The organism is Pseudomonas sp. R25(2017), assembly GCF_002112565.1.
GTDB classification, from domain to species: domain Bacteria; phylum Pseudomonadota; class Gammaproteobacteria; order Pseudomonadales; family Pseudomonadaceae; genus Aquipseudomonas; species Aquipseudomonas ekonensis.
In genome coordinates this window covers 223,537-280,420 of sequence record NZ_NEHZ01000008.1, presented here as the reverse complement: position 1 = coordinate 280,420, position 56,884 = coordinate 223,537, and the positions used below count along the sequence as shown (strand labels likewise).

The window sequence follows — 56,884 nt, the reverse complement described above, 5'->3', positions numbered from 1 at the left end:
CGAAGTCACCGGCGTCTCGCCCCGCGGCGTGACCTGGACGCTGATGCTCATCGGCCTGGGCCTGACCGTCGGCAACATCATCGGCGGCAAGCTGGCCGACAAGGGCCTGGCCGCCACGCTGATCGGCGTGTTCATCGCCATGGCCGTCGTCTCCACCGTGCTGACCTGGACCAGCGTCGCGCTGATCCCCACCGAAATCACCCTGTTCCTCTGGGCCACCGCCTGCTTCGCGGCCGTGCCGGCACTGCAGGTCAACGTGGTGACCTTCGGCAAGGCGGCCCCGAACCTGGTCTCGACCCTGAACATCGGCGCCTTCAACGTCGGCAACGCCCTGGGCGCCTGGGTCGGCGGCAGCGTCATCGCCCACGGCTACGGCCTGACCAGCGTTCCCCTGGCCGCCGCCGTCCTGGCCGTGCTCGCCTTGCTGGCGACCCTGATCACTTTCCGCCAGAACGGCAATCCCGAACTGGCACCGGCTGCAAACTGATTCACTTTTCACCTCACGAGGGTTGTATCTCATGGCAACGATTTTCGATCCGATCAAACTGGGCGACCTGGAACTGTCCAACCGCATCATCATGGCGCCGCTGACCCGCTGCCGCGCCGACGAAGGCCGCGTGCCCAACGCGCTGATGGCCGAGTACTACGTACAGCGCGCCTCCGCCGGCCTGATCCTCAGCGAAGCCACCTCGGTGACCCCGATGGGCGTCGGCTACCCGGACACCCCCGGCATCTGGTCCAACGACCAGGTGCGCGGCTGGACCAACGTGACCAAGGCGGTGCACGCCGCCGGCGGCAAGATCGTCCTGCAACTGTGGCACGTCGGCCGGATCTCCCACCCGTCGTACCTGAACGGCGAGACGCCGGTCGCGCCGAGCGCCCTGCAGCCCAAAGGCCACGTCAGCCTGGTGCGTCCGCTGTCCGACTACGTCACCCCGCGCGCCCTGGAAACCGATGAGATCGCCGAGATCGTCGAGGCCTACCGCACCGGTGCCGAGAACGCCAAGGCCGCCGGCTTCGACGGCGTGGAGATCCACGGCGCCAACGGCTACCTGCTCGACCAGTTCCTGCAGAGCAGCACCAACCAGCGCACCGACCAGTACGGCGGTTCCCTGGAAAACCGTGCCCGCCTGCTGCTGGAAGTGACCGACGCCGCCATCGATGTCTGGGGCGCCGGCCGCGTCGGCGTGCACCTGGCGCCACGCGCCGACTCCCACGACATGGGCGACGACAACCTCGCCGAAACCTTCACCTACGTGGCGCGTGAACTGGGCAAGCGCGGCATCGCGTTCATCTGCTCCCGCGAGAAGGAAGGCGCCGACAGCCTCGGCCCGCAGCTCAAGGAAGCCTTCGGCGGCGCCTACATCGCCAACGAGCGCTTCACCAAGGACAGCGCCAACCAATGGCTGGCCAGCGGCAAGGCCGATGCGGTGGCCTTCGGCGTTCCGTTCATCGCCAACCCGGACCTGCCGGCCCGCCTCAAGGCCGACGCGCCGCTGAACGAGCCGCGTCCTGAACTGTTCTACGGCAAGGGCGCGGTCGGCTACCTCGACTACCCGACCCTGTAAGCCGCACCGCAGAAACGCAAAAGCCCCGACTCGTCAGAGCCGGGGCTTTTTCTTGCGCGTTCGCAACGCGCCTCACACACCTTCACAGGTGCGCAACAAAATCCCTACAAAATACGTAGCCCGCTATGTATCAACCCCTGCCGCAGGCGTATATAAAAGCACTCCTAGGCAGCGGGGCCTGTGAACAGGGATCTTCATCGGCCTCCTTGATTGACACACGCTGATCCAAATACGCATTTTGTTTCATTTGCGCAGGGCGGGGCTCAAGCGCAGCATGTCCAACCCTGCATCGACCCAGCGTTCGGCTTCGGCCTGCAGCTCGAAGCTGTCCGGCGCCAGCAGCCACTGATACAGCAGACCGTCGATGTAGGCATGGATCGCGATGGCGGCCCGGACGGTGTCGAGGTCGGCCGGCAACTGCCCGCGCTTGACCGCATTGCTCAGGGTCAGCCCGATGCCCACGTTGCATTCGAGGCTGGCCGCCCGACGCTGCTGGCGCAGGTCGCACATTTCATCGGTGAACTCGCACTTATGAAAAAGAATTTCGTTGATGCGCCGGGTCTTCGGATCCAGCGCGATCTGATGGAGCAAATGAACCAGCAGTTGGCGCATGCAGCCCAGCGGGTCGACTTCGTCTTCGCTTTCGCTGGCCCGGGCCAGTTCGTCCAGCGGCTCGCGCAACGTGTCGAGCATGGCCTGGAGCAGATCGGCCTTATTGCTGAAATGCCAGTAGATGGCGCCGCGGGTGACACCGGCCAGCGTCGCGATGTCGGCCAGCGTCGTGCGGGCCACGCCACGCTCGTAGAACGCGTGCTCGGCCGCTTCGAGTATCCGGCTCCGGGTCTCTTGAGCTTCCTCTTTGGTGCGACGGACCATGGCAGTAAAACCTCAAACAGGATGTTTCAGGGATGGCTGAATATCCGCTGAATAAAAAGGGGGTGATCTCTCGTGGATCGACTGCCCCGGCCTACAATTTCGAACCTTGCGACGACTTTTGTAACAGGGTGGGTACGCAGTCAAGGTGTTTACAAACAACCATGAACGTAAGTATATTCCTTAGCAAGCTACTTATCCACCCGGCATCCCTTTTTTACCCTTCCACCTTTCTTGTGCGCTTTTTGCGCGCCTGACCCGAGGATCTTCATGCAATTCAAGCCAGCTGTTACCGCTCTGGTCACTGCCGTCGCCCTGGCATCGCTGCTCAGCGGATGCAAAAAGGAAGAGGCGGCGCCCGCCGCCCCACCTCCTCAGGTCGGCGTCGTCACCCTGCAACCCCAGACCTTCACCCTGACCTCGGAACTGCCGGGGCGCACCAGTGCGTTCCGCATCGCCGAGGTCCGCCCGCAGGTCAACGGCATCATCCTCAAGCGTCTGTTCAAGGAAGGCGGCGACGTCAAGGCCGGCCAGCAGCTGTACCAGATCGATCCGTCGGTCTATGAGGCGACCCTGAAAAGCGCCGAAGCCAACCTGCGTTCGACCAAGTCGATCTCCGACCGCTACAAGCAACTGGTCGACGAGCAAGCCGTCAGCCGCCAGGAATACGACACCGCCGTGGCCAACCGCCTGCAATCGGAAGCCGCCCTGCAGAGCGCGCAGATCAACGTGCGCTACACCAAGGTCTACGCGCCGATCTCCGGCCGCATCGGCCGCTCTTCGGTGACCGAAGGCGCGCTGGTGAGCAACGCCCAGGCCGACGCGATGGCGACGATCCAGCAGTTGGATCCGATCTACGTCGATGTGACGCAGTCTTCCGTCGAACTGCTGGAACTGCGCCGCGAACTGGAAAGCGGTCGCCTGCAGAAGGCCGGCGACAACGCCGCTGCGGTCAAGCTGACCCTGGAAGACGGCAGCCAGTACAAGCTCGACGGTAAGCTGGAATTCTCCGAAGTGTCGGTGGACCAGACCACCGGTTCGGTGACCCTGCGCGCCGTGTTCCCGAACCCGGAACACACCCTGCTGCCAGGCATGTTCGTCCACGCCCAGTTGCAGGCCGGCGTGAACAGCGCCGCGATCCTCGCGCCGCAGCAAGGCGTGACCCGCGACCTCAAAGGCACCCCGACCGCACTGGTCGTCGGCGCCGACAACAAGGTCGAGCTGCGCCAGCTCAAGGCCAGCCGCACCGTCGGCAGCCAGTGGCTGGTCGAAGACGGCCTGAAGGCCGGCGACCGCCTGATCACCGAAGGCCTGCAGTTCGTGCGTCCGGGCGCGGTGGTCAACCCGACCGAAGCGACCAACGTCGGCGCGAAGAACCCGGCCCCCGCTCAGGCAGCCGACAAGGCCGCCGGCGGCAAAGGGGAGTAATCCATGTCAAGATTCTTTATCGACCGCCCGATCTTCGCCTGGGTGATCGCCCTGGTGATCATGCTGGTCGGCGCCCTTTCGATCCTCAAGCTGCCGATCAACCAGTACCCGAGCATCGCGCCGCCCGCCATCGCGATCCAGGTGACCTACCCGGGCGCGTCCGCGCAGACCGTGCAGGACACCGTGGTGCAGGTGATCGAGCAGCAGCTCAACGGCATCGACAACCTGCGTTACGTGTCGTCGGAAAGTAACTCCGACGGCAGCATGACCATCACCGCGACCTTCGAGCAAGGCACCAACTCCGACACCGCGCAGGTGCAGGTCCAGAACAAGCTGAACCTGGCCACCCCGCTGTTGCCGCAGGAAGTGCAGCAACAGGGCATCCGCGTCACCAAGGCCGTGAAGAACTTCCTGCTGGTGATCGGTGTGGTGTCGCGCGACGGCAGCATGACCAAGGACGACCTGTCCAACTACATCGTGTCGAACATGCAGGATCCGATCTCGCGGACCGCCGGCGTAGGTGACTTCCAGGTCTTCGGCGCCCAGTACGCGATGCGCATCTGGCTCGACCCGGCCAAGCTGAACAACTTCAACCTGACCCCGGTCGACGTGAAGACCGCCATCGCGGCGCAGAACGTCCAGGTGTCGTCCGGTCAGTTGGGCGGCCTGCCGGCCGTGCAAGGCCAGCAACTGAACGCCACGATCATCGGCAAGACCCGTCTGCAGACCGCCGAGCAGTTCAAGGAAATCCTGCTCAAGGTCAACAAGGACGGCTCCCAGGTTCGCCTCAAGGACGTCGCCGACGTCGGCCTGGGCGGCGAGAACTACTCGATCAGCGCCCAGTTCAACGGCAGCCCGGCCTCCGGCCTTGCGGTCAAGCTGGCCAACGGCGCCAACGCCCTGGACACCGCCAAGGCGCTGCGCAAGACGATCGACGACCTCAAGCCGTTCTTCCCGCAAGGCATGGAAGTGGTGTTCCCGTACGACACCACCCCGGTGGTGACCGAATCGATCAAGGGTGTGGTTGAAACCCTCGTCGAGGCGATCGTGCTGGTGTTCCTGGTGATGTTCCTGTTCCTGCAGAACTTCCGCGCCACCGTCATCACCACGATGACCGTGCCGGTGGTGCTGCTCGGCACGTTCGGCATCCTCGCCGCCGCCGGCTTCAGCATCAACACCCTGACCATGTTCGGCATGGTGCTGGCCATCGGCTTGCTGGTGGACGACGCCATCGTCGTGGTGGAGAACGTCGAGCGGGTGATGAGCGAAGAAGGCCTGTCACCGAAGGAAGCGACCAAGAAGTCCATGGGCCAGATCCAGGGCGCCCTGGTCGGCATCGCCCTGGTGCTGTCGGCGGTACTGCTGCCGATGGCGTTCTTCAGCGGCTCCACCGGTGTGATCTACAAGCAGTTCTCGATCACCATCGTGTCGGCCATGGCCCTGTCGGTGATGGTCGCCCTGATCTTCACCCCGGCGCTCTGCGCCACCATGCTCAAGGCGATTCCGCACGGCGAGCACGGTGCGCCGAAAAAAGGCTTCTTCGGCTGGTTCAACCGCAACTTCGACCGCGGCGTGCGCAGCTACGAGCGCGGCGTCGGCAACATCCTGCAACGCAAGGCGCCGTACCTGCTGGCGTACCTGCTGATCGTGGTCGGCATGATCTGGCTGTTCTCGCGCATCCCGACCGCGTTCCTGCCGGAAGAAGACCAGGGCGTCCTGTTCGCCCAGGTGCAGACCCCGGCCGGCTCGACCGCCCAGCGCACCCAGGTGGTGGTGGACGAAATGCGTGAGTTCCTGCTGCGTCCGAGCAAGGACGGCGGCGAAGGCGACGCCGTGGCGTCGGTGTTCACCGTGACCGGCTTCAACTTCGCCGGCCGTGGCCAGAGCTCGGGCATGGCGTTCATCATGCTCAAGCCGTGGCACGAGCGTAACGCCGACAACAGCGTGTTCAAGCTCGCCGCCCGCGCCCAGCAGCACTTCTTCACCTTCCGCGATGCGATGGTGTTCGCCTTCGCCCCGCCGGCGGTGCTGGAGCTGGGCAACGCCACCGGTTTCGACGTGTTCCTGCAGGACCGCGCCGGCATCGGCCACGAAAAACTGATGGAAGCGCGCAACCAGTTCCTCGGCATGGCGGCGCAGAGCAAGGTGCTGACCCAGGTGCGTCCGAACGGCCTGAACGACGAGCCGCAGTTCCAGTTGGAGATCGACGACGAGAAGGCCAGCGCGCTGGGCATCACCATCGCCGACATCAACAACACCCTGTCGATCGCGTTGGGCAGTAGCTACGTCAACGACTTCATCGACCGCGGCCGGGTGAAGAAGGTGTACGTGCAGGGTCGTCCCGACTCGCGCATGAACCCCGAAGACCTGAAGAAGTGGTACGTGCGCAACGCCGCCGGCACCATGGTTCCGTTCTCCGCGTTCGCCAAGGGCCAGTGGATCTACGGCTCGCCGAAGCTGGCGCGCTACAACGGCGTGGAAGCGATCGAAGTCCTCGGTGCCCCGGCGCCGGGCTACTCCACCGGTGAAGCCATGGCCGAAGTCGAAGCCATCGCCAAGAAACTGCCGGCCGGCGTGGGCATTTCCTGGACCGGCCTGTCGTACGAGGAACGCCTGTCGGGTTCCCAGGCGCCGGCACTGTACGCCCTGTCGCTGCTGATGGTGTTCCTGTGCCTGGCGGCGCTCTACGAGAGCTGGTCGATCCCGATCGCCGTGATGCTCGTGGTGCCGCTGGGGATCATCGGTGCGCTGATGGCCACCAGCCTGCGCGGCCTGTCCAACGACGTGTACTTCCAGGTGGGTCTGTTGACGACCATCGGTCTTGCGGCTAAAAACGCCATTCTGATCGTCGAGTTCGCCAAGGAGCTGCACGAGCAAGGGCGCAGTCTGCGCGACGCGGCCATCGAGGCCTGCCGCATGCGTCTGCGGCCGATCATCATGACGTCGCTGGCCTTCGTGCTCGGCGTGGTGCCGCTGGCGATCTCCACCGGCGCCGGCTCCGGCAGTCAACATGCGATCGGTACCGGCGTGATCGGCGGTATGCTCACCGCAACGATCCTGGCGATCTTCTGGGTACCGCTGTTCTTCGTCACCGTGTCGTCCATGGGCCAGCGCAAAAACGCCGGCAAGGACGACGCCACAGAAACCCCTAAAGAGGCTGGCCAATGAGCAAGTCGCTACTCTCCATCGCAGTCGCCGCCTTCGTGCTGAGCGGTTGCTCGCTGATACCGGACTATCAGCAACCCGAAGCGCCGATTGCCGGCCAGTACCCGCAGGGCCCGGCATATTCGCCGGCCCAGGCGCCGGCGCAGGCCGCCGCCGAGCAGGGCTGGAAGCAGTTTTTCCATGACCCGGCCCTGCAGCAACTGATCCAGGTCTCGCTGGAGAACAACCGCGACCTGCGCGTCGCGGCGCTGAACATCGACGCCTATGCGGCCCAGTACCGCATCCAGCGCGCCGACCTGTTCCCGGCGGTCTCGGCCAACGCCAGCGGCAGCCGCCAGCGCGTCCCGGCCCGGGCCTCGCAGACCGGCGAAGCGTCCATCAACAGTTCCTACTCGGCCACCGTCGGCATCAGCGCCTACGAACTCGACCTGTTCGGCCGGGTGCGCAGCCTGAGCGAACAGGCGCTGCAGCAGTACTTCGCCACCGAAGAGGCGCGCCGCAGCACCCAGATCAGCCTGGTGGCCAGCGTGGCCAACGCTTACCTGACCTGGCAGGCCGACAAGGAACTGCTCAAGCTGACCCAGGAGACGCTCGCCGCCTTCGAGGAAAGCTACAAGCTGACCAGCCGCAGCAACGAGGTCGGCGTGGCCTCGGCGCTGGACCTGGCCCAGTCGCGTACCTCGGTGGAAAACGCCCGTGCGCAACTGGCCCGCTACACCCGCCAGGTGGCCCAGGACGAAAACAGCCTGACCCTGCTGCTCGGCACCGGCATCCCGGCCAACCTGCAAGCGGCCCGGCCGCTGTCCGATGACCTGCTCAGCGACGTGCCGGCCGGCCTGCCGTCGGACCTGCTGCAACGCCGTCCGGACATCCTTCAGGCCGAGTACAACCTGAAGGCGGCCAACGCCAACATCGGCGCGGCCCGAGCGGCGTTCTTCCCGAGCATCAGCCTGACCGCCAACGCGGGCACGCTGAGCCCGGACCTGTCCGGCCTGTTCAAGGGCGGCTCGGGCACCTGGCTGTTCCAGCCGCAGATCAACCTGCCGATCTTCAACGCCGGCAGCCTGCGCGCCAGCCTCGACGCCGCCAAGATCCAGAAGGACATCGGCGTGGCGAACTACGAGAAGTCCATCCAGACAGCCTTCCAGGAAGTCGCCGACGGCCTGGCCGCCCGCCAGACCTACACCGAGCAGCTGCAGGCCCAGCGTGACTTCGTCGCCGCCAACCAGGACTACTACCGCCTGGCCGAGCGTCGCTACCGCATCGGCGTCGACAGCAACCTGACCTTCCTCGACGCCCAGCGTCAGCTGTTCAGCGCGCAACAGGCGCTGATCACCGACCGCCTCGCGCAGTTGACCAGTGCGGTCAACCTGTACAAGGCCCTGGGCGGCGGCTGGAATGCGCAGACCGCGCAGAACGAGCCGCTCAAGGAAGAAGCGCCGAAGATGAAGCTGTTCTGACCGCGCCGCGATGAACGAAAAGCCCACCGAACGGTGGGCTTTTTGCTGTCCGGGCCTTGTTCAGCCACCCACGCCGTTGAGCAGGAACACCGGCTCTTCCAGATAGTCGAGCCCCAGGCGGTTCTCGAACATCTCGTCGCGCAGCGCGGCGGTGGTGAAGCAGCCCAGGTTCAGGGCCGTGGCCACCAGGGAGAAGGTCTGGCTCAGGTGCCCGGCGTCCATCATCGCCACCCTGAGCGCCCGGCTGAACTCGTACTTCCAGGCCAGCCGCTCGACCCTTGCGGTGGACACGAACACCGCCGCCGCGTCCTTCACCCAGGGCTGCCCGCCGCAGGCTTCGCTGATCCAGGCCCGCGGATCCTCCCGCGAAATCAGCTCCAGCCCGTGGCGGCGCACCGAATAGTGATAAAGCCCCCGTTCGAACCCCTGCACGTTCATCAGCACCGCGTACACCTCGGTGACTTGCAGCGAACCGCCGGAAGGCGAGGTCTTCTTCAGGAAGAAGTCGCCCATGCCGTTGGGCTCCATCGCCGTCATGCCCCAGGTGTAATAGAGCAACAGGGACAATTGCGTCGGCGTCAGCGGTGCGCCGCCGAAGGCCCGGGCCGTGCGCCGGGCGCACAGCGAATCCAGCAGCGTGGCGTCGGCGATGGCCTCGCCGGGCGCCAGCAGCGGGTTCTCCAGGGCGATGAACGGGTGCGAGTGATAGTCCTTGAAGGACGAGGGCTGGCGTTGCTGCGAGGCTTTCTGCTCAAGCTCGGCCTCCAGCTCGACGACGCTGACGTACGGCGTCTGCAACCCCGTGCGGGTGCTCAGGTAGAACTCCAGCGCCGCTTCCCAACGCGACCACAGCCGGTGCGCCTGCCTGCGCCCCGACTCCGCCAGGCGCCCCACCGGCTGCACGATGCCCTGCCCGACCAGGGCGCCGAGGAACGCCAGGCTGTTGTCCTGCGCCGGGCTGCGCAGCACGCCCGGCAGCATCAGGGCGCTCTCCAGCGTCCGCGGGGTCATGAAATGGTTCAGCAGCGGCAGCAGGGTCAGGCAGAACTCCAGGCTCAGGCCGGTGCGCCGGTCATGCACGACGAACGTCGACGCGCCGACGCTGAACCACACGCTGTCGCGCAGCTTGAGCAGATCCCCGGGCTCCGGGGCCGGCGCCGGCGGTTCGGCCGGCCGCTCCCGCCCCTGCCAGAACAGCGTCTTGGGCTTGAGTCGCTTGAGGTCGCGCACCAGTGTCTCCAGTTGCGCGTCGCCGGCCTTGTCGTCGATGTCCCACTCCAGGGTCACCGCCCTGACCGGAGACCGCGCAAACAGCTCCTTGAGCAGATCCCAGTCCCGTCTCGGATGGCCGGTGTGGATCTCGATCAACCGGTCCAGCGGCAGCGAACGCAGGTAATCCTTGAAGTCGTAGCCCTGGGCCCGGGCGGTGGCCAGGGCGCTGTCCAGATCCAGCAGGAACCCCGCACCGCTGCGCGCCACCACGCCCGAAATGAACTCGCCCTCAGACTGCTCCGCCGCGTCGGCCAGCGCGAACAGGCGCGGCGCGTTCTCCAGCACCAGCGGCGTGGCGGTCAGCGCCTGCAGCTCAAGGGCGTTGGCCACCACGGTGTCGGCCACCTCCTTGGCCAGGGTCGGCAGGATGAAATGCTGGGTGTCGCCGCCATGGAAGCGCGACCAGGAGATGTGCTCGGCCAGCCACGGCGAGCGGGTCGCGTCGCACAGGCGCCGGGTCATGCGCAGGAACTCACGGTCCATCGCGATCCCCACACTGCCCAACGACAGGCTGGAGGAATGCAGCAGGCTCGGCGTCTGCGCCCCGACGTCGAGCAGGCGCGGCTGCAGGATGCTGTGGGTCGGCTGGAACTCCAGGTAATCGAAATGCGGCAGCCCTTCGGCGAGGATCCGCTCAAGCACCGGGTCGAGGCCGTGATCCGGATCCGGCCGCTTGGGCAAGTGGTACTCCAGCCCCACCCCAGCCTCGGGAAACCGCGAAGCATCGAATAGCGTCATGGTCGCCTCCCTGGCGTCAAGCGGTGGCGCCCAGCACCGGCAGTGCGGCGGACAACGGGGCGGTGATGGCGAGCAGGCCGGCGTGGCGGCTTTCCATGGCCCGCACCTCCGCCGCCAGGTTGTCCAGCAACTGGCGCCCGTGGCGGGTGAAGTCGGGGCTGCCTTCCAGGTCCGGCAAGGCCCGGATCAGCCCGCGCACGATGAACAGCATGCGGTTCTGCGCCCGTTTGAGTTCCTCGGCGGAGCGCGAACGCACCCGCTCCATGTACTTGACCAGCGCGATGTACACGTAGAACGCATGGAAGTAGCCATACAGGTCACGCTTCTGCCCCGACCACGGCAGGCTGAACGTGGCCTCCTGCGAAGTCTGCGGCTCGACCACCGGGGCCACTTCGACGACGTGGTAGAGCAACTGATGGGTGGCCTCGTGCACCAGCGATTCTTCCAGGTCGAGGATCGACTCGTCCCGGCTCGCCAGCAGGACCACCCCGGTGTAGCGCGAGGCCGAGCAACTGCGGAAAGTGCCGTCGGGCAGGAAGCAGATGGATTTGATCAGGTGCCTGATCTGTTCCCGGCAGTCCGGCCAGGTGTGTTCGATCCGCAGCAGGGCGATCTTCACCACGTCGGCAAAGAACCGGCTGGAAAACACGCCGCGCTCCAGACGCTTGCGGGCCGCATCGTCTTCCGGGAACTCGTAGCTGGGCGGCGTGGCCTGCATGAGCAACGGGTCGGCATCGAACCGGTACACCGGCGGATCCTCCGGAAAAACGCCAGAGGCCTGCCGGGCCTTGACCCGGCTCAACATGTCGGCGAACCCGGACACGGTCTTTTCAAGTTCCGCCGTGCCTTCGACCTTCCCGGTCAGGATATGGTTGGTGTCACGGAAAGCCTGGCCGACCCAGATCTGAAATACCGGATCATTGACGATCGGATACTGTTCACGTTTCGGCAGGACGATAAGTTCGACCGCCTGATCAAAGAAGTCCGACAAGCGCGCCACCTCGGCAAACAACTTGTATAGCTCAGCATATAAAACAGTGAACGTCGTGAAGCGGTTCCGGCTGACATATTCGAGCAATGTTTCAAACCGGGACATATCGGTATCCGGAAGAAAGGTAGTGCCCTTGAACAGTTCATCGACAGCCGCATCAAGTTGGCCGTGGTGTGCAATATCCATGTTCAACCATCCTTTTCAGGCAGGCGGCAATGGCTTCGCCATGCTCAGGCTGGCGATGTCATACCCCAATTGTTCATAAAGGCGACGGGCCGGCGCGTTGCGGCCGAACACGTGCAGGCGCATTTCTTCGCACCCGTGCTGGCGCGCCCAGTCCTCGGCGGCCAGCATCGATTGCCGGGCATAGCCTTGGCGGCGCTCGCCGGGCTCGATGTAGACATCCAGGATGAAGGCGATCGACCGGGTACCGACATGCCGCTGGGCGATCCACAGTTCGCCGATGCGCCGTTCCCCGTCCTTGATCACCCAGAGCCGGTGGCCGGCGGTCTGCCGCCCGTGTTCAAGCAGCTGCGTGAACGCCGCGCTGGAGCGCTGCGGCGCCTCTTGCTCGCTCCACTCTCCCGAAGCGGCCATGCCCTGGGCGTACTCCTCCACCGCCCGTTCGGTGAACACCGTAAAATCCGCATCGTCCATGGGAACCAAGGTGACAGGCATGAGCGGCTCACTCCTTGTCCAAGCGCTTTCGATCAGGCCGTTTGGCGTGCTTCGGAACCGGATCGCCGCTCCGGAGCGCGCCAAACGGCCCCCGGGCGTCAGTCCATCCGCGCCTGGACCTGCTGTTGCTGGTCAAAGATCGCGGCAGTGCCCAGCTTGTCGCGAATGCCCGCCCCTGCGCTGACCAGTTTGGCGGAGTCGATGTTTTTCACCGCCGTGAGTTCGGTGGCACTCAAGTGCACGCCGATCCTCTTGGCGGCGCCTTCGGCGTCCTTATGCAACTGTTCCGCAAACTCCTTATCAATAAGGGCACGACCCACCACTGTCGCGAGACGTTCCTGATTCACTTTTGCAGACATGCTTTCTCTCCTTGTCATCAATAAAGAAACATCCCGGGCGAAACATTAAACTCCCTGTCCCCTCCGGGAATTCTGAATATAGCAACGCCGCTTTCCTTTGCCAGTTACAAGCACGGATATCATTAAATCTTTTCACGATAAGCGACAACACCAAATATTAAGTTTATCCGGCGATTATCCAGACACCTTTAATTGCCATATTTACTGTAAGAACTTTCCTACTACCAAAGAAATAAACAGTTCAAACTCCGCCATTAATTCAGCGGCAAAAAAACAATCAGCAAACAAGCAACATAAGCACGGGATTTGATTGGGAATGGCGCGCGTGGGGCAGAGGCAACCACCGCCGATTTGCGTTCGATAATCGCCCACAACCCGGTTCACCCCGATTGAATCCCCGCGCCGATCCCCTTCACCATTGCCCGCACCGACAAAACCAATAAAAACAGGTTCATCCCCATGACCACGCGCCCTCCCCGCTCGGGCTGATCCGCCCCTCCGCCATGACGACCGCTTTTTTTGTCTGCAACCCAAGGTTGCGGCGGCGCCCTGCCTCATCCCCAACAAAACAATCAGAGAGACCCGAGCCCATGACCCGTTCCCCTGCCCCTTTCGCCCTTCCCGGCCTGATCGCCTTGACCCTGGCCGGCACGGCCCTGCCCGCCGCCGCCGAAGAGCCGGGTTTCATCGAAGGCGCCAAGGCCGGCCTGAACCTGCGCAACTTCTACATCAACCGCAACTTCACCGACCCGACCAAGGCCCAGGGCAAGGCCGAGGAATGGACGCAGAACTTCATCCTCGACGCCAAGTCCGGCTTCACCCAGGGCACCGTCGGCTTCGGCCTCGACGTGCTGGGGCTGTACTCGGTGAAGCTCGACGGCGGCAAGGGCACCGGCGGCACGCAACTGCTGCCGCTGGACCATGACGGCCGCCCGGCGGACACCTTCGGCCGCACCAACGTCGCGTTCAAGGCCCGGTTGTCGCAGACCGAGATCAAGGTCGGCGAATGGATGCCGGTGCTGCCGATCCTGCGCTCGGACGACGGCCGCTCGCTGCCGCAGACCTTCCGTGGCGGGCAACTCACCTCCAAGGAAATCGACGGCCTGACCCTCTACGGCGGTCAGTTCCGCGCCAACAGCCCCCGCGACGACAGCAGCATGGGCGACCTGTCGATGACCGGCAAACCGGCGTTCACCTCCGACCGCTTCAACTTCCAGGGCGGCGAATACGCGTTCAACGGCAAGCGCACCCAGATCGGCGTGTGGAACGCCCAGCTCAAGGACATCTACCGCCAGCAGTACGTCAACCTGACCCACAGCCAGCCGTTGGGCGACTGGACGCTGGGGGCCAACCTCGGCTTCTTCTACGGCAAGGACGACGGCAGCGCCCGGGCCGGCGACCTCGACAACAAGACCTGGTCGGGCCTGTTCTCGGCGAGGTACGGCGCCAGCACCTTCTACGTCGGCCTGCAGAAGCTCACCGGCGACAGCGCCTGGATGCGGGTCAACGGCACCAGCGGCGGCACCCTGGCCAACGACAGCTACAACTCAAGCTACGACAACGCCCAGGAACGTTCCTGGCAGGTGCGCCACGACTACAACTTCGCCGCCCTCGGCGTCCCCGGCCTGACCCTGATGAACCGCTACATCAAAGGCGACAACGTGCACACCGCCACCACCTCCGACGGCAAGGAATGGGGCCGCGAGTCGGAGCTGGGCTACACCGTGCAGAGCGGCACGCTCAAGGACCTGAGCGTGCGCTGGCGCAACTCGACCATGCGCCGGGACTACAGCAACAACGCGTTCGACGAGAACCGCCTGATCGTCAGTTACCCGATCAGCCTGCTGTGACCCCTTGCGGGAGCGGGCCCGCCCCGCTTTCCCTTCCGTCAGAAAGCCCTGTGCGGCGTGCGCAATCCAGTAAAGTGAGTGCACCTGACAGACTCAGGTGACTCCCCTTTTCCGCTTCCGTTATCTGTTGAAGTTCGAGCCAGGCTGTCATCGGAAGACACCACCGATCACCGGAGGACACCCTCATGGTCGCCCGACTCGACGCGACACCCGACTGGGACGCCAAGGCTTACCAGCGGTTTGCGCTGCACCGGCAAAGACCGGTCAACGAACTGCTCAGCCGCATCACGCTGAAAAAGCCCCAGTGCCTCTACGACCTGGGCTGCGGCACCGGCATCGCCACCCGATTGCTCGCCAGGCGCTGGCCCCGTGCGTACCTGTGCGGCATCGACAGCTCCGCGCAGATGCTTGAGGAGGCGCGGCGCCTGCCGATCACGGCGCACTGGCAGCAGTGCGACCTGCTGCACTGGCGACCCGACCGGCCGGCGGATCTGTTGTTCGCGGCGGCGGTGCTGCACTTTCTCGACGACCACGAACAGTTGCTGCCGCATCTGCTGGGCCATCTCAACCCCGGCGGCTGCCTGGCGGCACACTTGCCGAACTGGCGCGACGCGCTGTGGTACCGGCTGATGCTCGACACCCTCGACGATGCCGGCCCCGGCGGCAAACCCTTGGGCTCGGCGCAGTTGCGCCAGCGCATGGCGGCGCGGCCGCTGCTGTCGCTGGAGGGCTACTACCGCCTGCTGGCGCCGCTGACCCGCTCGCTGGACATCTGGGAAACCGAGCAACTGCAGGCGGTGCAAGGCCAGTCGCCGGTCTACGACTGGGTCAAGGTCTCGGCGCTGCGGCCGGTGCTGCAAGGGCTGGACGCCGGGGAGCAGGCGCGGTTCATCTACCACTACCTGCTCAGGCTGCATGCGCACTACCCCCCGGAGGACGACGGGCTGACGCTGTTTCCGTTCAAGCGGGTGTTCATGGTCGCCAGGGTTTGAGCTCACTCTGCCGAAGGCTGTGTCCACAATCCCCGCATCCACCCGAGATCCCCGTGGGAGCCAGCCTGCTGGCGATGGCGTCAGTCCAGACGCCGCTCAACCGCGGGATTCGACCCCCAGTTCATCCCACACCGACTCGGCCAGGTGGAACGTCGCGTTGGCCGCCGGGATCCCGCAGTAGATCGCGCTCTGCATGATCACTTCCTTGATCTCGCCCCGGCTCACGCCGTTATTGGCGGCGGCGCGCAGGTGCAGCTTGAGTTCGCCTTCGCGGTTCATGCCGATCAGCATGGCGATGGTGATCAGGCTGCGGGTGTGGCGCGGCAGGCCCGGGCGGGTCCAGATGTCGCCCCAGGCATGACGGGTGATCATCTCCTGGAACTCGGCGTTGAACTCGGTCAGGGCGTTCAGGCTGCGGTCGACGTGGGCATCGCCCAGCACCGCGCGGCGCACCTGCATGCCGTCGTCGTAACGTTGCTTCTCGTCCACGGTGTCTTCCTCAATCGGCCTTCAGGAATGCCAGCACCCGGTCGCTGAACGCGTGGCCGGCCTGGACGTTGGAAAGATGCGCGGCATGGAACTCGGCGTACTCGGCGCCCTGCACACGCGCCTGGATGTAAAGCCCGCCGGACGGCGGCGTCACCGCGTCGTCGCTGCCGGCGATCACCAGCAGCGGCACCTTGATCTCGCCCAGCCGGTCACGGAAATCGGCATCGCGCACCGCCGCGCAGTTGGCCGCGTAGCCCTGGGGCGATGTGGCCGCGAGCATGTCGGTGATCTGCTTCGCGGCCGCCGGGTTGGCCGCCGAAAAGTCCGGGGTGAACCAACGGGCGATGGACGCATCGCGCAGGGCGACCATCGCCGCCGGGCCGTCGCGCAGCACGGTGTCGATGCGCGGATCCCACACCGACGGATCGCCGATCTTCGCCGCCGTGTTGCAGACGATCAGCTTGTTCAGCCGCTGGCCGGCGTTGATCCCCAGCCACTGGCCGATCAGCCCGCCCATCGACAGCCCGCAGAAATGCGCGCGCTCGATGTTCAACGCATCGAGCAGCGCCAGCACGTCGCGGCCCAACTGTTCGATGCTGTACGGGCCCGGGGTCACCAGCGAGCGGCCGTGGCCGCGGGTGTCGAAGCGCAGCACGCGAAAATGCCCGGTGAACGCCGGCATCTGCACGTCCCACATGTGCAGGTCGGTGCCCAGCGAGTTGGACAGCACCAGCACCGGCGCATCGACCGGGCCTTCAATCTGGTAATGCAGTTCGCCATCGGCGAGTGGTACGAAAGCCACAGCCCTCTCCTTCAGACAGACAACGCGTGATGTTCGGCCACCGCCCGCTCGACCCAGGCACTCGCCTGGCCGAGGTAATGGGCGGGGTCCAACAGGTGATCCAGTTCAGCGCCGCTCAACCGGGCGGTGATTTCGGGCTCGTCGCCGAGCACGGCGCGCAGGTGGCGCCGCTCGGCCACCGCCCGTTTGCAGCACTGTTCCAGCAGATGATGGGCGGCGTCGCGCCCGACCCGCTGCGACAGGACGATGCTCACCGCTTCGGCGAGCACCAGTCCTTGGGTCAACTCAAGATTGCGGCCCATGCGCTCGGCATCGACCTCCATGCCGTCCGTCAGCAGCCGCGCCTGTTGCAGCGCGCCGGACACCAGGCAGCAGATTTCCGGCAGGGTTTCCCATTCGGCGTGCCACAGCCCCAGGCTGCGCTCGTGCTCCTGGGGCATGGCGCTGAACAGCGTCGAGACCAGCCCCGGCACCCGCGTCGCGGCGCCGATCAGCACCGCCGCCCCCACCGGGTTGCGCTTATGCGGCATGGTCGAGGAACCGCCCTTGCCCGGCGCCGACGGCTCGAACACTTCGGCGGCCTCGGTCTGCATCAGCAGGCTGATGTCGCGGCCGAGCTTGCCGAGGCTGCCGGCGATCAGCCCGAGCACGGCGCCGAACTCGACGATGCGGTCGCGCTGGGTGTGCCAGGGCTGTTCGGGCAACGCCAGTTGCAGTTCTTCGGCCAGCGCCCGGGCGACCGGCAGCGCCTGCTCGCCCAGCGCCGCGAGGGTGCCGGAGGCGCCGCCGAACTGCAGCGCCAACAGGCGCGGCTTCAGCTCACGCAGGCGCTGACGGCTGCGGGTCACGGCGCCGAGGCATCCGGCGATCTTCATGCCCAGCGTGACCGGCGTGGCGTGCTGCAGCCAGGTGCGCCCGGCCAGCGGCGTCGCGGCGTGGCGCTGCGCTTGCGTGGCCAACGCATCGGCCAGTTGCGCCAGGTCGCCTTCGATCAACGCCAGGGCCTGGCGCAGTTGCAGCACCAGCCCCGAGTCCATCACGTCCTGGCTGGTGGCACCCAAGTGCACGTGGCGCTCGGCCTCGGCGTCCGTCGCGGCGATCCGCTTGCCCAGCGCCTTGACCAGCGGAATCGCCGAGTTGCCGGCGCTGGCGATCGCCTCGCCCAACGCCGCAAAGTCGTACAGGTCCGCACGGCACGCGGCTTCGATGGCCGGCACCGCGCTGGCCGGAATCACCCCCACCCGGGCCTGGGCCCTGGCCAACGCGGCTTCGACGTCGAGCATCGCCTGCACCCGGCCCCGGTCGCAGAACACCTCGCGCATGTCGCGGGCGGTGAAGTAGGCATCGAACAATTGATTGCCCGGTCGTTGCGTCATAAACAGTCCTTGCCGGCGCGGGCCACAGGGGCCCGCGCACAGGGTTTCAGAGATCGTGGTGCAGGTATGCCGCCTGTTTCGGCAGGCGCAGGCTGAACAGGAACGCCACCGCCATCATCACCGTGACGTACCAGTAGAACGAGTTTTCCAAGCCCGCCGACTTCAGGCTCAGGGCCACGTATTCGGCCGAACCGCCGAAGATCGCATTGGCCACCGCATACGCCAGGCCGACGCCGAGGGCGCGGACCTCCGGCGGGAACATTTCGGCCTTCACCAGGCCGCTGATCGAGGTGTAGAAACTGACGATGGCCAGCGCCACGGTGATCAGCACGAAGGCCAGGAACGGGCTGCTGACGCTTTTGAGGCTCAACAGGATCGGCACCGTGAACAGCGTGCCGAGGGCGCCGAACCAGAGCATCGAATTGCGTCGGCCGATCCTGTCCGCCAGCATGCCGAACAGCGGCTGCATGCACATATATAGGAAGAGCGCGCCGGTCATGATGTAACTGGCGGTCTTGGCGTGCATGCCGGCGGTGTTCACCAGGTACTTCTGCATGTACGTGGTGAAGGTGTAGAAGATCAGCGAGCCGCCGGCGGTGTAGCCGAGCACGGTGATGAACGCGGCCTTGTGGTCGCGAAACAACGCGCGAATGCTGCCGGCGTCTTTGTTTTCGCGGCCCTCCTTGCTGGTGGTCTCCTTCAGAGAACGGCGCAGGAACAGCGAGATCAGCGCCGCCGCCGCGCCGACCACGAACGGGATCCGCCAGCCGTAGGCGCGCAATTCATCTTCGCTGAGGAACTGCTGCAGGATCACCACCAGCAGCACCGCCAGCAGTTGCCCGCCGATCAGGGTCACGTACTGGAACGAGGCGAAGAACCCGCGCTGGCCCTTGAGCGCCACTTCGCTCATGTAGGTGGCGGTGGTGCCGTACTCGCCGCCCACCGACAGGCCTTGCAGCAGGCGGGCGAACAGCAGCAGCACCGGCGCCCAGACGCCGATGCTGTTGTAGGTGGGCAGGCAGGCGATGAGCAGCGAGCCGAAGCACATCATCAGCACCGAGATCATCATCGAGTTCTTGCGCCCGTGCTTGTCCGCCACGCGGCCGAAGATCCAGCCGCCGATGGGCCGCATCAGGAAGCCGGCGGCGAACACGCCGGCCGTGTTGACCAGTTGCACCGTCGGGTTGTCGGAGGGGAAGAACGCCGGGGCGAAATAGATCGCGCAGAACGCGTAGACATAGAAGTCGAACCATTCGACGAGGTTGCCGGACGATGCGCCGACAATGGCGAAGATACGCTTGCTGCGCTCTTCGCCCGTGTAAGGGGAGGTCAATGTTGTCATTGTTGTTTACTCTGAGGGGACAGGTGAAAGTCTAGACACACTTCGTAACAGCCCCGTTCCACACCTACATCCGTCACCGGGTTTCCTGATGGGAAATCTCGGTGACGGATCAGTCATGCCTTACCCATGTGGGAGCCAGCCTGCTGGCGATTGCGGTGAATCAGGCCCCAAACCGTTGAATGACACACCCCCATCGCCAACAGGCTGGCTCCTACAGAAGCTGCGGCGGATTCAGTAGTCGAAGAACACCGTCTCGGCCTCGGTGCCCTGCAGGACCACGTTCCACTGGTGAACGCCGCTCGCGTCCGGCCTGGCCAACAGCGTCGCGCGGCGTTCGGCCGGCACGCATTCGAGCAGCGGATCGTTCACGTTCGCCGGATCGCCCTCGAAGTAGATCCGGGTCAGCAGGTGCTTGACCAGGCCACGGGCGAACACCAGCACCACCAGATGCGGCGCCTGGGTCGTGCCCTTAAGGCCCGGCACGGTGCCCGGCTTGATGGTGGTGAAGCGAAAGCGCCCCTCGGCGTCCACCGGCACCCGGCCGAAACCTTCGAAGTGCGGATCCAGCGGTTTGTCCTGCTCGTCCTCCGGGTGGGCGTACTTGCCGGCGGCGTTGGCCTGCCAGACTTCGAGCATGGCGTCATTGACGGTGTCGCCGTTGCCGTCGACGACTTGCCCGGTGATCGCCACGCGCTCGCCCAGGGCGAGTTCGTCGGCGAGTTGCTCACGGTTCAGCCAGGTCAGGCCGATGTGGTAGTACGGCCCGACAGTGTGGGACGTGGTCGCGGTCAGGGTCATCTCATTTCTCCATCGGCGTGGCTTCGCGGCCGCGCAGCACGATGTCCCAGCGGTAAGCGAGGGCGTAGGACGGAATGGTTTTTTCCAGATCGAAAGCGGCGATCAGGCGTTCCTTGGCGCTCGCGTCCGGCACGCAGTTGTAGATCGGGTCGTAGGCCAGCAGCGGGTCGCCGGGGAAATACATCTGGGTGACCAGGCGCGTGAGGATGCTCGGCCCGAACAGCGAGAAATGCACGTGCGCCGGGCGCCAGGCGTTGTGGTGGTTGCCCCACGGGTAGGCGCCGGGCTTGATGGTCTGGAATTCGTAGCGGCCGTCGGCGTCGGTCACGGTGCGGCCGGTGCCGGTGAAGTTCGGGTCCAACGGCGCGTCGTGCAGGTCGCGGGCATGGTTGTAGCGGCCGGCGGCGTTGGCCTGCCAGATTTCCACCAGGATGCCCGGCACCGGCAGGCCGTCTTCGTCCAGCACACGGCCGTGAATGATGATCCGCTCGCCCAATGGCTCGCCGGCGTGCTGCGCGGTCAGGTCGTGATCGTTGTCGCCGACCCGCTCGGCACCGATGGTCGGGCCGGTGATCTCCGACAGCGAATGCGGCAGGAACACCAACGGTTTGGACGGCGCACGCAGGTTGGTGGATTGATAGGTCGGGTGCAGGTACGGCGGCTGGGTGCCTTCCTGCGGACGGCGGTAGCCAGGCTTGTCAGTCATTTCGCTTTCCTCGGTTCTTGTTCGTCAGGGCGCAGGGTCAGACGCGTTCGATGGCCAGGGCCAGACCCTGGCCGACGCCGACGCACATGGTCGCCAGACCTTTGCGGCCGCCGCCCTTCTCCAGCTGATGCAGCGCCGTCAGCACCAGCCGGGCGCCGCTCATGCCCAGCGGATGGCCGAGGGCGATCGCGCCGCCGTTCGGGTTGACCTGCGGCGCATCGTCCGCCAGCCCCAGTTCGCGCAGCACCGCCAGGCCCTGGCTGGCGAACGCTTCGTTGAGTTCGATCACATCGAAATCGCTGACCGCCAGCCCCAGGCGTTCGGTGAGCTTGCGCACCGCCGGCACCGGGCCGATGCCCATCACCCGCGGCGCCACCCCGGCGCTGGCCATGCCCAGCACCTTGGCGCGGGCGGTCAGGCCGTGTTTCTTCACCGCCTCGGCCGAGGCCAGGATCAGGGCCGCCGCACCGTCGTTGACACCCGAGGCGTTGCCGGCGGTGACGGTCTTGTCCGGGCCGTTGACCGGTTTCAGTTTGGCCAGGGCCTCAAGGGTGGTGTCGGCGCGGGGATGCTCGTCCTCGCTGACCACGGTTTCGCCCTTCTTGTGGGCGATCCGCACTTCGACGATCTCTTCGGCGAAGTAACCGGCGGCCTGGGCCGCAGCGGTGCGCTGCTGGCTGCGCAGGGCGAAGGCGTCCTGGTCGGCGCGGGACACCTTATAGTCGTCGGCCACGTTGTCGGCGGTCTGCGGCATCGCGTCCACGCCGTACTGGGCCTTCATCAGCGGGTTGATGAAACGCCAGCCGATGGTGGTGTCCTCCAGTTTCAGGTTGCGCGAGAACGCCGCGTCGGCCTTGCCCATCACGAACGGCGCACGGGACATCGACTCGACGCCGCCGGCGATGGCCAGTTCCATCTCGCCGCTGGCGATGGCGCGGAACGCGGTGCCGATGGCGTCCATGCCCGAGGCGCAGAGACGGTTGAGGGTCACCCCCGGCACGCTGTCCGGCAGGCCCGCCAGCAGCAGCGCCATGCGCGCCACGTTGCGGTTGTCTTCGCCGGCCTGGTTGGCGCAGCCGAGGAACACCTCGTCCAGGGCCGTCCAGTCCACCGACGGGTTGCGTTCCATCAGGGCCTTGATCGGCACGGCGGCCAGGTCGTCGGCGCGCACGGCGGACAGGCCGCCGCCGAACCGGCCGATGGGGGTGCGGATCGCATCGCAGATATAGACGTCGCGCATCAGGCTTCTCCCGGGGCTTGGCCGTGGGCCGCGGCGGTGCGGGCTTCCAGGTCGCGCAGGGCGGTCAGCTCGACGGCGGTCGGCTCGGCGGTGGTGGCCACCTGCTCGGCGAAACGGATCGGCCAGCCGGTGGCGGCGCTCACCTGTTCGCGGGTCACGCCCGGATGCAGCGCGGTCACCACGAACTCGTGGGTGCCGGCCTCCGGTTCCATGATGCACAGGTCGGTGATGATGCCCACCGGCCCGGCGCCCGGCAGCCCCAGACGCTGGCGCGAATCGCCGCCTTCGCCGTGGCCGACCGAGGTGATGAAGTCGAGCTTGTCGACAAACGAGCGCGCAGACTGTTTAAGGATGATCAGCACGCTCTTGGCCGAGCCGGCGATTTCCGGCGCACCGCCGGCCCCCGGCAAGCGCACTTTCGGCTGGTGGTAATCGCCCACCACTGTGGTGTTGATGTTGCCGAAACGGTCGACCTGGGCCGCACCGAGGAAGCCCACATCGATGCGCCCGCCCTGCAGCCAGTAGCGGAAGATCTCGCCGGTTGGCACCACCGTGTCGGCGGTTTCCGCCAGCTCGCCGTCGCCGATGGACAGCGGCAGCACGCTCGGCTTGGCGCCGATCGGGCCGGATTCGTAGATCAGCACCACGTCCGGCGACGAGGTCAGGCGCGCCAGGTTGGCGGCTTTCGACGGCAGGCCGATGCCGACGAAGCACACCGAGCCGTTCTTCAGGCGACGGGCCGCGGCCACGGTCATCATTTCGTTAGTGGTGTAAGTCATTGCTGGGCCTCCGAAGCCGCGGCCAACTTGGCCTGGAACGCGCCGAAGTCAGCGCAGCCATGGATGTATTCGTCGATCCACGCGGTAAACGTCCCACGGTCGCGGGCAATGGGATCCCACGCCTGGTAGAAACGGTTGTCGCGCTCGGTGTAGCCGTGGGCGTAGGACGGGTGCGCGCCGCCCGGCACATGGCAGACCGCGCTCAGGGCCCAGGTCGGCAGGACGCAGGCGTTCATCGGTGCGTTGAGGTCATCGACGATTTCCTCGACGGTGACGATGCAGCGTTTGGCCGCCAGCGCCGCTTCCTTCTGCACCCCGAGGATCCCCCACAGCAGCACGTTGCCCTTTCTGTCGGCCTTCTGCGCGTGGATCACGGTCACGTCCGGGCGCACCGACGGCACCGCCGCCAGCACCTCACCGGTGAACGGGCAGGTCACGCTCTTGATCAGCGGGTTGACCTTCGGCAGGTCGGAACCGGCGTAGGCGCGCAGCACCGCGAATGGCAGGCCGGACGCGCCAGCCACGTAGGCGTTGGCCAGGTCGGCGTGGCTGTGCTCTTCGATTTCGATCGCGTGCGGCCATTGCTTCTCGACCGCGTCGCGCAGACGGTGCAGCGAACCCACGCCAGGGTTGCCGCCCCAGGAAAAGATCAGCTTGCGGGCGCAACCGGCACCGATCAGTTGGTCGTAGATCAGGTCAGGCGTCATCCGCACCAGGGTCAGGTCTTTCTTGCCCTGCCGGATGATTTCATGACCCGCCGCCGTAGGAATCAGGTGGGTGAAGCCTTCGAGCGCGACGGTGTCGCCATCGTTGACGAATTGCTTCACCGCGTCGTGCAGCGAAAGGATCTCGGCCATGGAGCTGGCTCCCGTTCTGTAGTGAATCGCCAGTGATAAAAAGGCGCGAGGTTCGGCGCCGGAGTCACTGAAGATTAAGCCCGTGAAAAACGCCAAACAATCCGATAATCGAGTGAGTGTTCGTTTATCGAACAGATTGTTATCTCGCTAACGATCACTGCCAAAAGCATCGCGAGCAGGCTCGCTCCTACAGAGAAATGCGTTTTCCTGTAGGAGCGAGCCTGCTCGCGAAAGCCGGATCATTCAGTGCTGATTCAAGTCGCATCCGCGTGACTGACCACGCCCTTGATCAGCACCGCCGTGGTGGCCAGCGCCGCCGGAATCACCAGCGCCGTCAGCACTTGCTCGAAGTTCCAGCCCAGCCCCAACAGGGTGGCACCCATCCACGCCCCGAGAATCGCGCCGAACCGGCCGATCCCCAGCATCCACGACACCCCGGTCGCCCGCCCCTGGGTCGGGTAGAACCGCGCCGCCAGCGACGGCATCGCCGATTGCGCGCCGTTCACGCACATGCCGGCCACCAGCACCAGGGTCGCCAGCAGCGTGATATGGCCCAGGCTCTGCCCCACCGCGTAGGCGAACACCCCGGCCAGCAGGTAGAACGTGCCGATGACCTTGTGCGGATTGAACCGATCCATCGCCCAGCCGACGGCCACCGCGCTCAGCACGCCGCCGAACTGGAACAGCGCGCCGATGAACGCGGCCTGCTCCATGCTCGCGCCGCTGTCGCGCATCAGGGTCGGCAGCCAGCTGGTCAGCAGGTACACGATCACCAGGCCCATGAAATAGGTCAGCCACAGCAGCAGCGTGCCGGTGCTGTAGGTGCCGGAGAAGATCACCGCGAACACGTTGCGCGCCTTGACGGTCTTCTGCTCCGGCACGCTGAAGGCCGACGCCTGGGCGACCTGGGCGGGGTCAATCGGCGCCAGGGCCTTGCGCACCTTGTCGGTGCCACGGTTGCGCACCACCAGATACCGCGCCGACTCCGGCAGCCAGGCCATCAGCACCAACGCGAGGATCAGCGGCAGGATCCCGCCGATCAGCAGCAGGCTGTGCCAGCCGAACGCCGGAATCAGCTTGGCCGAAATGAATCCGCCGCCGGCCATGCCGAGGTTGAAGCCGCAGAACATGCTGGTCACCAGCAGCGACTTCTTACGCTCCGGGGTGTATTCGGACAGCAGCGTGGTGGCGTTCGGCATGCCCGCGCCCAACCCTAGGCCGGTGAGGAAGCGCAGCACCAGCAACTGCTCGACGTTGGTGCTGTAGGCCGACGCCAGGCTGAAGGCGCCGAACAGCGCCACTGCCCCGACCAGCACGACCTTGCGCCCGAAACGGTCGGCCAAAGGGCCCGAACCCAAGGCGCCGAACACCATGCCGATCAGCGCGGCGCTCATCACCGGACCCAGGCTGGCGCGGTCGATGCCCCAGTCCTGGGACAGGGCCGGGGCGATGAAGCCCATGGCTGCCGTATCGAGGCCATCGAGGAACACGATCAGGAAACACAGGATCACCACCCGCCACTGATAGCGCGAGATCGGTTGGGCATTGATGAAGGACTGCACGTCGAGGCAGTGCCCCACAGCGGACTGAGGCTGGTTCATTGTTTTTATTCCACGCAAAAAACGCAGTCGAACGGAGGCCGGCCGAAGAGCGGCACGGTCATGAGAATAGAAGGCTGGAGTCAGGGCGTTGCGTCAGGCCCGGCAACACGGGCGAGAACGGCGACAGTCGGGAAACGTGCGCATGGGAGGTTGCCTCTTGTCATTATTATCAGAGGCGTCAACGGCCGGCCGGAGAAGGCCTGTGCCGGATGACGCTGCCGCGACATTAATGATCCGGGGGAATGAGCGTCAATTCGATAAACGCAACTCTGTGCGTTTATCGAACAGCTTCCTCAGGCGAACAATTGCGCACTGAGGTCGCGGCTGGCGCTCAGCAGGCCTGGCAGGAAGCGTTGCTCAAGCTCGGTGCGGCTGACGCGCCCCGCGTGGGTGCTGACGTTGAGCGCGGCCACCACCTGGCCCGAGGCGTCGTACACCGGCACCGCGATCGAACGCAGGCCCTGCTCCAGTTCCTGGTCGACGATGCACCAGCCCTGGCGCCGCACTTCCTGCAGGCATTCGAGCAAGGTTTCGGGGGTGTGCAGCGTGCGGCTGGTCTTGGCCACCAGCTCCGCGTGGTCGAGGTATTCGCGCAGCGAGGTGTCGTCCAGCGCCGCCAGCAGGATCCGGCCCATGGAGGTGCAGTACGCCGGCAGCCGCCCGCCCACCGACAGATCCACCGAAATCAGCCGCTGGGTGGTGGCCGACCGGGCGATGTAGAGGATGTCGTCACCCTCCAGCGTGGCCATGTTGCAGGCCTCGTGCAGTTGCTCGCTCATGCGGTCGAGGTACGGCTGGGCCGAGACCGCCAGCGGCGTCGAGGACAGATAGGCGTGGCCGAGGGTCAACACCTTGGGCAGCAGCGAGTAGGTGCGGCCGTCGGTGGTGGCGTAACCGAGCTTGATCAACGTGTGCAGGCAACGGCGCACGGCGGCGCGGGGGATTTCCGTGCGGTGGCTGATCTGGGCGATGGTCAGATGGCGCTTGCGCTCCTGGAACGCCTGCACCACCGCCAGGCCCCGGGCCAGCGAGGTCATGAAATCCGGATCGCCGGTCATGGCCTGGATGCGCTTGGCCGGCGAGGCGACGATCGGCGGTGCCACCGAGGTGAAGGAGTTGCGCATTTGATCGTTCATGTCCGGTTCTCAATATTTCGCGGGGCAACGGCCATACAAGCGGCCCGCCGGCCGATGCACAAGCGGGGGGTCGTCAATATTGGGCGATTATCGAACCGGCGACCGATAATCGCAATCGCCCTCTGCGCGCTCCTGATCGGCCGCAACGGTCGCCTTGAACTTGGAGCACTCGTTGAGTGCGAACCTTAGTTGTCCGGCTTAATGACGCCAAAATCACACCGCCGGCCATCGCCGCGACAACTACCGATAAAAAATGTCAGTCACAAAACAATCATGCCCGCGCAACCGTTTTTAACTTGCCGAAGATAGTCAATCCCGAATCGGCCGCTATAATGCAACTCAGTGACGCCGCGCCTTTAGTTGCCGACGGCGTCGCCCGCCGACGCGATGTCCATCGCCGTCGGCCCCGGCCAGCGCCTGATGCCCGTTATCCATACACCGCCAGCGCGCTCGCTGAACCCGGAAACTGATGCTGCGTCAGTTTTAATCTGGTGCCGTAGCCGCCTGCAACATGGAAGTCCCGAGCGTTCTGCCGACAACACCGTCGCCTGTTCAGGCCGGTTGCCCTCGGCGGACTCGCTTGAGTGATTCGTTGCTGTGCGTTTCACCAGACATTCATCTCAACTCAAACAGGTAGCACTGTGACGAAAGACGAACTGCGCGCGGAACTTGAGCGCCAGGAACAACGTTACAAGGAAGTTTACGGCGGGGAAGTCACCACCTACGCCGCCCAGCCCGAACCGGAACGCAAACCCTGGCGCAAACGCGCCACCGTTCAGGATCAGGTCTTCCAGCAAGAACTGCAGAAAATGGAAAAGGAACTCAAAGCCGAAGAGCCATGAGCCTTTGGCATTGACTTGTCCAAGGGTTTGCGTCGACACCGGTTACAAGCGCGGTGCCACGACGATGCCTTGCGCGCCCGCTACCCGCGGGCAGCGGCCTAACCGTTCCGTCCTACAGCGGAAACGACGGGCCTGACCCGTTTCAGAGATATTTCACACAAGCGTTCGAGGCCTCCGCGCCTTGGCCATGACGCTTGCAGATGAGCCATTTATTCAATCAAATCAAGCACTTGCAAAACCCTGCAAAACGCTCGGACTTTGCCGCCTGATACAAATTAATTCGTTGAAGAATGTTACCGATGAGCAGGTAGGGGATCGATTTCCGGTCTTTTCTGGCATAATCGCGCCCCCTTATGACCGGGCCAGAAAACCTTCATGATCGATTTATTCAGCGGACTGGATGCCTGGGTGCTTGTGAGCCTCTTGCTCGCCCTGACATTTGTCCTCGCCTTCGAGTTCATCAATGGATTTCATGACACCGCCAACGCGGTAGCCACTGTGATCTACACCAAAGCGATGCCGCCGCACCTGGCGGTGTTCTTCTCGGGGGTGTTCAACTTCCTCGGCGTGCTGCTGGGCGGGGTCGGCGTGGCGTATGCCATCGTCCACCTGCTGCCGGTGGAACTGCTGATCAACGTCAACACCGGCCACGGCCTGGCCATGGTGTTCTCGCTGCTCGCGGCCGCCATCGCCTGGAACCTGGGCACCTGGTACTTCGGTATCCCGGCCTCCAGCTCCCACACCCTGATCGGTTCGATCCTCGGCGTCGGCCTGGCCAATGCCCTGATCAACGACATTCCGCTCGCGGACGGGGTGAACTGGCAGAAGGCGATCGACATCGCCGCCTCGCTGGTGTTCTCGCCGATGGCCGGTTTCCTGGTCGCGGCCCTGGTGCTGATCGGCCTGAAATGGTGGCGCCCGCTGTCGAAGATGCACAAGACGCCGGAGCAGCGCCGCAAGATCGACGACAAGAAGCACCCGCCGTTCTGGAACCGCCTGGTGCTAGTGATCTCGGCCATGGCCGTGAGCTTCGTGCACGGCTCCAACGACGGCCAGAAAGGCATCGGCCTGATCATGCTGGTGCTGATCGGCATCGTCCCGGCGCAGTTCGTGCTCGACCTGAACAGCACCACCTACCAGATCGAGCGCACCCGCGACGCCACCCTGCACCTGAGCCAGTTCTACAAGCGCAACGCCGATTCCCTGGGCGAGTTCCTGGCCCTGGGCAAGAGCGTTGAAGGCGACCTGCCGGAGAAGTTCCGCTGCAACCCGCAGCAGACCGAACCGACCATCTCCGCCCTGCTCGACACCCTCAAGGGCGTGGCGGACTACCATTCGCTGTCGTCGGAAAGCCGCATCGAAGTGCGCCGCTACCTGCTCTGCCTGGACGACACCGCGAAGAAGGTCGCCAAGCTGCCAGGCCTGCCGGCCCGTGAAAAGGCCGACCTGGACAAACTGCGCAAAGACCTGACCACCACCACCGAGTACGCCCCGTTCTGGGTGATCCTGGCGGTCGCCCTGGCCCTGGGCCTGGGCACCATGATCGGCTGGAAGCGTGTGGTGCTGACCATCGGCGAGAAGATCGGCAAGCAAGGCATGACCTACGCCCAAGGCATGTCCGCCCAGATCACCGCCGCGTGCATGATCGGCATGGCCAACATCTTCAGCCTGCCGGTGTCCACCACCCACGTGCTGTCCTCGGGCGTGGCCGGCACCATGGTCGCCAACAAGAGCGGCCTGCAGAGCGGCACCGTGCGCACCATCCTGCTGGCCTGGGTACTGACCCTGCCGGCCACCGTGGCACTGTCGGCCGGACTGTTCTGGCTGGCGTCCAAGGCGCTGGGCAGCTGATCGTCACAGGTGTTGAAGAAGGCGTGATCCGAGAGGGTCACGCCTTTTTTGTTGCCTGAGGGGGCGGTCAGGTGGAGGGGGTTGGCTGGCAGGGCGTCATCGCCAGCAGGCTGGCTCCCACAGTTGGATCGGGTGGGGTCAGGTAGAGATTGGTCGGCTGTCAGGCCGTCATCGCTGGCAAGCCAGCTCCCACAAGGATTGAGGTGGTCTGGGAGAGGTTGGTCAGCTGTCATGCCGTCATCGCCAGCAGGCTGGCTCCCACAGTTGGATTGGGGGCAGTCAGGGAGAGATTGGTCGGCTGTCAGGCCGCCATCGCGTGCTTCTCAAAAGGCCGAGTGTCAGCTCGCCTAGCTTTTGATCTTGATCTGCCGGCCCCTTCGGAAGGCTGAGCGGAGGGGTTCATCCGGGGGTGGGCGCGCAGCGCCGTTTGGCGCAGCCAAACACATCGGAAGGAGGTGCAGCGAAGCAAACCGTAGCCGATGCCCCCGGATGAATCCCGGAGCGAAGGAACCCCGAGCCTCAGCGAGGGGCCGAACGCCGGGGCCAGCGTTTTTGGTTACTTTTTTGGCGTCTGAAAAAAGTGACCCGCCGTAAGGGCGGAACCCTAAGCCGCCGTTACCGCAGAAACGGATATGTACTCAACCAAACCGTAGCCTGGTCGGCCCAAAAGCCGCCAAGACCAACCCCTAAAAAACCGCAGGCAAAAAAAAGGGCAACCGAAGTTGCCCAAAATGCCTTGCGTGCTCATGAATCCAAAAGGACCTACGGTTTTTTGCGTTTATTCGCATCCTTCCAGATAAAAATTCCAAACCCTGCAAAAAACACAACCATGAGGCCAACGGTCAGGACGCCGGCAAACACCACGTTATCGAAAAACATGACACTGGCCTCCTGGCCCCTGCTCTGTTGCGATGGAGCTAAGTTAACCAATCGGACGGGGGGAGAAATTGACCGGGATCAATGCCGGTCGATGCGCGGGGGGAAGGAAGGGGAATAAATGACCTGCATCAACGGATGCAGGGGAGATCAGCGCTTTTTCGGTTTGTTTTTCGGCTTTTTCTTGGCTTTGCCCAACGGCATCGCCTGTTCGAAAGCCTGGCGCACTTCGTTCAGGCGCTTGTCGTTGAGGTCGTGAACCCGCTTGGCGCGTTCGGCGTTGAGGTCGATCAGCTTGTCGTCTTGGCTCATGGCGTTCGGTGCATGGGTGGAAGGATCGCAACTGCCGCGTCAACGACAGGACTGCGCCCATGATGCGGCCTGGCGTCGGCGCTGACCAGAGCCCGCAGCGCATGAACCTCGACAATTGATGTACCGCCCGGGTCAGATCTCGATGTCGACCCACAGCCCCTGGCGCGGCTGGTCTTCCATCAGCGGCACCACCGGCACGGTGTTGTCGGCGTTGAGTTCGGTGCCGGGCACGGCCAAGTGCTCCTCAGGATCCTCGTCGGCCTCGCGCCGGCGGCGGTCGCGCTCCTGCTGGCGGCGCTGCTCCTCGCGCAGCAGCAGGCCGTCCTCTTCCGGATCGCGCTTTTGCAGGTCGATGGTGCTTTCGTTGGAGCTTTCCTGCACCGGCACCACCGGAGGGATGTCCGGCCGCTGGCGGATCGGATCCTGCTGGGAAGTGATCGGCACGGCGCTCAGGGGGAGCATCGGTGGCAGCATATGAAGGGTCTCCTGTCAGCAGGCTATCGGCGGCACCCGGCACGCCTTGAGCCACCGGTCGAAAACTTGTGACCGGATCGGCATCGAACAGTGCCGCCGGCGTCCGCGAATCCGATGCATGACCTACGCTTCCCTCAGTTTGCCGCTGGCAGCTAAAAGCCGGGCACGGCTCCTAATCCTTTGGCCTCGGAGCCTCATTCCGTTAAGATAGCCCGCTTTTTCAAGGTGGGAGTCAGGCAGCATGGCGCAGCAGTATCAACCGGGGCAACGCTGGATCAGTGACAGCGAAGCAGAGCTTGGTTTAGGCACCGTTCTGGCACAGGACGGCCGCTTGTTGACCGTGCTTTACCCGGCCACTGGCGACACCCGCCAGTACGCGCTAAGGAATGCGCCCCTGACCCGCGTACGCTTTTCGCCGGGCGACACCATCACCCACTTCGAAGGCTGGAAGATGACCGTGCGCGAAGTCGAGGACGCCAACGGCCTGCTCGTCTACCACGGCCTCAACGGGCAGAACGAAGCGGTCACCCTGCCGGAGACCCAGCTGTCGAACTTCATCCAGTTCCGTCTGGCCAGCGACCGCCTGTTCGCCGGGCAGATCGACCCGCTGTCGTGGTTCTCCCTGCGCTACAACACCCTGGAACACACCAGCCGCCAGTTGCAGTCCACCCTTTGGGGCCTGGGCGGCTCCCGGGCGCAACCGATCGCCCACCAGCTGCACATCGCCCGTGAAGTCGCCGACCGCATCGCGCCGCGGGTACTGCTGGCGGACGAAGTGGGCCTGGGCAAGACCATCGAAGCCGGCCTGGTGATCCACCGTCAGTTGCTGTCGGGCCGCGCCAACCGCGTGCTGATCCTGGTGCCGGAGAACCTCCAGCACCAATGGCTGGTGGAGATGCGCCGCCGCTTCAACCTGCAGGTCGCGCTGTTCGATGAAGAGCGCTTCATCGAGAGCGATGCCGCCAACCCGTTCGAAGACACCCAACTGGCGCTGGTTGCGCTGGAATGGCTGGTCGACGACGAAAAGGCCCAGGACGCCCTGTTCGCCGCCGGCTGGGACCTGATGGTGGTCGACGAAGCGCACCACCTGGTCTGGCACGAAGACAAGGCCAGCCCCGAGTACGCGCTGGTCGAGCAATTGGCCGAAGTGATTCCCGGCGTGCTGCTGCTCACCGCCACCCCGGAGCAACTGGGCCAGGACAGCCACTTCGCCCGCCTGCGCCTGCTGGACCCGAACCGTTTCCACGACCTGGCCGCCTTCCGCGCCGAGAGCGACAACTATCGCCCGGTGGCCGAAGCCGTGCAGGAACTGCTCGACAAGGGCCGCCTCTCGCCCGCCGCGCACAAGACCATCCATGACTTCCTCGGCGCCGAGGGCGAAGCGCTGCTCGCCGCCGTCAACGACGGCGACAGCGAAGCCAGCGCCCGCCTGGTGCGCGAGCTGCTCGACCGCCACGGCACCGGCCGCGTGCTGTTTCGCAACACCCGCGCCGCCGTGCAAGGGTTCCCGGAGCGCAAGCTGCATCCGTACCCGCTGCCGTGCCCGGATCAATACCTCGAACTGCCGTTGGGCGAACACGCCGAGCTGTACCCGGAAGTCAGCTTCCAGGCCCAGCCGGACGCCGGCGAAGAGGAACGCTGGTGGAAATTCGACCCGCGCGTCGAGTGGCTGATCGACCAGCTGAAGATGCTCAAGCGCACCAAGGTGCTGGTGATCTGCGCCCACGCCGAAACCGCGATGGACCTGGAAGACGCCCTGCGCGTGCGTTCCGGCATCCCGGCCACGGTGTTCCATGAAGGCATGAGCATCCTGGAGCGTGACCGCGCCGCCGCCTACTTCGCCGACGAAGAGTTCGGCGCCCAGGTGCTGATCTGCTCCGAGATCGGCAGCGAAGGCCGCAACTTCCAGTTCTCCCACCACCTGGTGCTGTTCGACCTGCCGTCGCACCCGGACCTGCTGGAACAGCGCATCGGCCGTCTGGACCGGATCGGCCAGAAGCACGTCATCGAGCTGCACGTGCCGTACCTGGAGACCAGCCCGCAGGAGCGCCTGTTCCAGTGGTATCACGAGGCGCTGAACGCGTTCCTCAACACCTGCCCGACCGGCAACGCCCTGCAGCATCAGTTCGGCCCGCGCCTGCTGCCGCTGCTGGAAGAGGCCGACGACGGCCAGTGGCAAGCCCTGATCGACGAGGCGCGCACCGAGCGCCAGCGCCTGGAAGCCGAACTGCACACCGGTCGCGACCGTCTGCTGGAGCTCAACTCCGGCGGCGCCGGCGAAGGCGAGGCGCTGGTCGAGGCGATCCTGGAGCAGGACGACCAGTTCACCCTGCCGATCTACATGGAAACCCTGTTCGACGCCTTCGGCATCGACAGCGAAGACCATTCGGAAAACGCCCTGATCCTCAAGCCGAGCGAGAAGATGCTCGACGCCAGCTTCCCGCTGGGCGACGACGAAGGCGTGACCATCACCTACGACCGCAACCAGGCGCTGTCGCGCGAAGACATGCAGTTCATCACCTGGGAACACCCGATGGTGCAGGGCGGCATGGATCTGGTGCTGTCCGGCTCGATGGGCAACACCGCCGTGGCGCTGATCAAGAACAAGGCGCTCAAGCCCGGCACCGTGCTGCTGGAACTGCTCTACGTCAGCGAAGTGGTCGCCCCGCGCGCCCTGCAACTGGGCCGTTACCTGCCGCCGGCCGCCCTGCGCTGCCTGCTGGACACCAACGGCAACGACCTGGCGGCGCGGGTGTCGTTCAACACCCTCAACGACCAGCTGGAAAGCGTGCCCCGCGCCAGCGCCAACAAGTTCATCCAGGCCCAGCGCGACCAGCTGACGCCACGGATCAACGCCGGTGAAGACAAGATCGCCCCGCGCCACGCCGAGCGCGTGGCCGAGGCCCGCCGTCGCCTGGCGGCGGACACCGACGAAGAACTGGCGCGCCTGACCGCGTTGCAGGCGGTCAACCCGAGCGTGCGCGACAGCGAACTGGTCGCCCTGCGCAAGCAGCGCGAGGAAGGCCTGGCGATGCTGGACAAGGCCGCCCTGCGCCTGGAAGCGATCCGGGTGCTGGTGGCGGGCTGATCCACCCTGCCCTCCGGCAAAAAACGAAAAGGCCCGCAGCGATGCGGGCCTTTTTGTTTGCCTGTCGGATTTTCAGGCGCTGCGGACGGCCGCATCGCCAGCAGGCTGGCTCCCACAGCCTGAACGGCGTTCCAATGGGAGAGCCCGCCTGCCGGCGAAAGCGATCACGCCGTCGCCGCCTCAGCCTGCGGCACCACCGCCGCCAGCCCCGTCTTCATCCGCTGGGCGTCGCTCACAAAGCACCGCGCCGCCAGGAACAGGAACACCATCGTCAGGAACAACGCCACCGGGATCAGGTACATCGCGTCATGCAGGCCGACGGCCTTGAACGCTTCGCTCATTTCCCCCGCGCCCGCCGCCAGCATCGCCGACTGCGCAAAATGATCCGACAAGGCTCCCACCACCACCGGCCCAAGGCCCCCGCCCAACAGGTACAGTCCGGCGAAGAACAGCGCCATCGCCGTGGCCCGCAGGCGTGGTTCGATCACGTCCTGGATCGCTGTGTAGACGCAGGTGTAGAAGTTGTAGGCAAACAGCCAGCCGACACTGAACACCGCCACGAACACGCCGATCTCGATGCGCCCGGCATGCAGCGCCCAGGCCGTGCACAGGGTGGAAACGATCAGGCTGAACCCGGCGAACAGCAACCGACCGTTGGCCACCCGCTGGTGGATCTTGTCGGCGACCCAGCCGCCGAGGGTCAGGCCGATGAGCCCGGTGACGCCGACGATCAGCCCGGTGGCGACCGCCGCCTCCTGCAGCGGCATCAGGAAATAGCGCTGCAGCATCGGCACCAGAAACGAGTTGCAGGCGTAGGTGGCGAAGTTGAAGCACAGCCCGGCCATCACCAGCCACAGGAAGGTCGGCACCGCCAGCACCCGGCGGATCGGCCTGTCGACGGGCGCCTGCGACACCTGCACGGTCTCCGCCGCGCCGCGCTTGGGTTCCTTGATGAAGAACATGAACACCGCCAGAACCAGCCCCGGCACCGCCGCGATGAAGAACGGCGCGCGCCAGCTGTCGAAGGCCTTGACCATCGCGCCGATGGTGAAGAACGCCAGCAGCAGCCCCAGCGGCAGGCCCAGCATGAAAATGCCCATGGCCCGCGCCCGGCGGTGGGCAGGGAACAGATCGCCGATCAGCGAGTTGGCGGCCGGCGCATAGCTGGCCTCGCCGATGCCGATGCCCATGCGCACCAGCAGGAAACTCCAGAAGCTACCGACCATGCCGTTGACCGCCGTCAACGCGCTCCAGGCCGCCAGGCCCCAGCCCATCAGTTTGCTGCGCGAGCCGGTGTCGGCCATGCGCCCCAGCGGCAGGCCGGCGATGGCGTAAACGATGGTGAAGGCGGTGCCGACGATCCCCAGCTGAAAATCGCTGAGGTGCCATTCCATGCGGATCGGTTCGATGATGATCGCCGGAATGGTGCGGTCGAAGAAGTTGAACAGATTGGCCAGGAACAGCAGGAACAGAATGCGCCAGGCATTCGCCGCTTGGGTCGAGTGCTGCATGGGTCCGCCTCTTTTATTGTTATGTGGGCTGCACGGCCGACGCGTTCAAGCCCGGAACCTGCAATCTAGTCAGCCGTTCGGCGGATGTCTGTGATCATTCGCCGGCCTGATACCGGGCCATGGCGATGTTACGAAACGTAAGCCCTTGAATTGCCTGAAATCCCCCGGAAACCGGGGCTTTTGCGGCAAAATCCGGCAACGAAAAAATACTTTTGCGCCCCCCTTCCCAAGTCTGCGGCGAAGCCTAGAATAGCCGCCGGATCCGTCCGGATCCTCCCCATCCCTCCTTTGATGCCTGACCATGTCCGAAGCCAGTCCGTGTCTGAATTGCGGTGCCTGCTGTTCCCATTTCCGCGTGTCCTTTTTCTGGGGCGAGTGCGCCTCGGCCGGCGGAACGGTGCCTGACGAGCTGGTGACGCAGATCAGCCCCAGCCGGGTGGCGATGAACGGCACGGACTGCAAGTCGCCCCGCTGCACCGCGCTGGTCGGCGAGGTGGGCAGCACGGTGCACTGTTCGATCTACGAGCAGCGCTCCAGCCCTTGCCGGGAGTTCGAGTCGTCCTGGGAAAACGGCGAACAGAACACCGACTGCGACAAGGCCCGCGCCCGCTTCGGCCTGCCGCCGCTGGAGCCGCACTGGGCGCAGACGCCTTACGAACAGAGCGCCTGAGCCTCAGTCCCGCTCGCTATCGCTCCGTTGGCTATTGTTCCGTTGGCTATTGTTCCGTTGGCTATAGTCCCGTTCGCTATGACGCTAATGCCGAAATCATTAGCGCCAATGTGCCACTACCGCATTCGCCCCACATTCGGCCTCTATACTCCAGTCGTTCGTCTGCGTTCATGACGCGGCCGGAACGCACTCGGGACGCACTCAGAGACGGGGCATGCTATGGAGTGGCTTGGTTTACAGTTCGTTGCCGAGTTGCCGCAGAGCGGGCAGGTCATCCTCAATTGCACACATGACGCCTTGCTGGTGCTGGTGGCCTACCTCGTCGCCTGCGCGGCGAGCTTCGCCACCCTCGACATGGCCGAACGGGTCGGGCACGCCGAAGATCCGGCCTCGCAGCGCTTCTGGCGCTGGATCGGCGCCCTGTGCCTGGCCGGCGGCATCTGGGCCATGCACTTCATCGGCATGCTGGCGTTCCAGGCGCCGATCGACATCCAGTACGACCTGCCCGTCACGCTGTTTTCCCTGCTGATCGCGCTCTTCGCCTCGTGGCTGGCGATGCACACCCTGAGCGAGGCGCAACCGAGCCTGCTGCAATACCTCAAGACCGCCGTCGTCATCGGCCTGGGCATCGCCGGCATGCATTACGTCGGCATGGCGGCCATGCGCTCCGCCGCCACGGCCTGGTACGACCCCACCCTGTTCACGGTGTCGATCCTGATCGCCATCGGCGCCAGCTTCGCCGCATTGTGGGTGGCCGGCCGCCTGCGCGACGGCGCCGGCCTGTACCTGCAACTGCTCAAGTACGCGGCGGCGCTGATCCTCGGCGCCGGCATCCTGAGCATGCACTTCACCGGCATGGCCGCCCTGCAACTGGTGCTGCCGGAGAACAGCCTGCCGGCGTTGCCGCCGCAGTCCGGGCACATGCAACTGGGTCTCACGGTGGCGCTGATCACCCTGCTGATCCTCGGCAGCGCCATCAGCGCGGCGCTGGCCGACAAGAAACTGCAGCACAAGGAAAACGACCTGCGCCGGGTCAACACCCTGCTCACCCAGCTGGACCAGGCGCGCATGTCATTGCAGCAGGTGGCCAACTACGACGCGTTGACCAACCTGATCAACCGCCGCGGCTTCAATCAGATCTTCGCCGAAAAGCTCAGCCAGAAGACCAAGGAAGGCGGAATGCTGGCGGTGATGTTCCTCGACATCGACCATTTCAAGCGCATCAACGACAGCCTCGGCCACGACGCCGGCGACGAGCTGCTCAAGGTCATCGCCCGGCACATAAAAGGATCGGTGCGCAGCCATGAGGACGTGGTCGCCCGGTTCGGCGGCGACGAATTCTGCATCCTCATCGGCCTGCGCGACCGTGAGGAGGCGCGCAACCTGGCCCAGCGCATCATGCACAAGATGAAGGAGCCGATCGAACTGGCCGGGCGGCGGATGGTGATGACCACCAGCATCGGCATCAGCCTGTTCCCGGAGGACGGCACCACCTGCGAAGAGCTGCTCAAGCACGCGGACCTGGCGCTGTACCAATCCAAGGGCGCCGGGCGCAACGGCCTGCACTTCTTCAACGCCAACCTGAAGAACCGCGCCACCCTGGAACTGCAGCTGGAAGAGGAACTGCGCCTGGCCCTGCGCGAGGAGAACGGCCTGACCCTGCATTACCAGCCGATCCTCGAGCTGCGCAGCGGCCGGGTCACCAAGCTTGAGGCGCTGGTGCGCTGGCAACATCCGGTGCACGGCCTACTGACCCCGGACCGGTTCATCGCCATCGCCGAGACCAACGGCCTGATCGCCGAGCTGGACAACTGGGTGCTGCGCAAGGCCTGCGAAGACCTGGGCGAGTTGTCCCGCCACGGCTGCGACGAACTGAAGATCGCGTGGAACTGCTCGCCGCTGAACCTGGCGCGGGAAGAGCTGGCCGACGAGATCGAAACCGCCCTGCGCACCGCCGGGGTCTCACCCGAACGGCTGGAGCTGGAGGTCACCGAAAACGCCTTGATGGGCAACATCGCCAACACCCTGGTGCTGCTGCGCCAGATCCGCGCCCTCGGCGTGTCGCTGTCGATCGACGACTTCGGCACGGGCTACTCGTCGCTGGCCTACCTCAAGCGCCTGCCGCTGAACACTCTGAAGGTCGACCGCTCGTTCATCCTCGACATCCCCAAGGCCACCGCCGACATGGAGATCGTCCAGGCGATCATCGTCATGGCCCACACCCTTCACTTGCAGGTGGTCACCGAAGGCGTGGAAAGCCTGGAGCAATACGAATTCCTGGAGCGCTCGGGCTGCGATTTCATCCAGGGCTACCTGCTCAGCCGCCCGGTGCCGCTGAGTGAACTGCGGCCGGTGCTGGAGGAAATCGACCAGCGCAAGCACGCCCACACGGTCAATCCGCTGAGTCGGGCCCACGGTACATCTGCACCAGTGTCGCTGGATCCTGCTGCAAAAAGCCCTGGCTCCCATGCAGGCGCATCAGTTGTGCGGCCAATCCGCTGAGCGGCGTGGCCGAACCGGTCTCCCGGGAAAACTTCACTGCCGTGTCCAGATCTTTGAGCAGCGTGCGCACGTGCCACTTCACCGGCTCGAAGCGGCTGGCGGCCATCTGCGGGGCGAGGATCTGCAACGGCTTGGAATCGGCGAACCCGCCGGCCAGGGCTTCGGCGATCAGGCCCGCATCCACCCCGGCACTTTCGGCCAGCGCCACCACTTCGGCGATCACCAGGGCATTGCAGGCCACGATCATCTGGTTGCAGGCCTTGGTCACCTGGCCTGCGCCGACGCCGCCCATATGGGTCACGCGCTGGCCCAGGCTCATCAGCGCCGGGCGCACCCGCTCAAGGTCCGCCGCCTCGCCGCCGACCATGATCGCCAGGCTGCCGGCCTCGGCGCCGGCCACCCCGCCGGACACCGGCGAATCGAGCCAGCCCATGCCGGTGCGGCCACGGAGCTCGGCGGCCATCTCGCGGGTGGCGGTGGGCTCCAGGCTGGAGAAGTCCACCAGCAACTGACCGCCCTTCGCGCCTTCGGCGATGCCCGCCGGGCCGAACACCACCTCGCGCACCACCGCCGTGTCGGCCAGGCACAGCATCACCACATCGGCCTGAGCGCACAGTTCGGCGGGGGTCGCCACCTGCCGGGCGCCGGCTTCCACCAGCGGCGCGCATTTGGCCGGGTTGCGATTCCACACCGTCAGCGGATAGCCCGCGGCCAGCAGCCGCCGGCACATCGGCAGGCCCATCAGGCCGATCCCGGCGAACCCCAACGAAGGTAGCGTTGACATCATTTAGCCTCCTTTTTATTAAAGATCGCCGAATCATGGCCGATCCATCATCAATCAGGAAAGGATTCCCCCGGACGACACCCAGGCCAACGGCCCGGAATCCGGGCCAAACACGCGCAGCAAACAGACGCGAGATTCCATTCCGTGAGGTTCGGCGACAGCGGTCGCCGGGCCAACCAGTCCAGGTAAATGGCGCCCAATGACTTCCAAGAACAATCCGGCCACTGCGGTATCCGATCTGACCCTGAGCCCGGCGGCGAACAGCCCGTCGCCATCGCCGTCGAAGCCATTGCCACCCTCGCGTCCGCTGGGCACCCAGCAGTACCTGTACTTCACCGAAACCAACACCGACCGCATCCTCGACAACCTCGACGGCCTGCGTGACCTGGTGTTCCCGCGCCCGCCGCACCTGGAAGGCGACAACGAACAGCACAACGACCAGGAATTCCCGTCGGTGTGCCTGATCGGCCTGGGCCGCTGCGGCTCCAACATCGCCCTGGACGTGGCGGAGCTGGTGTACAACGCGCGCAAGTTCTACCTCAACGAATTCAACAACGAGGACCGGGCCGTCGACCGCCGCCTGGCCGACAAGGGCTACAGCCCGGCCCAGTGGATCCGCACCAACCTGCGGATCGGCCCGAACAAGGCCAGCAAACCGGTGTTCCTGGTGGAGCCGCTGGTGATGCTCGGCGACCTGGACAAGGACATCGCCGGGCGCATCCGCTTCTCGCGCAAGGGCGAGAAGACCGGGTTCCTGCGCGACTACAGCAAGATGAAGATCATGGACCTGTCCGAAGTCCACGCCGGCGGCGCGGGCAACGCACCGATCCTGGGCCAGTACCTGGCCAAGATCATCCTGAACAAGGACACCCAGCGCTTCTCCAGCCCCGACTGGAAAATGATCCACTCGTACCTGATCGACAGCTGCGGCATCAAGGCCAACCAGTCGCGCCTGTACTTCTCGATCTTCAGCGCCGGCGGCGGCACAGGCTCCGGCATGGCCTCGGAATTCGGCCTGGCCCAGCAGCACTCGTACATGAACAAGACGTTCGACACCAAGCCGATGGACGAGCACGACGGCAAGAGCGGCCACTCGTTCGTGTTCGAGCCGATCTTCACCAGCGGCATTTGCGTGCTGCCGAACATCTCCGACCACCGCAGCGAAATGTCCGAAGCGTTGCACATCAACGCCGGCCGCCTGCTGTGCAAGTACCTGTCGGAAGAATGGGATTTCTCGTACAACTTCGCCAACGAAGACAGCAGCGAAGCCAGCGTCATGGGCCGCATCCGCCCTTGGAACGCCATGATGCTGATCTCCAACGACATCATGCGTTACGCCGAAGAGAACGATGACGGCAACATCCAGAACATTGACGTCAATGCGATGGAGAAGCACGCCAACCAGTACATCTCGCAGCAGATCTTCAACATCCTGACGGCGCAGGCGGTGACCACCGACTACGACCAGAACTACTTCCGCCGCGCCGGCATCGACATCGGCGAGACCATCCGCCTGGACGCCAACGACCTGTTCATGAGCCTGGCGGGCCCTGTGGCCATCGCCTACGCCGAGTCCGTGGTGCCGGAGACCCCGCCGCCGAGCAGCGACAAGTTCAAGGTGTTCGACAAGGAGCCGCAGCGCCTGAACATCGACGACCTGTTCTTCCGCTCCATCGACCTGCCGCACTTCAACAAGGTCACCCAGGCCATCGAAGGCATCAGCCTGCTGCCGATCGAGTCCAAGCGCTACCGCGCCTCGCTGGAGCAGTACAAGAACTCCGGCTACGACGCGGCGGCCCTGCACGACCTGCACTTCTTCAAGAACTGCTCGTCGGTGGTCTCGATCGTCTCGCTGCCCAAGGACTACAAGCTGTCGTACATGGACCTGAACCGGTTGAAGACCCACCTCAACAGCCTGTTCCCCAACACCACGCTCAAACGCTACGCGCTGGTGATCGGCGCCTCGGCCAACTTGTCGCTGACCACCCTGATCGCCAAGAGCCCGTGCCTGTCGGACGACTTCCTGACCCTGATCGTGGCGTTCATCAAGCGTTGCTTCGCGAAGAACCCGTACCGCTTCGACGAGACCCTGGACAACTCGATCCTGGACTTCATCGTCCACGAGGACTTCGACGAAGACCGCATCGACGACCTGCTCAACGAATTCGAGAACCCGGCGAAGATCCTCGACACCAACTGGTACGCGATCAAACCGATGTACGAGAAGAAGTACCGCGAGCTGATCAACGACAAAGAGAAGTTCGTCTCGATCAACGACATCCGCCTTTCCCGCGATTGCGTGAAGAAAGCGATCAAGTACCTGCGCGAGATCTACCGTCACCGGATCGGCAAGACCAAAGTCATCTCGCTCAACAGCCATACCGGGCGCACCTACTCGGCCTGACTACAGACCGAGTTGCCCCCTTCGCCGGCAAGCCGGCTCCCACAAGATCCAGGTGAACACCATTATTGTGAGCGCCACCAAACCTGTGGGAGCTGGCTTGCCAGCGATGGGGCCAGAAAACACCCTCAAAATTTCAGCCCTTCAAACATCCAGAAACAATTGAGCAGCCCTCAGGCTGCCCGATGAACTGTTCCCGTTACGTTTACGTCACCGTGATGCCACCTCCGCTTGTGGCATTTCTCTACGGCAACGTGCCATCACGCTACTCGGCTACACACTTTTCGCCGACGACATCACGCACACAATCGGTGCACGCTGTCACTCCGTCGCCCTTTCCTGGATCAGAATCCACGGCCGCACCACCACTGCCCACATCTCGGGGTCGCGCCCGAAAATGTCCAGCGCCCGCGTTTCAGAGAGCTTGGCGACCTTCTCGGCGGCCAGCCAGGCGGCCACTTTCTCGCCCTCGTCCGACGCCACGGCCTCGGCGACCGCGATCAGATCCAGCCCGGGATCGACCCACAATAGGGCACCCTGGGCATAGAAGCGCTCCAGCTCTTTCCAGCGGATCGATGCGGTTTCACCAAGCAGCTTGGCATAGAGGGTGCTAGGTTCTTGATTCATGGGACTGTCCGGAAAAGAAATCGGCGCGAATGATAACGTCGGTGGTCCGGCAGAAAAACCCGGTAGGAAACGGCTGTACCGAACGAAAAGAGCAGGAACGCCAAGGAATGCCGATGATTGGGGCATAAGCCCCCTGAACGCCCCGCCGCAATTCTGTCTTTTTCTTTCATCAAAGCGACACCCTCAGGATTTGCCCCCTGGCGCCAGCTTCCCAGGCCAACGACCGGCGCTCTACACTGTACCGGTACAGTTGCCGGGGGCATTTCCGGAAGGTATCGCAAAGATATCGGACCCGGTTCTGCTGCTACGGCGCCAGGACTCTAAAAAATACAACAGCAAGAGTGGAGCACTATGACTAAGGCTACTAAGCAGATTTCCAAACTGTTTGCCGCTATGGTTCTGGCCGGGGTGGCCAGCCATTCGTTCGCCGCCGACACCATCAAGATCGGTATCGCAGGTCCCAAGACCGGCCCGGTGACCCAGTACGGCGACATGCAGTTCGTCGGCGCCAAGCAAGCCATCAAGGACATCAACGCCAAGGGCGGCGTCGACGGCAAAATGCTCGAAGCCAAGGAATACGACGACGCCTGCGACCCTAAACAAGCCGTGGCCGTAGCCAACAAAGTGGTCAACGACGGCGTCAAGTTCGTGGTCGGTCACCTGTGCTCCAGCTCCACTCAGCCTGCTTCGGACATCTACGAAGACGAAGGCGTGATCATGATCACCCCGGCGGCCACCAGCCCCGACATCACCACCCGTGGCTACAAGCTGGTGTTCCGCACCATCGGTCTGGACAGCGCCCAGGGCCCTGCGGCCGGCAACTACATCGCCGACCACGTCAAGCCGAAGGTCGTCGCGGTCCTGCACGACAAGCAGCAGTACGGTGAAGGCATCGCCACCGCCGTCAAACAGACCCTGGAGAAGAAAGGCATCAAGGTTGCCGTCTTCGAAGGCCTGAACGCCGGTGACAAGGACTTCTCCTCGATCATCCAGAAACTCAAGCAAAACAACGTCGACTTCGTCTACTACGGCGGCTACCACCCTGAGCTGGGCCTGATCCTGCGCCAGTCCAAGGAAAAGGGCCTGAACGCCAAGTTCATGGGTCCGGAAGGCGTCGGCAACGACTCCATCTCGCAGATCGCCCAGGACGCTTCCGAAGGCCTGCTGGTGACCCTGCCGAAGTCCTTCGACGCCGACCCTGCGAACAAGGCCATCGTCGACGCCATCAAGGCTGACGGCAAGGATCCGAGCGGTCCGTTCGTGTTCCCGGCCTACTCCGCCGTCGAACTGATCGCCGAAGGCATCAAGGCCGCCAAGTCCGAAGACACCGCCAAGGTGGCCGAAGCCATCCACGCCGGCACCTTCAAGACGCCGACCGGCGAGCTGTCCTACGACGCCAAGGGCGACCTGAAGGACTTCAAGTTCGTGGTCTACCAGTGGCACTTCGGCAAGCCCAAGACCGAAGTTTCCCCTCAGTAAGCCTGGCATTACTGGTCAGTGAGCCCACTGTGCGAGCAGTGGGCTTTGTTTTACGAGGTTTATGGGCCAGTCGCCCGCGATCCGGGCGCTGGTTCACCTGAAAATCTTAAAACCGTCACCAGCGGTTCGCTGGCAAACGCTCCGTGCAAATGTGGCCACAGAACACAGCACAGGGCCGGAACATGACTCCACCAGTGAAATGCGTATCGGGTTTTTAGGAGCGCTGTAATGCCTGAGATCTATCATTTTTTCCAACAGCTGGTTAATGGACTGACCATTGGCAGCACGTATGCGTTGATAGCCATTGGCTACACAATGGTTTACGGCATCATTGGAATGATTAACTTCGCCCATGGCGAGGTCTACATGATTGGTTCCTACGTGGCCTTCATCGCCCTTGCCGGGCTGGCCATGATGGGCATCCACTCACTGCCGCTGCTCATGACCGCCGCGTTCATCGCGTCGATCGTCGTCACCAGTGCCTACGGCTACAGCATCGAACGCGTCGCTTACCGCCCCCTGCGCGGCAGCAACCGTCTGATCCCGCTGATCTCCGCCATCGGCATGTCGATTTTCCTGCAGAACACCGTGCTGCTGTCCCAGGACTCCAAGGACAAATCCATCCCCAACCTGATTCCGGGGAGCTTCTCCTTCGGTCCGGGCGGCGCCGAGGAAGTCCTGATCTCCTACATGCAGATCCTGGTCTTCGTCGTGACGCTGATCGCGATGCTCGGCCTGACCACGTTCATCTCCCGTTCCCGCCTGGGCCGCGCCTGCCGCGCCTGCGCCGAGGACATCAAGATGGCCAACCTGCTGGGCATCAACACCAACAACATCATTGCCCTGACCTTCGTCATCGGTGCCGCGCTGGCCGCGGTCGCCGCCGTGCTGCTGAGCATGCAGTACGGCGTGATCAACCCCAACGCCGGCTTCCTGGTGGGCCTGAAGGCCTTCACCGCAGCGGTCCTGGGCGGCATCGGCAGCATTCCGGGCGCGATGCTCGGCGGGCTGGTGCTGGGTGTGGCCGAAGCGTTCGGCGCCGACATCTTCGGCGACCAATACAAGGACGTGGTGGCGTTCGGTCTCCTGGTCCTGGTCCTGTTGTTCCGGCCGACCGGCATCCTGGGCCGTCCGGAGGTTGAGAAAGTATGAGCAAACATCTTAAACAAGCGCTGTTCAGCGCCCTGCTGGTCTGGGCCGTCGCCTTCCCTGTCCTCGGCCTCAAGCTGAGCATCGTCGGCATCAACCTCGAAGTGCACGGCACCGGCCCGCTGACGCTGACCGTCATCGCCCTGTGCTCGGTGCTGATGTTCCTGCGGGTGCTGTTCAGCGAACAGTTCAGTGCGCTGATGCGCACCGACCGCGGCCCGCTGGTCTCGCCCAAGGTCAGTCAGTTCCTGACCCTGCCGCGCACCCAGCGCTGGATCATCGTCGGCCTGATCGTGGTCGCGCTGATCTGGCCGTTCTTCGGCTCGCGCGGCGCGGTGGACATCGCCACCCTGATCCTGATCTACGTCCTGCTGGGCCTGGGCCTGAACATCGTGGTGGGCCTGGCCGGCCTGCTCGACCTGGGCTACGTGGGCTTCTACGCCGTGGGCGCCTACAGCTACGCGCTGCTGTCGCACTACTTCGGCTGGAGCTTCTGGCTGTGCCTGCCGATCGCCGGCCTGATGGCGGCCACCTTCGGCTTCCTGCTGGGCTTCCCGGTGCTGCGCCTGCGCGGTGACTACCTGGCCATCGTGACCCTGGGCTTCGGTGAGATCATCCGTCTGTTCCTGCGTAACCTCACCGACCTCACCGGCGGCCCGAACGGCATCAGCAACATCCCCAAGCCGACCTTCTTCGGCCTGAGCTTCGAACGCTCGGCCAGCGAAGGCATGCAGACCTTCCACGAGTTCTTCGGGCTGACCTACAACCCGGTGAGCAAAGTGGTGTTCCTGTACCTGGTGGCCCTGCTGCTGGCCCTGGGCGCGCTGTTCATCATCAACCGCCTGCTGCGCATGCCGATCGGCCGCGCGTGGGAAGCGCTGCGCGAAGACGAGATCGCCTGCCGCGCGCTGGGCCTGAACCCGACCGTGATCAAGCTCTCGGCCTTCACCCTGGGCGCCAGCTTCGCCGGTTTCGCCGGCAGCTTCTTCGCCGCGCGCCAAGGCCTGGTGACCCCGGAGTCGTTCACCTTCATCGAGTCGGCGATCATCCTCGCCATCGTGGTGCTGGGCGGCATGGGCTCGCAGTTGGGCGTGATCCTCGCCGCCGTGGTGATGATCCTGCTGCCGGAAATGATGCGTGAGTTCAGCGAGTACCGGATGCTGATGTTCGGTGCCCTGATGGTGCTGATGATGATCTGGCGTCCACAAGGTCTGCTGCCGATGCAACGCCCACACATGGAGTTGCGCAAATGAGCCGCGAGATCCTGAAAGTCGAAAACCTGAGCATGCGCTTCGGCGGCCTGCTGGCGGTCAATGGCGTGGCCCTGACCGTGAAAGAGAAACAAGTGGTGGCGCTGATCGGGCCGAACGGCGCGGGCAAGACCACCGTGTTCAACTGCCTGACCGGCTTCTACCAGCCCACCGGCGGCAGCATCCTGCTGGACGGCGAGCCGATCCAGGGCCTGCCGGGCCACAAGATCGCGCTCAAGGGCGTGGTGCGCACCTTCCAGAACGTGCGGCTGTTCAAGGAAATGACGGCCCTGGAGAACCTGTTGATCGCCCAGCACCGCCACCTGAACACCAACTTCCTGTCCGGTCTGTTCAAGACCCCGTCGTTCCGCAAGAGCGAGCAGGAAGCCATGGAGTACGCCGGCTACTGGCTGGACAAGGTCAACCTCAAGGAGTTCGCCAACCGTCCCGCCGGCACCCTGGCCTACGGTCAGCAGCGCCGCCTGGAGATCGCCCGCTGCATGATGACCCGTCCGCGGATCCTCATGCTCGACGAACCGGCGGCCGGCCTGAACCCCAAGGAGACCGAAGACCTCAAGGCGCTGATCAGCGTGCTGCGCGAAGAGCACAACGTCACCGTGCTGCTGATCGAGCACGACATGAAGCTGGTCATGAGCATTTCCGACCACATCGTCGTGATCAACCAGGGCACGCCCCTGGCCAACGGCACGCCGGAACAGATCCGCGACAATCCCGAAGTGATCAAAGCCTACCTGGGGGAAGCGTAAATGCTGCAGTTCGAAAACGTTTCCACCTTCTACGGCAAGATCCAGGCCCTGCACAGCGTCAACGTCGAAGTCCGCCAGGGCGAGATCGTGACCCTGATCGGCGCCAACGGCGCCGGCAAGTCCACCCTGCTGATGACCCTGTGCGGCTCGCCCCGGGCCCACAGCGGCAGCATCCGCTACATGGGCGAGGAACTGGTCGGTCTGGACTCGTCGCAGATCATGCGCAAGAGCATCGCCGTGGTGCCGGAAGGCCGCCGGGTGTTTGCCCGCCTGACCGTGGAAGAGAACCTGTCCATGGGCGGATTCTTCACCGACAAAGGCGACTATCAGGAACAGATGGACAAGGTCCTCGGACTTTTCCCGCGCCTGAAAGAGCGTTTCACCCAACGCGGCGGCACCATGTCCGGCGGCGAACAGCAAATGCTCGCCATCGGCCGCGCGCTGATGAGCAAGCCCAAGCTGCTGCTGCTCGACGAGCCGTCGCTGGGCCTGGCGCCGATCATCATCCAGCAGATCTTCGACATCATCGAACAGCTGCGCAAGGACGGGGTGACGGTGTTCCTGGTCGAGCAGAACGCCAACCAGGCGCTGAAGATCGCCGACCGCGCCTACGTGCTGGAGAACGGCCGGGTGGTGATGCAGGGCACCGGCGAGGCGCTGCTGACCGATCCTAAGGTGCGCGAGGCGTATCTGGGGGGGTAAGCGGTTGCGGTGAACAGGAAACGGCCCTTCGGGGCCGTTTTTTTTGTGCCTGTCATTTACCGTGCTTGACTGTCAGAAATTACAGGTACCTAGATCCGTTCACGATGACCGCCCGGCGCTTATGCCCGGGTGCTCTATACGACTCAAATCCACTGTAGGAGCGAGCCTGCTCGCGATGGCGGTGGGTCAGCCAACGAATTCGCCGACTGACGCGACGCCATCGCGAGCAGGCTCGCTCCCACAGGAAAAATCGGCGCATCGAAGATTTTTCGAAAAAAATTCGGGATCGCGTGTAACGCATCGCGAGGTCGTTTCTCTAGTGGGGCAAGCAAGCGCACTTCGCTTGCAGAACCCAAACCCAACCGGAGAAACACCATGACCGCCACCACCCGCACCCTGTCCGCCACCGCCCTCGTCCTGGCCCTCGGTTCCGCCCTGAGCCTGGCCACTGTCTCCACCGCCCACGCCGCCGACGACAACATGGAGAAATGCTTCGGCGTGGCCATGAAAGGCAAGAACAACTGCGCCGCCGGCCCAGGCACCACCTGCGCCGGCACCGCCAAGATGGACTACCAGTCCAACGCCTGGAAACTGGTGCCGAAGGGCACCTGCACCACCACCGAGAGCAAGACCTCGCCGACCGGCTTCGGCCAGCTCGAAGCGTTCAAGGCCAAGGCCTGATCCGACGGCTGCCCGAGTGTCGATCATGATCACATCCTGCGACCATGCCCTCCCCCGCACTCGGGCAGCCCTCACCGGGCTCCCGGCCCGTGCCGGCCTGGGGCTCAAGACCGGGCACTTCGATGAAGTGCTCGACACCCGCCCGGACATCGGCTTCTTCGAGGTCCACGCCGAAAACTACATGGTGGCCGGCGGCCCGTTCCATCACTTCCTGGGGCTGATCCGCGAACGCCATCCGCTGTCGCTGCACGGCGTCGGACTGTCCATCGGCGGCGAAGGCCCGCTGGACGCCCGGCATCTCCAGCGTCTGGCGGCGCTGATCGAACGCTACCAACCCCATGCCTTTTCCGAACACCTGGCCTGGTCGAGCCACGGCCCGGTGTTCCTCAACGACCTGCTGCCCCTGGCCTACGACACACCGACGCTGAACCGCGTCTGCGACCACATCGACCAGGTGCAAAACGCCCTCAAGCGGCCGATGCTGCTGGAAAACCCCGCCACCTACCTGGCCTTCCGGCACTCGACCTTCGACGAGGCAGACTTCCTCCACGAAATCATCCGGCGCAGCGGCTGCGGCCTGCTGCTGGACGTCAACAACGTCTACGTTTCCTGCATCAATCATCAGCGCGATCCGCTGGCCTACCTTGAGGCGCTGCCGCTGCACGCGGTCGGCGAGATCCATCTGGCCGGTTTCGCCGAAGATGCCGACAGCCTCGGCGACCGCCTGCTGATCGACGACCATGGCGCCCCCGTCGACCAGGCAGTCTGGGCCCTGTACCGGCAAGCGCTGCAACGCACCGGCCCGGTGGCGACCCTCATCGAACGGGACAATCACGTCCCGGCCTTCAATGTGTTGCTGGCCGAGGCGCGCCAGGCCGATGAGATGCTGCTGGCCGCAGGGGGGCACCCATGAGCGATCAAGCTGTGTTCAGCGCAGCCTTGCTCGATAGCCGCCAGCCCTGCCCCGAAGGCCTGTGCAGCGCCAACGGCGCCGACCCGGCGAGCCGTTTCGCGGTGTACCGCAACAACGTGCAGAGCTCGTTGATCAGTGCCCTGGCCGACAGCTACCCGGTGGTGGCCGAACTGGTCGGCGACGATTTCTTCCGGGCCATGGCCGCGCTGTTCCTGCAGGATCAACCGCCCCGCAGCCCGGTCATGAGCGAGTACGGCGAAGGCCTGGCGGACTTCATCGAGGGTTTCGAACCCGCCGCCGGTGTGCCTTATCTGGCGGATGTCGCCCGGCTGGAACGCCTGCGCACCGTCGCCTATCACGCCGCCGATGCCCCGCCGCTGCCCCATGAGCGGATCGCCGACGCCTTCGCCGATCCCGGCATCGTCAACGATCTGCGCATCGGCCTGCATCCCTCGCTGCACCTGCTCGATTCGGCCTTCGCCGTGGTGGACATCTGGGCTGCGCACCAGCAGGACGCAACGCTGGCCGGGATCGACCTGGCCTGTGCGCAGCACGCGCTGATCCTGCGCCACGGCCTCGACGTCGAGGTGTTCGCCCTCGAGCCCGGCGCAAGCCGCTTCATCCGCTGCCTGCTTCACGGCCAACCGCTGGGGCAGGCACTGGCGGACCTTCCGGCCTTCGACCTCAGCCAGACCCTGGCCCTGCTGATCAGCCGAAACGCCATCACCCACTTGAACCCCAAGGTGTCGCCATGAGCCACTTGATCGCCCGCGCCATCGCGCTGCTGGAACGGATTCCCCACAGCCTGATCGCCTTCATCGCGCGTTTTTCCATTGCCGCGGTGTTCTGGAAATCCGGACAGACCAAGGTCGAAGGCCTGGCCATCGACCTGATCGACGGCACCTTCGAACCCGGCTGGCCGCACCTGGCGGACTCGACGGTGCCGTTGTTCCAGAGCGAATACCACGTGCCGCTGCTGTCGCCGGAACTCGCCGCGCACCTGGCGGCGTTCGCCGAGCACTTCTTCCCGATCCTGATCCTGCTCGGTTTCGCCACCCGCTTTTCGGCGCTGGCGCTGCTGGGCATGACCCTGACCATCCAGTTGTTCGTCTACCCGGACGCCTACCCGACCCACGGCACCTGGGCGGCGCTGTTGCTGTACCTGATGGCGACGGGGCCTGGCAAGCTGTCGATCGACCACCTGATTGCCCGGCTGAACAAATGACTGCCTGTGTGGGAGCGAGCCTGCTCGCGATGGCGGCGGGTCAGTCAGTACATGCGTCGGCTGACACAGCGCCATCGCGAGCAGGCTCGCTCCTACAGGGATGGCGGCCTGGCCGCTAAAGCCTGTCCAGCGCCTCGCCGCTGCGCTTGAACCAGCCGACCAGGTAGTCCGCCAGCACCTGGGTGCGCTTGGGCAGCCCGCCCTGATACGGATGCACCAGGTACATGGGCATGCGCCGGGTCTGGAAATCCCGCAGGAGCCATCGCAACCGACCGTCAGCCAATTCCGTCGGCAACAGGTACGACGGCAGCCGGGCGATGCCGGCGCCAGCCAGCGCCGCCTTCTTCAGCAGGTTGTAGTGGTTGCTGGCAAACGGCCCGGACACCTTCACCCGAAGCAGTTCGTGCCGCTGGTGGTACAGCCATTCCTCGCGGCCGCTGTAGTGGCTGTTGAGCAGGCAACGGTGCTCGGCCAGCGCCTGCGGAGTCGCCGGCTCGCCGTAGCGTTCCAGGTAGGCCGGACTGGCGCAGGTCATTTCCTGCCAGGCCAACAGTGGCCTGGCCACCAGCCGCTCGTCGTTGGCCACGTCGGTGCGCACGGCCAGGTCAAAGCTGTCCCGGGCCAGGTCACGGAAGTTGTTGTTCAGCTCCAGTTCGATCTGCACGTCGGGGTACTTCTGCGAAAACTCCAGCAACAGGCCGTCGAAGAACGTCTCTCCCAGGGACACCGGCACCGTCATGCGCACCGGGCCGGCCATGTCGTCCTTGAGCCGCGCCAGCGCCTGACGCGCGCGCTCCGCCTGGGCGACCAGCGCCTGGGCCTGCGGCAACAGCGCCGCGCCCGCCGCCGTCAGGCTCAGGCGACGGGTCGTGCGCTGCAGCAAGACCACGGAAAACTGCGCCTCCAACTGACTGATGCGCTTGGACAACTGCCCCTTGCTGCAGCCCAGCCGCTGCGCCGCCAGGGTGAAGCTGCCGGCCTCGATCAGCACGGCGAACGCCGCCAGATCATCCATTTCGCTCATGGATTGTTTCCACCTGAAAACCAAAGGTTGCCCATTAGTGCGCTTATCTGCGGAAAAAACCACTCTAGACTCAAGGCTCGTTCAATCACTTGAGGCAACCCACGATGAAAATCCTGTTGATCGGCGCCGGCGGCACCATCGGTTCGGCCGTGGACAAAGAACTGTCGCAACGCCATGAAATCATCCGCATCGGCCGCAGCAGCGGCGATTTCCAGGTCGACATCAGCGACAGCGCGTCGATCCGCCAACTGTTCGAAAAGACCGGCAAGTTCGACGCGCTGGTCTGCGCGGCCGGCAACGTCACCTTCGCCGCGCTGAACGAAATGAGTGAAGACAGCTTTGCGCTGGGCCTGAAAGACAAGCTGATGGGCCAGGTGAACCTGCTGCTGATCGGCCGCGAGTTCGCCAACGACGGCGCGTCGTTCACCTTCACCTCCGGCGTGCTCAGCCATGACCCGATCCGCACCGGCGCCTCGGCGGCGCTGGTCAACGGCGCCCTCGACAGCTTCGTGCGCGCCGCCGCGATCGAACTGCCGCGCGGCCTGCGGGTGAACTCGGTCAGCCCGACCGTGCTGGTGGAAGCCATGGGCAGCTACGCCCCATACTTCCGGGGCTACAAGCCGGTTCCTGCGGTGGACGTGGCATTGGCCTACGCCAAAAGCGTCGAGGGCTTGCAGACAGGTCAGACCTTTCACGTGGGCTGACCCCTTGTGATGAACGGTCAGGCTGCGTAACGTGGCGGCACCTGACTGGAGAGCCAAAGATGCGTGTCGCCCGTTCGTTGATCGTTGTTGCCTTGCTGCCGTTGTTTGCCGCGTGCCAGTTGTTCGACGGGGCGCGGCAAAGCGCCTCGCACGTCGGCCAGGTTCGGATGCAGGGCCAACTGATCGCCGCCGACGGCAAGCTGATGTTCGAGTCCTGCCAGGACCGGCGCCGCTATGAGGTCAACGACGTCGGCGGCACCAGCGTCCTGCAGGAGGCCGCCACCCTCGCCGACGAGCAGGGCAAGCTGTTCGCCGACGTGCGCGGCAAGGTCGCCGGCGACCGGCTCGACCTGGCCCGACTGTACCGCGTCGAGCGCTCGGGCACTGCGTGCGACGATCCGAACTTCAAGCTGCTGATCCTGCGCGCGGCCGGCCATGGCCCGGAGTGGAGCGTGAAAGTCAGCGGCAAGGGCATGGCCATCGACCGCGAAGGCCAACCGCCCCTGGCCGTGCCTTACGTCGAGGAGCAACTGGGCGACGGCCGCTTCAACCTCAGCAGCGAGGCCGACAACCGTCGGATCGAGCTGTGGGTGGCGCCGCAGCGCTGCGTCGACGGCCGCACCGGCAGCGTGCAGCCCATGAGCGCCGAGTTGCGCATCGACGGCAAGGCCGAGCGCGGTTGCGCGTATTTCGGCGGCTCCCGCGACGACTGATCGTTTAACCTCACGGGATCCGGCCGATGCGGCGTATAATCGCCGCCTTCAAACGCCCTGGCGCAGTTGTGCGCCCCGCGAACCGGATCCTGCCATGTTACGAATCACCGAACTCAAGCTGCCGCTCGACCATCCCGACGAAGACCTGCGCACCGCCATCGTGCAGCGCCTGGGGGTCGCCAGCGATGACCTGCTCGACTTCACCCTGTTCAAGCGCAGCTACGATGCGCGCAAGAAATCCTCCGAACTGAGCTTCATCTACACCATCGACCTCAACGTGCGCGACGAGGCCAAGGTGCTGGCGCGCTTCGCCGACGACCGCAACGTCAACGAGGCCCCGGATGTCAGCTACAAGTTCGTCGGCCAGGCGCCGGCCGACCTGAGCGAACGGCCGATCGTGGTCGGCTTCGGCCCGTGCGGCATCTTCGCCGGCCTGCTGCTGGCGCAGATGGGCTTCAAGCCGATCATCCTGGAGCGCGGCACCGAAGTGCGCCAGCGCACCAAGGACACCTGGGGCCTGTGGCGCAAGAGCGTGCTCAACCCCGAGTCCAACGTGCAGTTCGGCGAAGGCGGCGCGGGCACGTTCTCCGACGGCAAGCTGTACAGCCAGATCAAGGACCCGAAGTTCCTCGGCCGCAAGGTGCTGCACGAGTTCGTCAAGGCCGGCGCGCCGGAAGAGATCCTCTACGTCAGCAAGCCGCACATCGGCACCTTCCGCCTGACCGGCATGGTCGAGACCATGCGTGAAGAGATCCGTGCCCTGGGCGGCGAAGTGCGCTTCCAGCAACGCGTCACCGACGTGCTGATCGAAGACGGCCAACTGGTCGGCGTCGAACTGGCCAGCGGCGAGATCCTGCACTCGAAACACGTGGTTCTGGCCCTGGGCCACAGCGCCCGCGACACCTTCCGCATGCTCCACAGCCGTGGCGTGTTCATGGAGGCCAAGCCGTTCTCGGTGGGTTTCCGCATCGAGCACCCGCAGTCGCTGATCGACCGCGCGCGGCTGGGCAAGTACGCCGGCCACCCGAAACTCGGCGCCGCCGACTACAAGCTGGTGCACCACGCCAAGAACGGCCGCTCGGTCTACAGCTTCTGCATGTGCCCGGGTGGCACTGTGGTGGCGGCGACCTCCGAGCCGAACCGGGTGGTCACCAACGGCATGAGCCAATACTCGCGCAACGAGCGCAACGCCAACTCCGGCATCGTCGTCGGCATCACCCCTGAGGTCGACTATCCGGGCGGCCCGCTGGCGGGGATCGAGCTGCAGGAACGCCTAGAGTCCCACGCCTTTATCCTCGGCGGCAGCGACTACAAGGCACCGGCGCAACTGGTCGGCGACTTCATCGCCGGCAAGCCGTCCACCGAACTGGGCGAGGTCGAGCCTTCCTACAAGCCGGGCATTTCGCTGGGCGACCTGGCCCTGGCGCTGCCGGACTTCGCCATCGAGGCGATCCGCGAAGCCCTGCCGGCGTTCGAGAAGCAGATCCGCGGCTACTCGCTGCACGACGCGGTGCTGACCGGGATCGAGACCCGCACCTCGTCGCCGCTGCGCATCACCCGCAACGAGTCGTTGCAGAGCCTGAACGTGAAGGGGCTGTTCCCGGCCGGCGAAGGCGCAGGCTATGCCGGCGGGATCCTGTCGGCGGGCGTCGACGGCATCCGCATCGCCGAAGCCGTGGCCCGCGACATCCTGGGCCTGGAGGCCTGACGGAGCCACCGCAAAACCTGTGGGAGCGAACCTGCTTGCGATGGCGGAGCATCAGTCAATGGATGAGTTGGCTGATGTACCGTCATCGCGAGCAGGCTCGCTCCCACTTTGTTTGGTGCGACTGCCTCAGATGTTGGCGCGCAGCACCGATTCCGGCAGCGCCTCGCCCCGCTCGGCGCTCGCCGCCACTGCCGCGATCAGCCCGTCCAGCGCATACCCCTGGGCCTTGAGCCAGGCCGGGTCGTAATAGGTGTCGGCATAGCGCTCGCCGCCGTCGCACAGGATCGCCACGATCGACCCCGTCTCCCCCGCCGCCTTCATCTGCTGGGCCGCCATCAGCGCGCCGATCAGGTTGGTGCCGCTCGAACCGCCCACATGCCGTCCCAGACGCTTGGCCAGGTAATGCATGGCCGCCAGCGACAGGGCGTCCGGCACCTTGACCATCGCATCGATCACCTTGGGCAGGAACGACGCCTCGACCCGCGGCCGGCCGATGCCCTCGATCCGCGAACCGTGGCTCAGGCGCAGACTCGCGTCGCCGGTCCGGTAGAAATCGAAGAACACCGAACGCTCGGCATCGGCGCACAGCACGCGGGTGCAGTGCTGACGGTAGCGCACGTAACGGCCCAGGGTCGCGGTGGTGCCGCCGGTGCCGGGGCTGGAGATCAGCCAGGCCGGCGTCGGGTGCTGCTCGTAGCGCATCTGCTGGAAGATCGATTCGGCGATGTTGTTGTTCGCCCGCCAGTCGGTGGCGCGCTCGGCGTAGGTGAACTGATCGATGAAGTGGCCGTCGTGCTCGCGGGCCAGACGCTCGGACTCGGCGTAGATCTGCGTCGGGTCGTCCACCAGATGGCTCTGGCCGCCGTAGAAGGCGATCTGGGCGATTTTCTCCTTCGACGTGGTCGCCGGCATCACCGCGATGAACGGCAGGCCCAGCATGCGGGCGAAATACGCCTCCGAAATCGCCGTCGAACCGCTGGACGCCTCGATCACCGGCGCCCCGGGCTTCAGCCAACCGTTACACAACGCGTAAAGGAACAGCGAACGGGCCAGGCGGTGTTTGAGGCTGCCGGTGGGGTGGCTCGACTCGTCCTTGAAGTACAGCTCGATGCCCGCAAACCCCGGCAGCGGCAAGGGGATCAGGTGGGTGTCGGCGCTGCGCTGGAAGTCCGCTTCGATGATTCGGATGGCTTCGCGGGCCCACTGTCGGTTGTCGCTCATGGCTGTCGTTCTCGTTGAATCGGGCAGGAATCGCCTTCGCAGGCTCAGTCCGCAAGCTTAGGAAAAATCCCTCACGATCAACAGATACAGCTGACCGCCAATACCTTTGGCAACTGCTAGGCTCAGCCCGCACCGTATCCCGCTCTGTAACGACATATAACAAAAAAGAATATAACTTTTGTTTTAACAACTAACGGTACGGGTTAGGGTGTCCCACCTTTTTGACAAATCCGATGGAGAGCGACCTTGCCTCTGCGTAGCACTTTCACGCGTTTCTTTCAGTTGGAAGCTGCCAGCGGTCTGTTGTTGATCGCTGCAGCCGTCCTGGCCCTGATGATCAACAACTCGCCGTTGTCGTGGCTGTACGCCGGCCTGCTCGACACCCCGGTGGTGGCGCAGGTGGGCGCGCTGAAGATCGCCAAGCCCCTGCTCCTGTGGATCAACGACGGCCTGATGGCGCTGTTCTTCCTGCTGATCGGCCTGGAAGTGAAGCGCGAGGTGCTCGACGGCCAGCTGTCGAAACCGTCGCAGATCGTCCTGCCCGGCGCGGCGGCCATCGGCGGCATGGTGGTGCCGGCGCTGATCTACTGGTTCCTCAACCGCGACAACCCGGCGGCCCTGGGCGGCTGGGCGATCCCGACCGCCACCGACATCGCCTTCGCCCTCGGCGTGCTGGCCCTGCTGGGCAAGCGGGTGCCGGTGTCGCTGAAGCTGTTCCTGATGACCCTGGCGATCATCGACGACCTGGGCGCCATCGTGATCATCGCGATCTTCTACTCCGGCGCGCTGTCGACCCTGTCGCTGGCCCTGGCGGCCGCGTGCATCGCGGCGCTGGTGGCGATGAACCGGCTCGGCGTGGTCAAGCTGGGGCCGTACATGATCGTCGGGCTGATCCTGTGGGTGTGCGTGC

The 56,884-nt window shown here is 64.8% G+C and carries 50 protein-coding genes (2 of these 50 running past the window's edge); 26 read left to right on the top strand and 24 right to left on the bottom strand.

Going from position 1 to position 56,884, the window contains the following annotated elements:
• A protein-coding gene (locus tag CAG31_RS13270) for an MFS transporter (protein ID WP_085581725.1) crosses the window boundary here: on the top strand, positions 1-487 show its 3' end. The gene continues 680 nt to the left of window position 1, outside the view; only the last 487 of its 1,167 coding nucleotides appear in the window; its start codon lies beyond the left edge, outside the window; the stop codon is at positions 485-487.
• Between the two features lie 31 nt (positions 488-518).
• Complete coding sequence (locus CAG31_RS13265) at positions 519-1,568, top strand: alkene reductase (protein WP_085581723.1); 1,050 nt, start codon at positions 519-521, stop codon at positions 1,566-1,568.
• Positions 1,569-1,811: 243 nt separating this feature from the next.
• Here the strand turns inward: CAG31_RS13265 and CAG31_RS13260 are convergent, their stop codons facing one another.
• The gene (locus CAG31_RS13260; RefSeq protein WP_085581721.1) at positions 1,812-2,444 is read right to left on the bottom strand and encodes a TetR family transcriptional regulator; all 633 of its coding nucleotides are present in this window, start codon (positions 2,442-2,444) and stop codon (positions 1,812-1,814) included.
• 267 nt (positions 2,445-2,711) lie between these two features.
• Between CAG31_RS13260 and emhA the strand changes: the two genes are divergently transcribed.
• Genes emhA through emhC form a run of 3 tightly spaced genes read left to right on the top strand, consistent with a single transcriptional unit; the run spans position 2,712 to position 8,494 of the window.
• The gene (gene emhA, locus CAG31_RS13255) at positions 2,712-3,869 is read left to right on the top strand and encodes an efflux RND transporter periplasmic adaptor subunit EmhA (protein ID WP_085581719.1); all 1,158 of its coding nucleotides are present in this window, start codon (positions 2,712-2,714) and stop codon (positions 3,867-3,869) included.
• Between the two features lie 3 nt (positions 3,870-3,872).
• The gene (gene emhB / locus CAG31_RS13250) at positions 3,873-7,037 is read left to right on the top strand and encodes an efflux RND transporter permease subunit EmhB (RefSeq protein ID WP_085581717.1); all 3,165 of its coding nucleotides are present in this window, start codon (positions 3,873-3,875) and stop codon (positions 7,035-7,037) included.
• Positions 7,034-8,494: an efflux RND transporter outer membrane subunit EmhC gene (gene emhC, locus CAG31_RS13245; protein ID WP_085581715.1), complete on the top strand. Its 1,461-nt coding sequence runs from the start codon at positions 7,034-7,036 to the stop codon at positions 8,492-8,494. The genes emhB and emhC overlap by 4 nt, the downstream gene beginning before the upstream one ends.
• Positions 8,495-8,554: 60 nt before the next feature.
• On the opposite strand, the gene CAG31_RS13240 is transcribed toward emhC, so the two are convergent.
• The 4 genes from CAG31_RS13240 to CAG31_RS13225 all read right to left on the bottom strand — a co-directional run bounded on the left by CAG31_RS13240 (position 8,555) and on the right by CAG31_RS13225 (position 12,532).
• On the bottom strand, positions 8,555-10,504 hold the full coding sequence (locus tag CAG31_RS13240; RefSeq protein ID WP_085581713.1) for a DUF692 family multinuclear iron-containing protein: 1,950 nt from the start codon (positions 10,502-10,504) through the stop codon (positions 8,555-8,557).
• A 16-nt stretch (positions 10,505-10,520) separates the two neighbouring features.
• Positions 10,521-11,504: an HEXXH motif-containing putative peptide modification protein gene (locus CAG31_RS13235; protein ID WP_256575483.1), complete on the bottom strand. Its 984-nt coding sequence runs from the start codon at positions 11,502-11,504 to the stop codon at positions 10,521-10,523.
• Positions 11,505-11,696: 192 nt separating this feature from the next.
• Positions 11,697-12,173, bottom strand: a complete 477-nt coding sequence (locus CAG31_RS13230) for a GNAT family N-acetyltransferase (protein ID WP_085581709.1) — start codon at positions 12,171-12,173, stop codon at positions 11,697-11,699.
• Between the two features lie 98 nt (positions 12,174-12,271).
• Positions 12,272-12,532, bottom strand: coding sequence for an Os1348 family RiPP precursor (locus CAG31_RS13225; protein ID WP_085581707.1), 261 nt, complete (start codon positions 12,530-12,532; stop codon positions 12,272-12,274).
• A 590-nt stretch (positions 12,533-13,122) separates the two neighbouring features.
• Here CAG31_RS13225 and CAG31_RS13220 point away from each other — a divergent pair.
• On the top strand, positions 13,123-14,382 hold the full coding sequence (locus CAG31_RS13220) for an OprD family porin (RefSeq protein ID WP_085581705.1): 1,260 nt from the start codon (positions 13,123-13,125) through the stop codon (positions 14,380-14,382).
• A 185-nt stretch (positions 14,383-14,567) separates the two neighbouring features.
• On the top strand, positions 14,568-15,374 hold the full coding sequence (locus CAG31_RS13215) for a methyltransferase domain-containing protein (RefSeq protein ID WP_085581703.1): 807 nt from the start codon (positions 14,568-14,570) through the stop codon (positions 15,372-15,374).
• Between the two features lie 96 nt (positions 15,375-15,470).
• On the opposite strand, the gene pcaC is transcribed toward CAG31_RS13215, so the two are convergent.
• The 11 genes from pcaC to pcaR form a co-directional block, all read right to left on the bottom strand.
• Positions 15,471-15,863 (bottom strand): 4-carboxymuconolactone decarboxylase, encoded by a 393-nt coding sequence (gene pcaC, locus CAG31_RS13210; protein WP_085581700.1) that lies wholly within the window; start codon positions 15,861-15,863, stop codon positions 15,471-15,473.
• A 10-nt stretch (positions 15,864-15,873) separates the two neighbouring features.
• Positions 15,874-16,665, bottom strand: a complete 792-nt coding sequence (gene pcaD / locus CAG31_RS13205; protein WP_085581698.1) for a 3-oxoadipate enol-lactonase — start codon at positions 16,663-16,665, stop codon at positions 15,874-15,876.
• 11 nt (positions 16,666-16,676) lie between these two features.
• Positions 16,677-18,041 (bottom strand): 3-carboxy-cis,cis-muconate cycloisomerase, encoded by a 1,365-nt coding sequence (locus CAG31_RS13200; protein ID WP_085581696.1) that lies wholly within the window; start codon positions 18,039-18,041, stop codon positions 16,677-16,679.
• Between the two features lie 46 nt (positions 18,042-18,087).
• Positions 18,088-19,383, bottom strand: a complete 1,296-nt coding sequence (locus tag CAG31_RS13195) for an MFS family transporter (protein ID WP_085581694.1) — start codon at positions 19,381-19,383, stop codon at positions 18,088-18,090.
• A gap of 231 nt (positions 19,384-19,614) precedes the next feature.
• Entirely contained in the window at positions 19,615-20,181 is a 567-nt protein-coding gene (gene pcaG, locus CAG31_RS13190) for a protocatechuate 3,4-dioxygenase subunit alpha (RefSeq protein ID WP_085581692.1), read from the bottom strand.
• A 1-nt stretch (position 20,182) separates the two neighbouring features.
• On the bottom strand, positions 20,183-20,887 hold the full coding sequence (gene pcaH, locus CAG31_RS13185) for a protocatechuate 3,4-dioxygenase subunit beta (RefSeq protein WP_085581690.1): 705 nt from the start codon (positions 20,885-20,887) through the stop codon (positions 20,183-20,185).
• Positions 20,888-20,924: 37 nt separating this feature from the next.
• Complete coding sequence (gene pcaF / locus CAG31_RS13180) at positions 20,925-22,130, bottom strand: 3-oxoadipyl-CoA thiolase (protein WP_170930273.1); 1,206 nt, start codon at positions 22,128-22,130, stop codon at positions 20,925-20,927.
• Positions 22,127-22,906: a CoA-transferase subunit beta gene (locus CAG31_RS13175; protein WP_085581685.1), complete on the bottom strand. Its 780-nt coding sequence runs from the start codon at positions 22,904-22,906 to the stop codon at positions 22,127-22,129. Before CAG31_RS13175 ends, pcaF begins: the two co-directional genes overlap by 4 nt.
• Positions 22,903-23,763 (bottom strand): CoA transferase subunit A, encoded by an 861-nt coding sequence (locus CAG31_RS13170; protein ID WP_085581683.1) that lies wholly within the window; start codon positions 23,761-23,763, stop codon positions 22,903-22,905. Before CAG31_RS13170 ends, CAG31_RS13175 begins: the two co-directional genes overlap by 4 nt.
• 254 nt (positions 23,764-24,017) lie before the next feature.
• The gene (locus CAG31_RS13165) at positions 24,018-25,364 is read right to left on the bottom strand and encodes an MFS transporter (RefSeq protein ID WP_085581681.1); all 1,347 of its coding nucleotides are present in this window, start codon (positions 25,362-25,364) and stop codon (positions 24,018-24,020) included.
• Between the two features lie 293 nt (positions 25,365-25,657).
• The gene (gene pcaR / locus CAG31_RS13160; protein ID WP_085581679.1) at positions 25,658-26,500 is read right to left on the bottom strand and encodes a pca regulon transcriptional regulator PcaR; all 843 of its coding nucleotides are present in this window, start codon (positions 26,498-26,500) and stop codon (positions 25,658-25,660) included.
• Positions 26,501-27,141: 641 nt separating this feature from the next.
• On the opposite strand from pcaR, the gene CAG31_RS13155 reads away from it, so the two are divergent.
• Positions 27,142-27,342, top strand: a complete 201-nt coding sequence (locus CAG31_RS13155; protein ID WP_007986337.1) for a hypothetical protein — start codon at positions 27,142-27,144, stop codon at positions 27,340-27,342.
• Between the two features lie 375 nt (positions 27,343-27,717).
• Positions 27,718-29,193, top strand: coding sequence for an inorganic phosphate transporter (locus CAG31_RS13150; RefSeq protein WP_085581677.1), 1,476 nt, complete (start codon positions 27,718-27,720; stop codon positions 29,191-29,193).
• Between the two features lie 762 nt (positions 29,194-29,955).
• On the opposite strand, the gene ccoM is transcribed toward CAG31_RS13150, so the two are convergent.
• The 3 genes from ccoM to CAG31_RS13145 all read right to left on the bottom strand — a co-directional run bounded on the left by ccoM (position 29,956) and on the right by CAG31_RS13145 (position 30,855).
• The gene (ccoM, locus tag CAG31_RS28850) at positions 29,956-30,072 is read right to left on the bottom strand and encodes a cytochrome c oxidase subunit CcoM (RefSeq protein ID WP_302471303.1); all 117 of its coding nucleotides are present in this window, start codon (positions 30,070-30,072) and stop codon (positions 29,956-29,958) included.
• A gap of 147 nt (positions 30,073-30,219) precedes the next feature.
• Positions 30,220-30,381: a hypothetical protein gene (locus tag CAG31_RS28430; protein WP_008016476.1), complete on the bottom strand. Its 162-nt coding sequence runs from the start codon at positions 30,379-30,381 to the stop codon at positions 30,220-30,222.
• A gap of 132 nt (positions 30,382-30,513) precedes the next feature.
• A complete protein-coding gene (locus CAG31_RS13145) occupies positions 30,514-30,855 on the bottom strand; it encodes an aspartate-semialdehyde dehydrogenase (RefSeq protein WP_085581675.1) in 342 nt (113 codons plus the stop codon).
• 241 nt (positions 30,856-31,096) lie between these two features.
• On the opposite strand from CAG31_RS13145, the gene rapA reads away from it, so the two are divergent.
• Positions 31,097-33,943, top strand: coding sequence for an RNA polymerase-associated protein RapA (rapA, locus tag CAG31_RS13140; protein WP_085581672.1), 2,847 nt, complete (start codon positions 31,097-31,099; stop codon positions 33,941-33,943).
• Positions 33,944-34,107: 164 nt separating this feature from the next.
• Here the strand turns inward: rapA and CAG31_RS13135 are convergent, their stop codons facing one another.
• Positions 34,108-35,454, bottom strand: coding sequence for an MFS transporter (locus CAG31_RS13135; RefSeq protein ID WP_085581670.1), 1,347 nt, complete (start codon positions 35,452-35,454; stop codon positions 34,108-34,110).
• A gap of 301 nt (positions 35,455-35,755) precedes the next feature.
• Between CAG31_RS13135 and CAG31_RS13130 the strand changes: the two genes are divergently transcribed.
• Positions 35,756-36,124, top strand: coding sequence for a YkgJ family cysteine cluster protein (locus CAG31_RS13130; RefSeq protein ID WP_085581668.1), 369 nt, complete (start codon positions 35,756-35,758; stop codon positions 36,122-36,124).
• A 219-nt stretch (positions 36,125-36,343) separates the two neighbouring features.
• Positions 36,344-38,626, top strand: a complete 2,283-nt coding sequence (locus CAG31_RS13125; RefSeq protein WP_085581666.1) for a bifunctional diguanylate cyclase/phosphodiesterase — start codon at positions 36,344-36,346, stop codon at positions 38,624-38,626.
• Here CAG31_RS13125 and CAG31_RS13120 read toward each other — a convergent pair.
• Positions 38,517-39,413, bottom strand: coding sequence for an NAD(P)-dependent oxidoreductase (locus CAG31_RS13120; protein WP_170929958.1), 897 nt, complete (start codon positions 39,411-39,413; stop codon positions 38,517-38,519). The genes CAG31_RS13125 and CAG31_RS13120 overlap by 110 nt on opposite strands.
• Before the next feature lie 196 nt (positions 39,414-39,609).
• On the opposite strand from CAG31_RS13120, the gene CAG31_RS13115 reads away from it, so the two are divergent.
• Complete coding sequence (locus CAG31_RS13115) at positions 39,610-41,814, top strand: hypothetical protein (protein WP_085581664.1); 2,205 nt, start codon at positions 39,610-39,612, stop codon at positions 41,812-41,814.
• A 318-nt stretch (positions 41,815-42,132) separates the two neighbouring features.
• Here the strand turns inward: CAG31_RS13115 and CAG31_RS13110 are convergent, their stop codons facing one another.
• Complete coding sequence (locus tag CAG31_RS13110; protein WP_085581662.1) at positions 42,133-42,438, bottom strand: DUF2288 domain-containing protein; 306 nt, start codon at positions 42,436-42,438, stop codon at positions 42,133-42,135.
• Between the two features lie 351 nt (positions 42,439-42,789).
• On the opposite strand from CAG31_RS13110, the gene CAG31_RS13105 reads away from it, so the two are divergent.
• The 9 genes from CAG31_RS13105 to CAG31_RS13065 all read left to right on the top strand — a co-directional run bounded on the left by CAG31_RS13105 (position 42,790) and on the right by CAG31_RS13065 (position 50,604).
• The gene (locus tag CAG31_RS13105; protein ID WP_085581660.1) at positions 42,790-43,917 is read left to right on the top strand and encodes a branched-chain amino acid ABC transporter substrate-binding protein; all 1,128 of its coding nucleotides are present in this window, start codon (positions 42,790-42,792) and stop codon (positions 43,915-43,917) included.
• A 228-nt stretch (positions 43,918-44,145) separates the two neighbouring features.
• Positions 44,146-45,069 (top strand): high-affinity branched-chain amino acid ABC transporter permease LivH, encoded by a 924-nt coding sequence (gene livH, locus CAG31_RS13100; protein WP_085581658.1) that lies wholly within the window; start codon positions 44,146-44,148, stop codon positions 45,067-45,069.
• Positions 45,066-46,319 (top strand): high-affinity branched-chain amino acid ABC transporter permease LivM, encoded by a 1,254-nt coding sequence (locus CAG31_RS13095; RefSeq protein ID WP_085581656.1) that lies wholly within the window; start codon positions 45,066-45,068, stop codon positions 46,317-46,319. The genes livH and CAG31_RS13095 overlap by 4 nt, the downstream gene beginning before the upstream one ends.
• Positions 46,316-47,083 (top strand): high-affinity branched-chain amino acid ABC transporter ATP-binding protein LivG, encoded by a 768-nt coding sequence (gene livG / locus CAG31_RS13090; RefSeq protein ID WP_085581654.1) that lies wholly within the window; start codon positions 46,316-46,318, stop codon positions 47,081-47,083. Before CAG31_RS13095 ends, livG begins: the two co-directional genes overlap by 4 nt.
• On the top strand, positions 47,084-47,785 hold the full coding sequence (locus CAG31_RS13085) for an ABC transporter ATP-binding protein (protein ID WP_085581652.1): 702 nt from the start codon (positions 47,084-47,086) through the stop codon (positions 47,783-47,785).
• 375 nt (positions 47,786-48,160) lie between these two features.
• Positions 48,161-48,466, top strand: a complete 306-nt coding sequence (locus CAG31_RS13080) for a DUF2282 domain-containing protein (RefSeq protein WP_085581650.1) — start codon at positions 48,161-48,163, stop codon at positions 48,464-48,466.
• 25 nt (positions 48,467-48,491) lie between these two features.
• The gene (locus tag CAG31_RS13075) at positions 48,492-49,379 is read left to right on the top strand and encodes a DUF692 domain-containing protein (protein WP_085581648.1); all 888 of its coding nucleotides are present in this window, start codon (positions 48,492-48,494) and stop codon (positions 49,377-49,379) included.
• Positions 49,376-50,134: a DUF2063 domain-containing protein gene (locus CAG31_RS13070; protein ID WP_085581646.1), complete on the top strand. Its 759-nt coding sequence runs from the start codon at positions 49,376-49,378 to the stop codon at positions 50,132-50,134. Before CAG31_RS13075 ends, CAG31_RS13070 begins: the two co-directional genes overlap by 4 nt.
• The gene (locus tag CAG31_RS13065; protein ID WP_085581644.1) at positions 50,131-50,604 is read left to right on the top strand and encodes a DoxX family protein; all 474 of its coding nucleotides are present in this window, start codon (positions 50,131-50,133) and stop codon (positions 50,602-50,604) included. Before CAG31_RS13070 ends, CAG31_RS13065 begins: the two co-directional genes overlap by 4 nt.
• Positions 50,605-50,719: 115 nt before the next feature.
• Here the strand turns inward: CAG31_RS13065 and CAG31_RS13060 are convergent, their stop codons facing one another.
• The gene (locus CAG31_RS13060) at positions 50,720-51,628 is read right to left on the bottom strand and encodes a LysR family transcriptional regulator (RefSeq protein WP_085581642.1); all 909 of its coding nucleotides are present in this window, start codon (positions 51,626-51,628) and stop codon (positions 50,720-50,722) included.
• A gap of 104 nt (positions 51,629-51,732) precedes the next feature.
• On the opposite strand from CAG31_RS13060, the gene CAG31_RS13055 reads away from it, so the two are divergent.
• From CAG31_RS13055 to CAG31_RS13045, 3 genes are all read left to right on the top strand, one after another.
• On the top strand, positions 51,733-52,332 hold the full coding sequence (locus CAG31_RS13055; RefSeq protein WP_085581640.1) for a short chain dehydrogenase: 600 nt from the start codon (positions 51,733-51,735) through the stop codon (positions 52,330-52,332).
• A 59-nt stretch (positions 52,333-52,391) separates the two neighbouring features.
• The gene (locus tag CAG31_RS13050) at positions 52,392-53,045 is read left to right on the top strand and encodes a COG3650 family protein (protein WP_085581638.1); all 654 of its coding nucleotides are present in this window, start codon (positions 52,392-52,394) and stop codon (positions 53,043-53,045) included.
• A gap of 94 nt (positions 53,046-53,139) precedes the next feature.
• Entirely contained in the window at positions 53,140-54,753 is a 1,614-nt protein-coding gene (locus tag CAG31_RS13045) for an NAD(P)/FAD-dependent oxidoreductase (protein ID WP_085581635.1), read from the top strand.
• Positions 54,754-54,879: 126 nt separating this feature from the next.
• Here the strand turns inward: CAG31_RS13045 and CAG31_RS13040 are convergent, their stop codons facing one another.
• Positions 54,880-55,974, bottom strand: a complete 1,095-nt coding sequence (locus CAG31_RS13040; protein WP_085581633.1) for a PLP-dependent cysteine synthase family protein — start codon at positions 55,972-55,974, stop codon at positions 54,880-54,882.
• A 246-nt stretch (positions 55,975-56,220) separates the two neighbouring features.
• Between CAG31_RS13040 and nhaA the strand changes: the two genes are divergently transcribed.
• Positions 56,221-56,884, top strand: the 5' portion of a protein-coding gene (gene nhaA / locus CAG31_RS13035; protein ID WP_085581632.1) for a Na+/H+ antiporter NhaA. 518 nt of this gene lie beyond the right edge of the window; 664 of the gene's 1,182 nt are visible here — the first part of the coding sequence; the start codon lies at positions 56,221-56,223; the stop codon falls past the right edge of the window.

What these genes read in the sequence shown, in the direction of transcription:
- CAG31_RS13225 (WP_085581707.1), bottom strand. Translation starts at nt 12,532, where the DNA reads ATGTCTGCAAAAGTGAATCAGGAACGTCTCGCGACAGTGGTGGGTCGT.
- emhA (WP_085581719.1), top strand. Translation starts at nt 2,712, where the DNA reads ATGCAATTCAAGCCAGCTGTTACCGCTCTGGTCACTGCCGTCGCCCTG.
- pcaH (WP_085581690.1), bottom strand. Translation starts at nt 20,887, where the DNA reads ATGACTGACAAGCCTGGCTACCGCCGTCCGCAGGAAGGCACCCAGCCG.
- CAG31_RS13175 (WP_085581685.1), bottom strand. Translation starts at nt 22,906, where the DNA reads ATGACTTACACCACTAACGAAATGATGACCGTGGCCGCGGCCCGTCGC.
- emhC (WP_085581715.1), top strand. Translation starts at nt 7,034, where the DNA reads ATGAGCAAGTCGCTACTCTCCATCGCAGTCGCCGCCTTCGTGCTGAGC.
- CAG31_RS13150 (WP_085581677.1), top strand. Translation starts at nt 27,718, where the DNA reads ATGATCGATTTATTCAGCGGACTGGATGCCTGGGTGCTTGTGAGCCTC.
- CAG31_RS13110 (WP_085581662.1), bottom strand. Translation starts at nt 42,438, where the DNA reads ATGAATCAAGAACCTAGCACCCTCTATGCCAAGCTGCTTGGTGAAACC.
- rapA (WP_085581672.1), top strand. Translation starts at nt 31,097, where the DNA reads ATGGCGCAGCAGTATCAACCGGGGCAACGCTGGATCAGTGACAGCGAA.
- CAG31_RS13075 (WP_085581648.1), top strand. Translation starts at nt 48,492, where the DNA reads ATGATCACATCCTGCGACCATGCCCTCCCCCGCACTCGGGCAGCCCTC.
- CAG31_RS13045 (WP_085581635.1), top strand. Translation starts at nt 53,140, where the DNA reads ATGTTACGAATCACCGAACTCAAGCTGCCGCTCGACCATCCCGACGAA.
- CAG31_RS13095 (WP_085581656.1), top strand. Translation starts at nt 45,066, where the DNA reads ATGAGCAAACATCTTAAACAAGCGCTGTTCAGCGCCCTGCTGGTCTGG.
- CAG31_RS13065 (WP_085581644.1), top strand. Translation starts at nt 50,131, where the DNA reads ATGAGCCACTTGATCGCCCGCGCCATCGCGCTGCTGGAACGGATTCCC.
- CAG31_RS13170 (WP_085581683.1), bottom strand. Translation starts at nt 23,763, where the DNA reads ATGGCCGAGATCCTTTCGCTGCACGACGCGGTGAAGCAATTCGTCAAC.
- CAG31_RS13050 (WP_085581638.1), top strand. Translation starts at nt 52,392, where the DNA reads ATGCGTGTCGCCCGTTCGTTGATCGTTGTTGCCTTGCTGCCGTTGTTT.
- CAG31_RS13230 (WP_085581709.1), bottom strand. Translation starts at nt 12,173, where the DNA reads ATGCCTGTCACCTTGGTTCCCATGGACGATGCGGATTTTACGGTGTTC.
- ccoM (WP_302471303.1), bottom strand. Translation starts at nt 30,072, where the DNA reads ATGTTTTTCGATAACGTGGTGTTTGCCGGCGTCCTGACCGTTGGCCTC.
- CAG31_RS13240 (WP_085581713.1), bottom strand. Translation starts at nt 10,504, where the DNA reads ATGACGCTATTCGATGCTTCGCGGTTTCCCGAGGCTGGGGTGGGGCTG.
- CAG31_RS13200 (WP_085581696.1), bottom strand. Translation starts at nt 18,041, where the DNA reads ATGACGCAACGACCGGGCAATCAATTGTTCGATGCCTACTTCACCGCC.
- CAG31_RS13220 (WP_085581705.1), top strand. Translation starts at nt 13,123, where the DNA reads ATGACCCGTTCCCCTGCCCCTTTCGCCCTTCCCGGCCTGATCGCCTTG.
- CAG31_RS13195 (WP_085581694.1), bottom strand. Translation starts at nt 19,383, where the DNA reads ATGACAACATTGACCTCCCCTTACACGGGCGAAGAGCGCAGCAAGCGT.
- CAG31_RS13060 (WP_085581642.1), bottom strand. Translation starts at nt 51,628, where the DNA reads ATGAGCGAAATGGATGATCTGGCGGCGTTCGCCGTGCTGATCGAGGCC.
- CAG31_RS13070 (WP_085581646.1), top strand. Translation starts at nt 49,376, where the DNA reads ATGAGCGATCAAGCTGTGTTCAGCGCAGCCTTGCTCGATAGCCGCCAG.
- CAG31_RS13055 (WP_085581640.1), top strand. Translation starts at nt 51,733, where the DNA reads ATGAAAATCCTGTTGATCGGCGCCGGCGGCACCATCGGTTCGGCCGTG.
- CAG31_RS13105 (WP_085581660.1), top strand. Translation starts at nt 42,790, where the DNA reads ATGACTAAGGCTACTAAGCAGATTTCCAAACTGTTTGCCGCTATGGTT.
- CAG31_RS13120 (WP_170929958.1), bottom strand. Translation starts at nt 39,413, where the DNA reads ATGATGTCAACGCTACCTTCGTTGGGGTTCGCCGGGATCGGCCTGATG.
- CAG31_RS13085 (WP_085581652.1), top strand. Translation starts at nt 47,084, where the DNA reads ATGCTGCAGTTCGAAAACGTTTCCACCTTCTACGGCAAGATCCAGGCC.
- emhB (WP_085581717.1), top strand. Translation starts at nt 3,873, where the DNA reads ATGTCAAGATTCTTTATCGACCGCCCGATCTTCGCCTGGGTGATCGCC.
- CAG31_RS13145 (WP_085581675.1), bottom strand. Translation starts at nt 30,855, where the DNA reads ATGCTGCCACCGATGCTCCCCCTGAGCGCCGTGCCGATCACTTCCCAG.
- CAG31_RS13125 (WP_085581666.1), top strand. Translation starts at nt 36,344, where the DNA reads ATGGAGTGGCTTGGTTTACAGTTCGTTGCCGAGTTGCCGCAGAGCGGG.
- livG (WP_085581654.1), top strand. Translation starts at nt 46,316, where the DNA reads ATGAGCCGCGAGATCCTGAAAGTCGAAAACCTGAGCATGCGCTTCGGC.
- CAG31_RS13165 (WP_085581681.1), bottom strand. Translation starts at nt 25,364, where the DNA reads ATGAACCAGCCTCAGTCCGCTGTGGGGCACTGCCTCGACGTGCAGTCC.
- pcaR (WP_085581679.1), bottom strand. Translation starts at nt 26,500, where the DNA reads ATGAACGATCAAATGCGCAACTCCTTCACCTCGGTGGCACCGCCGATC.
- CAG31_RS13135 (WP_085581670.1), bottom strand. Translation starts at nt 35,454, where the DNA reads ATGCAGCACTCGACCCAAGCGGCGAATGCCTGGCGCATTCTGTTCCTG.
- CAG31_RS13260 (WP_085581721.1), bottom strand. Translation starts at nt 2,444, where the DNA reads ATGGTCCGTCGCACCAAAGAGGAAGCTCAAGAGACCCGGAGCCGGATA.
- CAG31_RS13040 (WP_085581633.1), bottom strand. Translation starts at nt 55,974, where the DNA reads ATGAGCGACAACCGACAGTGGGCCCGCGAAGCCATCCGAATCATCGAA.
- CAG31_RS28430 (WP_008016476.1), bottom strand. Translation starts at nt 30,381, where the DNA reads ATGAGCCAAGACGACAAGCTGATCGACCTCAACGCCGAACGCGCCAAG.
- CAG31_RS13115 (WP_085581664.1), top strand. Translation starts at nt 39,610, where the DNA reads ATGACTTCCAAGAACAATCCGGCCACTGCGGTATCCGATCTGACCCTG.
- pcaG (WP_085581692.1), bottom strand. Translation starts at nt 20,181, where the DNA reads ATGACCCTGACCGCGACCACGTCCCACACTGTCGGGCCGTACTACCAC.
- CAG31_RS13265 (WP_085581723.1), top strand. Translation starts at nt 519, where the DNA reads ATGGCAACGATTTTCGATCCGATCAAACTGGGCGACCTGGAACTGTCC.
- CAG31_RS13080 (WP_085581650.1), top strand. Translation starts at nt 48,161, where the DNA reads ATGACCGCCACCACCCGCACCCTGTCCGCCACCGCCCTCGTCCTGGCC.
- livH (WP_085581658.1), top strand. Translation starts at nt 44,146, where the DNA reads ATGCCTGAGATCTATCATTTTTTCCAACAGCTGGTTAATGGACTGACC.
- CAG31_RS13130 (WP_085581668.1), top strand. Translation starts at nt 35,756, where the DNA reads ATGTCCGAAGCCAGTCCGTGTCTGAATTGCGGTGCCTGCTGTTCCCAT.
- CAG31_RS13215 (WP_085581703.1), top strand. Translation starts at nt 14,568, where the DNA reads ATGGTCGCCCGACTCGACGCGACACCCGACTGGGACGCCAAGGCTTAC.